At 63.1% G+C, this 57,671-nt stretch carries 43 protein-coding genes and 2 pseudogenes (2 of these 45 running past the window's edge); 13 read left to right on the forward strand and 32 right to left on the reverse strand.

The annotated features are described in order from the left end of the window. On the reverse strand, nt 1-94 hold the 5' end (the start) of the coding sequence (arnC, locus tag L1O02_RS15580; RefSeq protein ID WP_060839306.1) for an undecaprenyl-phosphate 4-deoxy-4-formamido-L-arabinose transferase. 926 nt of this gene lie to the left of the window's left edge; only the first 94 of its 1,020 coding nucleotides appear in the window; it begins with the start codon at nt 92-94; its stop codon lies off the left edge, out of view. A 5-nt stretch (nt 95-99) separates the two neighbouring features. Next, nucleotides 100-1,239 (reverse strand): UDP-4-amino-4-deoxy-L-arabinose aminotransferase, encoded by a 1,140-nt coding sequence (gene arnB / locus L1O02_RS15585; protein ID WP_129406128.1) that lies wholly within the window; start codon nt 1,237-1,239, stop codon nt 100-102. Nucleotides 1,240-1,698: 459 nt separating this feature from the next. Here arnB and L1O02_RS15590 point away from each other — a divergent pair, with 459 nt between their 5' ends. Then, the gene (locus L1O02_RS15590; protein ID WP_060839304.1) at nt 1,699-2,625 is read left to right on the forward strand and encodes a tyrosine-type recombinase/integrase; all 927 of its coding nucleotides are present in this window, start codon (nt 1,699-1,701) and stop codon (nt 2,623-2,625) included. Nucleotides 2,626-2,636: 11 nt separating this feature from the next. Here the strand turns inward: L1O02_RS15590 and L1O02_RS15595 are convergent, their stop codons facing one another. The 3 genes from L1O02_RS15595 to L1O02_RS15605 are packed head-to-tail and all read right to left on the reverse strand — an operon-like array spanning nt 2,637 to nt 6,352. Further along, on the reverse strand, nt 2,637-3,734 hold the full coding sequence (locus L1O02_RS15595; protein ID WP_108543754.1) for an ABC transporter ATP-binding protein: 1,098 nt from the start codon (nt 3,732-3,734) through the stop codon (nt 2,637-2,639). Continuing rightward, complete coding sequence (locus L1O02_RS15600) at nt 3,731-5,323, reverse strand: iron ABC transporter permease (protein WP_231979056.1); 1,593 nt, start codon at nt 5,321-5,323, stop codon at nt 3,731-3,733. Before L1O02_RS15600 ends, L1O02_RS15595 begins: the two co-directional genes overlap by 4 nt. Nucleotides 5,324-5,338: 15 nt before the next feature. After that, a complete protein-coding gene (locus L1O02_RS15605) occupies nt 5,339-6,352 on the reverse strand; it encodes an iron ABC transporter substrate-binding protein (RefSeq protein WP_060839301.1) in 1,014 nt (337 codons plus the stop codon). A 350-nt stretch (nt 6,353-6,702) separates the two neighbouring features. Between L1O02_RS15605 and L1O02_RS15610 the strand changes: the two genes are divergently transcribed. Both L1O02_RS15610 and L1O02_RS15615 read left to right on the forward strand, forming a co-directional pair. Beyond that, on the forward strand, nt 6,703-7,158 hold the full coding sequence (locus tag L1O02_RS15610; protein WP_042941648.1) for a glucosaminidase domain-containing protein: 456 nt from the start codon (nt 6,703-6,705) through the stop codon (nt 7,156-7,158). Continuing rightward, on the forward strand, nt 7,152-7,622 hold the full coding sequence (locus tag L1O02_RS15615) for a hypothetical protein (RefSeq protein ID WP_060843594.1): 471 nt from the start codon (nt 7,152-7,154) through the stop codon (nt 7,620-7,622). The genes L1O02_RS15610 and L1O02_RS15615 overlap by 7 nt, the downstream gene beginning before the upstream one ends. A gap of 33 nt (nt 7,623-7,655) precedes the next feature. Here L1O02_RS15615 and L1O02_RS15620 read toward each other — a convergent pair whose 3' ends face one another. The 5 genes from L1O02_RS15620 to L1O02_RS15640 all read right to left on the reverse strand — a co-directional run bounded on the left by L1O02_RS15620 (nt 7,656) and on the right by L1O02_RS15640 (nt 11,557). Then, nucleotides 7,656-7,967, reverse strand: a complete 312-nt coding sequence (locus L1O02_RS15620) for a hypothetical protein (RefSeq protein ID WP_108543750.1) — start codon at nt 7,965-7,967, stop codon at nt 7,656-7,658. Then, entirely contained in the window at nt 7,964-8,674 is a 711-nt protein-coding gene (locus L1O02_RS15625; protein WP_235760210.1) for an AzlC family ABC transporter permease, read from the reverse strand. Before L1O02_RS15625 ends, L1O02_RS15620 begins: the two co-directional genes overlap by 4 nt. Before the next feature lie 143 nt (nt 8,675-8,817). Further along, on the reverse strand, nt 8,818-9,267 hold the full coding sequence (locus L1O02_RS15630; protein WP_129406211.1) for a sn-glycerol-3-phosphate transporter: 450 nt from the start codon (nt 9,265-9,267) through the stop codon (nt 8,818-8,820). A 137-nt stretch (nt 9,268-9,404) separates the two neighbouring features. After that, complete coding sequence (locus L1O02_RS15635) at nt 9,405-10,883, reverse strand: alpha/beta hydrolase (RefSeq protein WP_235760211.1); 1,479 nt, start codon at nt 10,881-10,883, stop codon at nt 9,405-9,407. After that, nucleotides 10,880-11,557 carry a hypothetical protein gene (locus tag L1O02_RS15640; RefSeq protein WP_060839295.1) on the reverse strand — a complete coding sequence of 226 codons (678 nt, stop codon included), beginning with the start codon at nt 11,555-11,557 and terminating at the stop codon, nt 10,880-10,882. Before L1O02_RS15640 ends, L1O02_RS15635 begins: the two co-directional genes overlap by 4 nt. 214 nt (nt 11,558-11,771) lie before the next feature. On the opposite strand from L1O02_RS15640, the gene L1O02_RS15645 reads away from it, so the two are divergent. The 3 genes from L1O02_RS15645 to L1O02_RS15655 all read left to right on the forward strand — a co-directional run bounded on the left by L1O02_RS15645 (nt 11,772) and on the right by L1O02_RS15655 (nt 15,268). Further along, complete coding sequence (locus tag L1O02_RS15645; protein WP_235760212.1) at nt 11,772-13,187, forward strand: MFS transporter; 1,416 nt, start codon at nt 11,772-11,774, stop codon at nt 13,185-13,187. A 36-nt stretch (nt 13,188-13,223) separates the two neighbouring features. After that, complete coding sequence (locus L1O02_RS15650; RefSeq protein ID WP_235760213.1) at nt 13,224-14,564, forward strand: DUF6687 family protein; 1,341 nt, start codon at nt 13,224-13,226, stop codon at nt 14,562-14,564. Nucleotides 14,565-14,644: 80 nt separating this feature from the next. Beyond that, entirely contained in the window at nt 14,645-15,268 is a 624-nt protein-coding gene (locus L1O02_RS15655; RefSeq protein ID WP_235760214.1) for a class I SAM-dependent methyltransferase, read from the forward strand. A gap of 40 nt (nt 15,269-15,308) precedes the next feature. Here the strand turns inward: L1O02_RS15655 and L1O02_RS15660 are convergent, their stop codons facing one another. The 4 genes from L1O02_RS15660 to L1O02_RS15675 form a co-directional block, all read right to left on the reverse strand. After that, nucleotides 15,309-15,788 carry a copper chaperone PCu(A)C gene (locus L1O02_RS15660; protein ID WP_235760215.1) on the reverse strand — a complete coding sequence of 160 codons (480 nt, stop codon included), beginning with the start codon at nt 15,786-15,788 and terminating at the stop codon, nt 15,309-15,311. Next, nucleotides 15,788-16,393: an SCO family protein gene (locus L1O02_RS15665; RefSeq protein WP_042941277.1), complete on the reverse strand. Its 606-nt coding sequence runs from the start codon at nt 16,391-16,393 to the stop codon at nt 15,788-15,790. The genes L1O02_RS15660 and L1O02_RS15665 overlap by 1 nt, the downstream gene beginning before the upstream one ends. Nucleotides 16,394-16,585: 192 nt before the next feature. Beyond that, complete coding sequence (locus tag L1O02_RS15670) at nt 16,586-17,224, reverse strand: LysE family translocator (RefSeq protein ID WP_129406117.1); 639 nt, start codon at nt 17,222-17,224, stop codon at nt 16,586-16,588. Nucleotides 17,225-17,305: 81 nt separating this feature from the next. Beyond that, nucleotides 17,306-18,115: an AraC family transcriptional regulator gene (locus tag L1O02_RS15675; protein ID WP_235760216.1), complete on the reverse strand. Its 810-nt coding sequence runs from the start codon at nt 18,113-18,115 to the stop codon at nt 17,306-17,308. 196 nt (nt 18,116-18,311) lie between these two features. On the opposite strand from L1O02_RS15675, the gene L1O02_RS15680 reads away from it, so the two are divergent. Next, the gene (locus L1O02_RS15680; RefSeq protein WP_235760217.1) at nt 18,312-19,136 is read left to right on the forward strand and encodes an enoyl-CoA hydratase-related protein; all 825 of its coding nucleotides are present in this window, start codon (nt 18,312-18,314) and stop codon (nt 19,134-19,136) included. A 20-nt stretch (nt 19,137-19,156) separates the two neighbouring features. On the opposite strand, the gene L1O02_RS15685 is transcribed toward L1O02_RS15680, so the two are convergent. The 13 genes and pseudogenes from L1O02_RS15685 to L1O02_RS15745 form a co-directional block, all read right to left on the reverse strand. After that, nucleotides 19,157-20,386, reverse strand: a complete 1,230-nt coding sequence (locus tag L1O02_RS15685; RefSeq protein WP_235760218.1) for a hypothetical protein — start codon at nt 20,384-20,386, stop codon at nt 19,157-19,159. Continuing rightward, nucleotides 20,383-21,381: a DegT/DnrJ/EryC1/StrS family aminotransferase gene (locus tag L1O02_RS15690; protein ID WP_235760219.1), complete on the reverse strand. Its 999-nt coding sequence runs from the start codon at nt 21,379-21,381 to the stop codon at nt 20,383-20,385. Before L1O02_RS15690 ends, L1O02_RS15685 begins: the two co-directional genes overlap by 4 nt. Next, nucleotides 21,372-21,881, reverse strand: a complete 510-nt coding sequence (locus L1O02_RS15695) for a hypothetical protein (RefSeq protein ID WP_060839285.1) — start codon at nt 21,879-21,881, stop codon at nt 21,372-21,374. The genes L1O02_RS15690 and L1O02_RS15695 overlap by 10 nt, the downstream gene beginning before the upstream one ends. A gap of 67 nt (nt 21,882-21,948) precedes the next feature. Further along, complete coding sequence (locus L1O02_RS15700) at nt 21,949-32,373, reverse strand: LysM peptidoglycan-binding domain-containing protein (RefSeq protein ID WP_235760220.1); 10,425 nt, start codon at nt 32,371-32,373, stop codon at nt 21,949-21,951. 15 nt (nt 32,374-32,388) lie between these two features. Next, nucleotides 32,389-33,756 (reverse strand): hypothetical protein, encoded by a 1,368-nt coding sequence (locus L1O02_RS15705; protein ID WP_235760221.1) that lies wholly within the window; start codon nt 33,754-33,756, stop codon nt 32,389-32,391. Next, nucleotides 33,753-37,310, reverse strand: a complete 3,558-nt coding sequence (locus tag L1O02_RS15710; protein ID WP_235760222.1) for a hypothetical protein — start codon at nt 37,308-37,310, stop codon at nt 33,753-33,755. The genes L1O02_RS15705 and L1O02_RS15710 overlap by 4 nt, the downstream gene beginning before the upstream one ends. Before the next feature lie 2 nt (nt 37,311-37,312). Further along, nucleotides 37,313-38,245: a hypothetical protein gene (locus L1O02_RS15715; RefSeq protein WP_235760223.1), complete on the reverse strand. Its 933-nt coding sequence runs from the start codon at nt 38,243-38,245 to the stop codon at nt 37,313-37,315. 90 nt (nt 38,246-38,335) lie between these two features. Next, nucleotides 38,336-38,671 carry a hypothetical protein gene (locus L1O02_RS15720; RefSeq protein ID WP_060839280.1) on the reverse strand — a complete coding sequence of 112 codons (336 nt, stop codon included), beginning with the start codon at nt 38,669-38,671 and terminating at the stop codon, nt 38,336-38,338. Nucleotides 38,672-39,074: 403 nt separating this feature from the next. Continuing rightward, entirely contained in the window at nt 39,075-39,800 is a 726-nt protein-coding gene (locus tag L1O02_RS15725; protein WP_108543725.1) for a hypothetical protein, read from the reverse strand. A 252-nt stretch (nt 39,801-40,052) separates the two neighbouring features. Continuing rightward, a pseudogene (locus L1O02_RS15730) lies at nt 40,053-41,202 on the reverse strand (IS3 family transposase). A 102-nt stretch (nt 41,203-41,304) separates the two neighbouring features. After that, a complete protein-coding gene (locus L1O02_RS15735; RefSeq protein ID WP_235760224.1) occupies nt 41,305-42,240 on the reverse strand; it encodes a hypothetical protein in 936 nt (311 codons plus the stop codon). Nucleotides 42,241-42,560: 320 nt separating this feature from the next. Next, nucleotides 42,561-45,056 (reverse strand): DEAD/DEAH box helicase, encoded by a 2,496-nt coding sequence (locus L1O02_RS15740; protein WP_348636702.1) that lies wholly within the window; start codon nt 45,054-45,056, stop codon nt 42,561-42,563. Between the two features lie 98 nt (nt 45,057-45,154). Continuing rightward, a pseudogene (locus L1O02_RS15745) lies at nt 45,155-45,604 on the reverse strand (IS3 family transposase); the annotation flags it as partial. A 366-nt stretch (nt 45,605-45,970) separates the two neighbouring features. Between L1O02_RS15745 and L1O02_RS15750 the strand changes: the two are divergent. Continuing rightward, nucleotides 45,971-46,939, forward strand: a complete 969-nt coding sequence (locus tag L1O02_RS15750; protein ID WP_235760225.1) for a hypothetical protein — start codon at nt 45,971-45,973, stop codon at nt 46,937-46,939. Between the two features lie 216 nt (nt 46,940-47,155). Here L1O02_RS15750 and L1O02_RS15755 read toward each other — a convergent pair whose 3' ends face one another. From L1O02_RS15755 to L1O02_RS15765, 3 genes are all read right to left on the reverse strand, one after another. Further along, nucleotides 47,156-47,668, reverse strand: coding sequence for an Imm15 family immunity protein (locus tag L1O02_RS15755; protein ID WP_235760226.1), 513 nt, complete (start codon nt 47,666-47,668; stop codon nt 47,156-47,158). Nucleotides 47,669-47,786: 118 nt separating this feature from the next. After that, a complete protein-coding gene (locus L1O02_RS15760; protein ID WP_235760227.1) occupies nt 47,787-48,932 on the reverse strand; it encodes an AAA family ATPase in 1,146 nt (381 codons plus the stop codon). 14 nt (nt 48,933-48,946) lie between these two features. After that, nucleotides 48,947-49,807, reverse strand: a complete 861-nt coding sequence (locus tag L1O02_RS15765; RefSeq protein ID WP_060839258.1) for an RNA ligase family protein — start codon at nt 49,805-49,807, stop codon at nt 48,947-48,949. A gap of 339 nt (nt 49,808-50,146) precedes the next feature. On the opposite strand from L1O02_RS15765, the gene L1O02_RS15770 reads away from it, so the two are divergent. After that, nucleotides 50,147-50,806: a hypothetical protein gene (locus L1O02_RS15770; RefSeq protein WP_235760228.1), complete on the forward strand. Its 660-nt coding sequence runs from the start codon at nt 50,147-50,149 to the stop codon at nt 50,804-50,806. A 67-nt stretch (nt 50,807-50,873) separates the two neighbouring features. On the opposite strand, the gene L1O02_RS15775 is transcribed toward L1O02_RS15770, so the two are convergent. Next, nucleotides 50,874-52,439, reverse strand: coding sequence for a carbohydrate porin (locus L1O02_RS15775; protein ID WP_060839256.1), 1,566 nt, complete (start codon nt 52,437-52,439; stop codon nt 50,874-50,876). A gap of 166 nt (nt 52,440-52,605) precedes the next feature. Here L1O02_RS15775 and L1O02_RS15780 point away from each other — a divergent pair, with 166 nt between their 5' ends. From L1O02_RS15780 to ugpC, 4 genes are read left to right on the forward strand one after another with little or no spacing between them, the layout of a single operon-like run. Then, the gene (locus tag L1O02_RS15780) at nt 52,606-53,880 is read left to right on the forward strand and encodes an ABC transporter substrate-binding protein (protein ID WP_235760229.1); all 1,275 of its coding nucleotides are present in this window, start codon (nt 52,606-52,608) and stop codon (nt 53,878-53,880) included. A gap of 21 nt (nt 53,881-53,901) precedes the next feature. After that, on the forward strand, nt 53,902-54,864 hold the full coding sequence (locus L1O02_RS15785; protein ID WP_129406095.1) for a sugar ABC transporter permease: 963 nt from the start codon (nt 53,902-53,904) through the stop codon (nt 54,862-54,864). Further along, nucleotides 54,861-55,703 carry a carbohydrate ABC transporter permease gene (locus L1O02_RS15790; RefSeq protein ID WP_060839253.1) on the forward strand — a complete coding sequence of 281 codons (843 nt, stop codon included), beginning with the start codon at nt 54,861-54,863 and terminating at the stop codon, nt 55,701-55,703. Before L1O02_RS15785 ends, L1O02_RS15790 begins: the two co-directional genes overlap by 4 nt. A 27-nt stretch (nt 55,704-55,730) precedes the next feature. Then, a complete protein-coding gene (ugpC, locus tag L1O02_RS15795) occupies nt 55,731-56,876 on the forward strand; it encodes a sn-glycerol-3-phosphate ABC transporter ATP-binding protein UgpC (protein ID WP_129406094.1) in 1,146 nt (381 codons plus the stop codon). A gap of 210 nt (nt 56,877-57,086) precedes the next feature. Here the strand turns inward: ugpC and L1O02_RS15800 are convergent, their stop codons facing one another. Continuing rightward, nucleotides 57,087-57,671 carry the 3' end of a sensor domain-containing diguanylate cyclase gene (locus tag L1O02_RS15800; protein ID WP_235758233.1) on the reverse strand. Its footprint extends 948 nt past the window's final position, so 585 of the gene's 1,533 nt are visible here — the last part of the coding sequence; its start codon lies beyond the right edge, outside the window; its stop codon occupies nt 57,087-57,089.

Consider the following 57,671-nt stretch of genomic DNA (forward strand, 5'->3'; position numbering starts at 1 on the left):
CCGCTTCGGTGCGGCGCAGCAGCTCGGGCAGGCTCTGTTCTTCGTTGTAGACCGGAATCACGATCGACACGAACTGGATTGGGTAAGGTTTCAAAGGCTTCAGTCCAGGAGGTTTTCAATGGCACCGGCAACCCGTTCGACATCGTCGAGGGTCATGTCCGGAAACAGTGGAATCGAGCATAGCCGCGCCGAATTCCATTCGGTATGGGGCAGGTGCACTTCAGGGAAGCGCTGTCGGTAATAGGTATGCAGGTGCGTCGCGATGAAATGGATGCCGGTGCCGATGTTCTGCTCCTGCAGGCCCTTCATGAAGGCGTCGCGGTCCAGGCCGCAGCGCTCGGCGTCGATGCGCAGGATGAACAGGTGCCAGGCATGCTGTTGCGGGTACTGGGGCAGGTGCAGAGGTTGCACCGGCAGGCCTGCGAGGCGCTCCAGGTAAGCCTTGGCCAGCACTTCGCGCTTGGCGTTGATCTCGTCCAGGCGCTGCAGCTGCACCAGGGCAATGGCGGCGTTCATGTCCGCCAGGTTGTACTTGAAGCCGGGCTCGATCACCTGGGCCTGGGGCTTGCGCCCGTGGGTCAGGCGGTCGTAGGCGTCCACCCCCAGGCCGTGGAACTTGAGCATGCGCACCCGGTTGGCCAGGGCTTCGTCATCGCTGACGAACATCGCGCCCTCGGCGCAGGTCATGTTCTTGATCGCGTGGAAGGAGAAGATCGCCGTGCCCCGGGCGCCGATGGCGCGTCCGCGGTAGGTGGTGCCGGCGGCGTGGGCGGCGTCTTCGATCACCGGGATGCCGTGCCTGTCCGCCAGGGCATACAGCGGATCCAGGTCGAAGGCGGCGCCGGCGTAATGCACCGGAATGATCGCCTTGGTCCGTGGGGTGATGGCCGCTTCGATGCGGGCCGCGTCGCTCATCAGGGTGTCGGGATCGACATCGACGAACACCGGGGTCGCCCCCAGCAGGCAGATCATGTTCGCGGTGGAAACCCAGGTCTGGGACGGGGTGATCACCTCGTCGCCAGGACCGATGCCCAAGGCCAGCAGGGTGATGTGCATGGCGCCGGTGGCCGAGGACAGGGCCACGGCATGTCGGGCGCCGACGCGTTCGGCGAACTGTTGTTCCAGTTCCTGGTTTTTCGGGCCGGTGGTGATCCAGCCGGAGCGCAGAACCTGCTCCACTGCAGCTATCTCTTCGTCGCCAATACTCGGACGCGAGAAGGGAAGGAAAGCCTGGTTCATGGTTACCTCGGGTTTAGCTGATGCCGGAAATACGGGGTCTTGCGAGTGAACGGACGGTTCATGGAAAGCGGGGAGGTCATGCAGTCATTGAGGCACATCCAGTCATTGAGCCAGCGGGGCATTCCATGCAGCACATGAGTAAAGACTATGTTTGTGAAAAGTAAATGTGGATCAAGGTGTTATCTTTGCAACCTGAGAAAAAGCTGCACTCGGAGGGCGAGCCGTCGGGGGCTGAGATTAAGCGGAAAAATGTGAAACGAATATGAAAAATAAGGTAAAAGTCCGTTTTTCTGCGAGCCAGACAGCCAGCGTTCAGTTTGTGTGCAAGGGCGGCAATCAACTGAGTGCGGGCCATTGTTTTAGCCGGTTTTCGGCGGCTGTTGAAGAGGGTAACCGCAGACTTTTTTCTCTTGGTTCAGGGTGCTACCCGGTGCAACCCGCTCCCTGGGGACGACCCTGATGTCGTCCGTACCTGGTGCTTGCAGCGCCAACCCCCTCAGCCTGTACCTGACCCGCCTGGCCCCCTCCAGCCAGGCCACCCTGCGCTACGTGCTGCAGGACGCCGCCGACCGCCTGGGCTATGAAGACCTCAACCTGGAGGACATCCCCTGGCACCAGCTGCAGCCCGAGCAGGTCACGGCCCTGGTGGCGACCTTGCGCCGCGACGGTTACGCCCCCAGCACGTCCTCGCTCTACGTCAACGCCCTGCGCGGGGTGTTGAACGAAGCCTGGCGCGCCAGCCTGATCAGCCACGACCACCTGCTCAAGATGCGCTCGGTGAAGGCCATGGGCGGCACGCGCCTGTCCCGGGGGCGCAACCTCAGGCGCGGGCTGATCCAGGAGCTGATGGCCGTCTGTGCCGCCGACCCGCGCCCCCAGGGCGTGCGCGACGCGGCGATCATCGCCGTGCTCTACGGCTCGGGCATGCGCAAGTCGGAGTCGGTGAACCTGGATCTGGCCCAGGTCGACTTCGCCCAGCGCAGCCTGCAGGTGCTGGCCAAGGGCAACAAGCAACTGATCAAGTACGCGCCGACCTGGGCCTTCGACAAGCTCCAGGCCTGGTTGGACCTGCGTCGCGCAGACTTGCCGGCGGGCCTTGAGGACGACGGCTTTCTATTCAACCGGATCCGCCGCGGCGGTCATATCACCCGCGAGCGCATCACCAAGCACGCCATCTACTACATCGCCCGGCAGCGCGGCGCCCAGGTCGGCGTGCAGATCATGCCCCACGATTTCCGCCGCTCATTCATCACCCGAGTGATCGAGGAACACGACCTGTCGATTGCCCAGAAGCTGGCTCACCACACCAACATCCAGACCACCGCCAGCTACGACATGCGCGACGACAATGAGCGGCGCCGGGCCATCGATCGCTTCGACCTGTGAGCCACATCCGGTCACGGCCCCGCCGGCGCCGGCCGCCGCCCGCAGAGGTCCCGGGAGTCCAGCACGTGGGCCTGGCCCTGGGTGGTGATCCAGACCCGGCTGCCGGGGGCCGGGGCCTGTAGACCGCCAGCCGGCACCGGCAGCAGCTGCTGGCTGCCGTCGGCGGTGGTGATGGCGACGCTCAAGGTGCAGTGGTTGCCGGCAAAATCCCAGTCCCTGACCACCCCGGCGCAGCCCGGTGTCGCGCCGCTGTTCGCGCCGCCGGCGGTCCATTGCAGTTGCTCGGGGCGCAGCATGATCTGCGCCGGACCCTGGCGCGCCGGGTCGGCAATCGGCACCGGCCCCAGGTCGCAGTGGGCCAGACCCTGCTCCAGGCGGGCCGGCAGCACCACCGCGTCGCCGAGGAACAGCGCGGTCTGGGCATCCCTGGGATGCCGGTACAGCTCCAGCGGCGGCCCGCTCTGCACCAGATGCCCCTGGCGCATCACCGCCAACTGGTCGGCAAAGGACAGCGCTTCGGCCTGGTCATGGGTCACCAGGATGGTGGTGATGCCGGCATCCGCCAGCAGGCGGGCCACGGTCTTGCGCATCGAGGCCCGCAGGCCGGTGTCCAGGGCCGAGAAAGGCTCGTCCAGCAGCATCAGCCGCGGGCGCTGGGCCAGGGCGCGGGCCAGGGCGACCCGTTGCTGCTGGCCGCCGGACAGTTCATGGGGCCAGCGCATGCCCATGGCCGGATCCAGGGCCACCATGTCGAGCAATTCGTCGATGCGCGTCTGTTTGGCCGCCATCTTGCCCGGCAGGCCGAAACCGATATTGGCCGCCACGTTCAGGTGCGGGAACAAGGCGCCGTCCTGGGGCACGTAACCGATCAGGCGCTGATGGGCCGGCAGGGCGCCCTCGTCATCCACCAGGACCTGGCCATTGAGGCTGATGCGGCCGCGGTCGGGAAATTCGAAACCGGCGATCATCCGCAGCAGGGTGGTCTTGCCCGAGCCGGAAGGCCCGACAATCGCCGTGCGACTGCCGGCGGGCAGGTTCAGGCTGACGTCGTGCACCGCCGTCACAGTGCCGTAGGACTTGTGCAGTTGCTGGAGTTCAAGGCTGTTCATCGGCCCGCCGTGCGTCTGGATTGATGGTAGAGAAGGCCGGTCAACGGCAGTGAGATCAGGATCATGAGCAAGGCATAGGGCGCGGCAGCGGCGTAGTCGATTTCGCTGGTCCGGGCCCAGAACGCGCTGGCCAGGGTCCGGGTGCCATTGGGGGCCAGCAACAGGGTGGCGGTCAGCTCATTGCTGATGGCCAGAAACACCAGGGCCGCACCGGCCGCAGCCCCGGGGGCCACCAGGCGCAGGGTGACCCGCCACAGGGCCTGCAATGGCGTGCGCCCCAGGCTGCGAGCGATATGCTCCAGCTCCACCGGTGCCTGGGCGATACCGGCCCGCAAGCTGACCAGGGCCCGGGGCAGGAACATCAACCCATAGGCCAGGAGCACCGTGAGGCTGGTCTGGTAGATCGGCCGGGCGTACCTCACCGTGACGGTCACCAGGGCCAGGGCGACGACGATTCCCGGCAGCGAACTGGCGATGTAATTGGCGCTTTCCAGCAGCCGCAGCAGGCGCCCCGGCGCCCGGATCGACAACCAGGCCAGGGGGAACGCCGCACAGGTGGTGAGCAGGGCGCCGAGACTGGCCAGAGCCAGGGTCTGCCCCAGGCTGGGCAGCAGTTCCGGGACTTGCCAGGCTTCGCTGCCGCCGGCCAGCAACCAGTTGCCCAGGGTCAGCAGCGGCACGCCCAGGGCCAGTGCGCTGCTCAAGCCCACCAGCAACAGACCGGCGCAGCGGCCGAGGCCGGACAGGCTCTGCAGCGGCTGGGTACGCGGGCTGCCCGAGCCGACCCGGGCGTAGCGCGCCTGCCCCCGACAGGCGGACTCGGCACTGAGCAACACCAGGCAGCACACCACCAGGACCCCCGCCAGCATGTTCGCCGCCGGCCCGTTGTAGGTGGACTGGAACTGGTCGTAGATGGCCGTGGTGAAGGTGTCGAAGCGGATCATCGCGTACAGGCCGTACTCCGCCAGCAGGTGCAGGCCCACCAGCAGCGCGCCACCGGCGATGGCCAGGCGCAATTGCGGCAGCACCACCCGCAAGAACTGCGCCCGAGGCCTGAGCCCAAGGGATTGGGCGACGTCTTCGAGGGCCGGATCGAGGCGGCGCAGGGTGGCGGCTACCGGCAGATAGACGAAGGGGCAATAGGCGATCACCGACACCAGCACCGCCGCGGGCAACCCGTGCAAGGCCGGCAGCAGGCTGACCCAGGCGTAGCTGTGGACGAACGCCGGCACCGCCATGGGCGCCACCGCCAGCGCCGCCCAGGCCCGCCTTCCGGGCAGATCGCTGCGCTCGGTGAGCCAGGCCAGGGCCACCCCCAGCAGCACGCACAGCGGCAGGGTCAGGAGCAGCAACAGCAGGGTGTTGAACAACAGCTCCGCGACCCGGGGCCGCAGCACCAGCTCGGCGATGCCGGCCCAACCGGTCTGGATCGACACCGCGACGACGAACCCCAGGGGCACCAGGGCCAGCAACGACACCAGCAGCGCAGCCCCCAGCAGCCAGGGCGCGCTGGCGCGGTCGCGGCGACGCTGGCGCAGTCGCACCGCGGGCAGGCGGGCGGCGCCGTCGATGCCCTCGACCTGTGACAGATGGTCAGCCATGGATTACAGCAGACCGGCCTGGGTCATCAGGTCCACCGCCTTTTTGCTGTTGAGCCTGGCGGCATCCACCTGGGGCGCCTCCAGTTCGGCCAGCGGCACCAGGGCCGGGTTGGAGGCCGCGCCCTTGCCCACGGCGTACTCGTATGAGTGACCGGTCCTGAGCACCGCCTGGCCGTGTTCGCCGGTGATCCACTTGAGGAACGCCTGGGCCTGTTGCGGATGCTTGCTGCTGGCCAGCACGGCGCCGCCGGAAAGGCTGACGAAGGCCCCCGGGTCCTGATGCTTGAAGTAGTGCAGGGCGGTGTTCTTGCTGTTCTCGCCGGTCTTGGACTGGTCGACGAAGCTGTAGTAGTGATAGATCACGCCGCTGTCCACCTGACCGGCATTGACCGCCTTGAGCACCGCGCTGTTGCCGCGATAGACGCTGGCATTGGCCTTGATGCCCTTGAGCCATTCCAGGGTCGCGGCTTCGCCCTTGAGTTCCAGTACCGCGCTGACAATGGCCTGGAAGTCGGCCCCGGCAGGAGACGCGGCCCAGCGGCCTTTCCAGGCGGGCGCTGCCAGATCCAGCAGGGATTTGGGCAGGTCGCCCGGGCCTAGCTTGGCCGGGTTGTAGACGAACACCGTGGAGCGCGCCGCAATTCCCACCCAGTTGCCATGGACCGGCTGATAGGCAGCGGCCACCTGTTCCAGGGTGCCCGGGGCCACTTTGGCGAGCAGCCCGGCGTTGTCCACCAAGGCCATGGCCGGGGAGTTCTCGGTGAGGAACACATCCGCCGCCGAAGCGTTGCCTTCCTGCACCAGCTGGTTGCCCATCTCGCTGTCATCGCCGTTGCGCAGGGTGACCTTGATCCCGGTTTCCCGGGTGAAGCCTTCCACCCAGGCCTTGGTCAGCCCCTCGTGCTGGGCGTTGTAGACCAGGATGCCGTCGGCGTCGGCGGCGCGGGCCTGCCCGATGGCCAGCAAGGCGGCGCTGAGCAGGGCGGTGTTGAACAGCGAAGAGGGCGTGAGGGTCATGCTGGGGGCAGCTCCTGGGGTGTTGTTTTTGTCGGGCGTCGAACCGGGCGGTTCGAGGCGCCAGAGAAGGCATCGCGAATCGGCTGAACAATAGGAATCATTTGCATATGAAGTCGCCGGCAATGTAGAGCGGCAAATCAGAAAAAAACGTCAAATTTATGGTGAATTCCCGTGATGACGGCATTTGCCCGCGGTCCGCGGTCGGCTGCCGCCGCCCAGTGTGTGATGACGCCCACAGACCTGGACCAGGCGCTGCAAGAAGTCCCGGGCAAGTGCCCGGGATTGATTTACAATCGGCGCCGCAGCACCTGCTGGAAATGGAATTGACCGGTCAACCGAGGGAAGCAATCTTGAGCGCCAAACTGTGCAACAACATCAATGCCGTCACCTTTGTCAGTAAATACAAGGCGGCCTGCCAGCCGATCGCCGACCAACTGGACCTGCCGGTGGAAAACATCCTCGGCCTGGCGGCTCAGGAGAGCCAGTACGGGGCGGGGCGGATCGCCCGGGAACTGAACAACTACTTCTCCATGCATGCACCGGCGCCCTTGCAGATCAGCGCCGAATCGGCCCAGGGCAGCGCCAGCGTCAAGGTGGCGAAGTTCGACTCCTTCCAGAAATCCGCCCAGTCCTTCGCCTTGCGCTATGGCGCCTCGGTGCGCGGCAAGCGCGAGCCCATGGAGTTCGCCCAGGCCCTGGTGCGCAGCGGCTACAACAGTGGCGATGCGGCGACCGGCGGGCGCAATGGTTTTGCCGACTACCTGGCAAAGATCATCCTCTCGGTCAGGGGGCGTCTGGCGTGCTGAACAACGATCGCCGTTCCTGGCTGCTGGGCCTGACCCTGGCGTGCACCACCCTGGTCGCCTGCGCCGGCGGCGCCCTGTCGCCGGCTCAGGTCAAGGCCACGGGCCTGACCCGCGAACAGGCTCAGGCAGTGCTACTGGTGGCCCTCAGGCATCAGGACTATCAACTGGACAAACCCGGGGTGTTCGTCGACGGCGATCTGCAGGATGAGCACGGCCAGCCGCCCCATCCGGGGTACTTCGACTTCAGCCTCGGCTACAACGACCCCAAGGCCGGCGCCACCGAGTACTGGGGGCTGTTCTCGGTGAGCATCGCCACCGGCGATGTCTGGGAGACGAACCTGTGCAAGCGCCTGGACGGTACTGAACTGCAAACCCTGCAAGGGCAGATCATGGCCCGCACCGGCAAGTCCCTGAAGGACGAGCAAGCGCAGCGTCAGGGGCTGGGCTGCGACGAAGGGCAATAGAACGACAGCGGCCGCCCCGGGGCGCGGCATGCGCTATCCGGGCAGTTGCAGCAGGGCCGCATACACCGCGGTGCCGATGGCCGCGGTGGCGATCAGGCCCAGGCTGCCACCCAGGGCGATGACCCCGACGATCAGCAGTGAGCCGGCCGCCGCCCAAGGCTCGCGGCCGATTTCGCCGTAGGCGATGTACACCGCGAAATTGATGAAAACCGCCACGGGCAGCTCCTCTTGCAGGCAGCGTTGCAGGTCCGGTCGCAGGCGAAGGGTGACGAAGGCCGGGATGATGCGCACCAGGCAACTGGTGGCGAACAGCGCGGCAATGGTGACCCAGCTCCCATGACTCATGATCGGGCCCAGGCCAGGAGCACGCTGGTGGCCAGTACGCTGGGGATCCAGAAGTACAGAGTGCCCAGCAGGCGGATCAGCGCCAGGCTCAGGGCCACACACAGCGCCAGGTGCACCAGGATTGCCAGACGCCGCCCGGGGAGCCCCGCCAGGCGCCGGCGCAGTTGGCTCAGCGCCAGGTACATCAACACCACACTGGCGGGGTAGCCGAGATTGAGCTCGGCGCCGACCCAATGCGCGGGCAGCGCGCGCCCCAAACAGGCCCCGAGTACCCCGGACAGGACCCAGGTGAGGAAAATCGTTGCCCGGATCATCAGCACCGCGGCCGGGCTGTCTCCCGGGGTCTCGGTGGCGTAGGCCTCGTCCCCCAGCAGATGGGCCGCCGCGGCCTTGGGCAGCCACCGGCGCGGCAGCCGCGCCGACGAGGCGAAGGCCATCGGCAGGTAGCGGCTGTTGAGCGAGGCGGTCAGCAGCAACAGGGTGAAGAACCCGGCGCCGGATTGGGCCAGGGGCAGGGCGGCAAACTGGCCGCTGCCGGTGAACCCCAGCAGGCCCACCAGGGCCACCTCCAGCAACGACCAGTCGGCGCGGGCCGCCAGTACGCCAAACAGCATGCTGACCGGAACAATGGCCAGGGCCGTCGGCGCGACCCGGCGCCAGAGCTCGGGCCGGCCGGTCAATAACTCTGGCTGTGATTGCTGCTGCATGAATACCTTGCCCTCTCGGATTGACGCCACGCCGGGCGCGTCAAGGCGCCGGCCATCAGGCTTCGAGATTCTGGGCAAGGGCTGGAGGAACGTCTTGAACGATTGTGCGACTTTACCGGGCCAATCCCTGGGCCCGGCGGGTGTCAGTAGCGGTAGCCGACGTTGACCATCACCGCCGCGGCTCCCAGTATCACCAGCTCGGTGCCTACCGGGCCGTAATGCATGCCGACTGCCGGAATCAGCACCGGCGCCACGCCGAAGTGGTTCAGCGGAATCTTGTCCTTGTAGTCGCCCTTGTAGCCCTGGATCAGGCCGCCGCTGAGCTTGGCGTAGACCGGCCAGTCGGCGCTCTCCCAGGCCTTGCCGACGTAGGCGTAGTAGGAGCGCTGGGAGAAGGAGTTGCGAAAGGTGCTCAGGCCCCAGAGTTTTCCGCTGGCGTAGTTGCGCTCCAGGCCGATCAGGTCCTGATGGTTGTTGTGGTCCGGATCGTTGCTCCAGTGGTTGGTGTAGACGCTGGTCTGCAAATACCAGAAGTCCCCTTGCTGATCGGCCTGCGCGCTCTGGGCGGCGACCAGCAGCGCCGCGCCGGCCATGGCCCGACGCAGCGCAAGGGAGAGGCCGGTCGCCCGGCTTTGAAACAGTGTCTTCATTGCGATTCCCTGCCATCGCGGCAGTTGTGCCCCCTCGGAAATCAAGGGGGCAGAGGACGGTGACGCTAACACCCGCCCATTCAGGGGATCAATGACGGAACTGTTGCTTGATCTATATCCGACTCGATGCGCCGGATCAGATAGGGGTAGAACGGGTTGGACGTCAGACGCATCAGCTCGTCCATGGGCACCACCAGCACGGCGCGTTCGCCCCGGGCCGCGAGGCTGCCCAGGTGCAGGCCGAAGTCTTCGCCGGGATCGGGTTGGCTGCCGTACAGGCTGTCGCTGACGGGGAATGGCAGGGCCACGTGGGACAGGGAAAACACCCCCGCCGGGAAGGCCAGGTCCAGGGGCCGGCGCTGGCTGTCCAGGCTCAGGGCCGCGGTGCCCAGTTCTTCCAGGTGGTGCGACGGGCTCTCGGCGTTGCTCAGGATCCGCGTGCTGTAGTTGCGCGGCGGCGCCGGCAGCAGGCTGGCCAGGGAGGTGAGGCTGGACGGGTCCAGCAGGCCGTCGAAGTCGCTGGTGCGGTTCAGATCGAAGATCACCAGTTCGCTGCCGTTGGCCGGGAGCCGGCGGAACAGGCCGTTCACCACCGCCGGCGTGCTGACCGTGGCGTCGGTCAGGGACTGGAAGGCGAGGATCGGCGGCAGTTGCTGGAACCGCGGATCGCCCGCCAGGGCTTGCAGCTGGCCTTGCAGGGCGTCGGTCAGCAGCCATGACTGACGCGCGCCATTGACCGGAAACGAGTTGTACTTGAACGGGTTGTATTCCGGGCGCAGGTTCAGCCAGGCGGCCTTGCTGAAGGCTGGAAACACCGCGGGCCAGGCGGCCAGCCCGGCAAAGCGCGCCGACGACGCCACGCCGATCATCGGTGAAATCAGCACCAGGCGCTGGGCCTGTGGCAGTTGCGGATCGCCGAGGGCGTCCAGGGCGTACTTGACCGCCAGGGCGCCACCGTTGGAGTAGCCGACGATGTGCAGGGGCGCAGGTGCCGGCACTTCGGCCCGCGCCGTGCGCAGGGCCAGGCGGGTCGCCGCCAGCCAGTCCTGCCACTGCACCTCGGTCAGGCCGGCGGGCACCGTGCCGTGACCGGGCAGGCGCAGGCCGATGGCCAGGTAGCCGTGGGCAACGTAGCGCCGGGCAATGTGCCGCAGGCTGTAGGGCGAGTCGGTCAGCCCGTGCAGCAGCACCACCACGCCCCGGGGCGGACCCTGGGGGCGCAGCAGGTAGGAGCGGTTCCAGTCGGTGGCGAAGTGTGGCGGGTAGACCCGGCTGTCCTTGCGGTAACGGTTGAAGGGCGGCACCTGGGATGGATCGAGGGTGTCGCTGACCTCGCGCTCGACTTCGGCGAACACCCGCCCCTCGGCCTGCAGCCAGGTTGCCCAGTCGGCCCGATCGATCTGCTCGACGCTCAATTCGTGGGGCACCCGCAGGTGCCAGGGTTGCAGCGCCGGACCCCGCTCGCTGTCGTAGGCGCGCCAGGCCAGCAGGGTGAATGCGGCAACGCCGAAGATCAGCGCGCCACGCTTGAGCAGGTGCGACAGGGTCGGGGCGATCACGGGCGGGGACTCGGTTGGAGGGCGCTGATGCGATAAACGCAGCGTCGACCGCCAGTGATCAGGTGCTCCACGCGCTGCACCTGGCCAAGGTCGCCAATGGCGGCCTGGAACACTTGCAGTTCGGAGCGGCAGAAGCCCTGGCACTGCTGGGCCGCGACACAGATCGGACAGTGACTCTCGATCAACAGCCAGCTCTCGCCGTCGGCCTCGACACTGGCCATGTAGCCGGCGACTTCACGGATCTGCGCCAGGGCCCGGACCCGTTCTTCCAGGGTCGGTAGCGGGGCGCAGACGTCGAGGTACTGCGCGGTGTTGACCCGCTCCATATCAGTGACGATGCGTTCCACACCGTCGGCCCCATAGACCGCGCGAATCGAATCGATCAGTTGTAGGGTCAGGTGGGCATGGGTGTCGGGAAAACGGGCCTGGGCCTGCTCGGTCAACACCCATTTCTGTGACGGACGCCCGGCGCCCTGGGCCGGCATCATCTGCCCGGCGATCAGTTCAGCGTCCAGCAGCTTCTGTAGCTGCTGGCGGGTGGCTTCCAGGGACACCTTGAGCAGCGGGGCCAGGTCGGCGGTTTTCAAGGGGCCGCGGGTTTTCAGCAGAAACAGAATTCGCTCGGCGGTGGCTCCGGGGTTCTTCTTCTCGGCAGGGGAGGATATCGAGGACATGCTGGGCCATTAACCAATGCGCAAGTGGGGTATCAAGGGTGTGCAGGACGCTGCCAACCGCGCAAGCATAACAGGCTCCGGTCAAGGAGCCCGGCGATTGTCGCGCTTTGAGCGGCGGATTGGGCAAGAAAGCGAGGCAATGAAAAATTAATTATCAAAGTAAAAGCTTGTGTAATACAGTGCGACCTTATCGAACACCCTAAGGGAGCAAGGCATGGCTTCGACAAGCGGATGGTCAGCACTGTTACTGGGCAAGAACGGACTGCGCTCGGCAGCCCTGGCCGGTGGCGTGGCGCTGCATGCAATCAATGTGTACCTGGTCACCACGCTGTTGCCTTCGGTGGTCAAGGATATCGGCGGCCTGGACTACTACGCCTGGAATACCACCTTGTTCGTGGTGGCCTCGATCATAGGTTCGGTGTTGTCCACCCGGGCCCTGGGGATACTGGGGCCGAAGCTCGCCTATGCCCTGGCCGGCCTGGTGTTCATGCTCGGTTGCGGCCTGTGTGCCCTGGCCCCGGACATGGGCTGGCTGATCTTCGGCCGCAGTGTCCAGGGCCTGGGCGGAGGGCTGCTGTTCGCCTTGCCCTACGCGATGATCCGCCTGGTGTTCGACGAGCCGCTATGGCCCCGGGCGATGGCGCTGATTTCCGCCATGTGGGGCGCGGCCACCCTGATCGGACCAGCCGTGGGCGGGGTCTTCGCCGAACACGGAGCCTGGCGTGCGGCGTTCTGGGTGCTTGTGCCCTGCACCTTGCTGTTCATGCTGCTGGCGATTGTCCTGTTACCGGGTAAAAGCCGCGATACGGCGCCTCGCAGTCCCATTCCCGGCCTGCAGTTGGTGTTGCTGACCGCGGTGGTGCTGGCGATCTCCATTGGCAGCATCACACCTTCACCCGGGTACAACGCTCTGGGCCTGGGCGTCGGTCTGGGCCTGTTGCTGCTGGTGGTGGTGCTGGAGAACCGCTCCGGCAAACGTCTCTTGCCCCGCGACAGCCTGAAATCCGGCAGCCCCTTGCTGGCGCTGTACCTCTCCATGGCGCTGCTGGTGGTGGGCATGACCAGCGAGGTCTTTGTGCCACTGTTCCTGCAAGAGCTGCATCAGCAGACGCCTTTGCTGGCGGGTTACATCGCCGCGCTGATGGCGGCCGGCTGGACCCTGGGGGCGATCTTCAGCTCTGGCCTGAGCCCCCAGGGCGCGGTCCGGGCTATTGCCAGCGGACCGTTTCTGGTGGTGGCCGGCCTGCTCCTGGCCTGCCTGTTCATGCCTGCCACAGCCACGCCGTTCCTGAGCCTGGGCGCGGTGTGCCTGGCCATGTTGCTGGTGGGCACAGGGATCGGCCTGGCGTGGCCCCATCTGTTGTCCCGAGTCCTGGAAAACGCGGCCGATGACCAAAAGGAGCTGGCGGGCGCTTCGATCACCACGGTGCAACTGGTGGCCACGGCCCTGGGCGCGGCGCTGGCGGGGATGATTGTCAATCTGGCCGGACTCAGTTCCACCGCCGGTGTTGCCGGTACGGCCCAGGCCGCAGCCTGGCTGTTCGGAATCTACGCCGGGGTATCGGCCCTGTTGTTTATCTGCATGCGTCAGGTCCGGCGCCACCATACCCGGGCGCTGGCCGAGGCCTGAGGCCCGCCTGACTCGTCACACTTCAAGGACATACAGATGAACAGCCTCAATACCGCTTGCCAGGAACAGGGCTTCCTTTTCGATCCGGGAGTCGCCCCATTGTTCGCGCACCTGGACCTTCGTCTGCTGGGGGGACGCGCCATCGGCATTGCCGACAATCAGTTCACCGATCTGCTCAGCGTCCTCGGCGGCCCCGGCTGCGGGGTGTGCAATGGCAACCCCCGGGACCTGCGCCGGGAGAACCTGCGCCAGTTCAGTTATCGCCTGGACGGTTCGGGCGAACTCGGGAGCGCAACGCCGGCGCCGCTGGAACTGCCCCGGCAGTTGCATCAGCGACTGGCGCCCGGAGGCGGCGAAACGCCGCTGGAGCCTGGCTTGCAACCCTGGCGCCTGGGGCCCCACAGCCCCTATGGATTCCTGCCCCTGGGCCAGACCCACAGACGGACCAATATCTCCCTGGATTCCATCGACAATCCGGCCACCGTGCTGACCTTGTCCCATTGGCCGGCCAACAAGACCCCCAGCGCCTACAAGGCCAACCTGTCCACCACCAGCGCCCTGATCTTTCTCCAACAAGGGCTGAGGGTGGAACAGGCGCAGGTGATCACCAGCGATCATTTCGATCTTGACGGGCTGGCCTCGGTCTACGCCTTCCTGGCCCCCGAGCAGGCCCTGCGGCACCGTCAATTGCTGATTGATATCGCACGACTCGGCGACTTCACCCGGGGCACTTCGCCCCAGGCCCTGCACTGCGCCTTTACCCTGCATGCCCTGGCCGCCCGGGTGCGCAGCCACAGCCAGGGGGGCAACGACCGGCGACTCATGACGCGTTTCACCACACTGTTGCCGCAACTGGCCGATGTGCTGGATAACACCCGGCGTTACGCCGAGCTGTACGACCCGGCCATGCAGGAGCTGCAGCGCAGTACGTTGCTGGTGGAGCATGCCGCCACACGGATCGAAGAGTACCCGGACATCGATCTGGCGATCTTTCGCCTGCCTGACGGGGCATGGCAGGGCGAGGGCGAGTACTTCGGCCTGTCGCCGGTGGCGTTGCACAATCGCAGTCGCTGTGGGGTGCTGGCCATCGTCAATCAGGGGCGTATCGAAATCCGCCAGCGTTATGAAAGCTGGGTCGAGCGCAGCAGCGGCATTCCCCGGGCCCGTCGGGACCTGGCGATCTTCGCCCGGGCCTTGCAGGAAACGGAGCGCACTCCTGGGCAGTGGCACTACGATGGGGTGCAGACAATCATGCCGGGCCTGAGGTTTGTCGCCGACCGGCCCAGCAGCCATTCCAGCGACAAGCTGCTGGCCGAACTGCGTCAGTTCCTCGGCCAGGCCCCGGTGGCCTGGGATGCCAACGGCCAGGCCACATAACGCCTTACCGCCAACTTCGCTTTGCCTGGCGCCCTTGTGCTGTAATCCGCGGCCACCAAACAGCACAAGGAAGCCTGTGGATGCACGAATCCGCCCGTCACATCGTCGATCTGTACCAGCGTCATGCCCAGGCTTGGGACCGGGCGCGCCGGGCCAACACCCAGGCATTTCACAGCGAACAGGCCTGGTTCGAACGCTTTCGCCAGGTCATGGGGTCTGGCCGGCAGGTACTGGACCTGGGGTGTGGCGGTGGCGAGCCGGTGGCGCGCTATCTGGTGGAACGTGGTTACGCGGTCACGGGCGTCGACAGCAGCGCCGCCTTGCTGGATCAGTGTCGCCAGCGCTTTCCCGAGCAGCAGTGGATCAACGCCGACATGCGCGGTCTGGCCCTGGATCAGGACTTTGCCGGCATCCTGGCGTGGAACAGCCTGTTCCACCTGAGCCCGGACGATCAGCGCGCCATGTTCGCCGTATTCGAACGCCATGCGGCTCCGGGCTGCGCCCTGATGTTCACCAGCGGACCTGCAGCAGGGGAGGCCATCGGCGAGTTCGAAGGCGAGGCCCTGTACCACGCGAGCCTGGACCCGGGGGAATACTGCACCTTGCTCGATACCCATGGTTTCGAAGTGGTGCAGCACATCAGTGAAGATCCACAGTGTTGCGGCTTCACCGTGTGGCTGGCCCGGGCGCTGGATTACTCATAAAAAAACCGGCCCGCAGGGGCCGGTTTTCATGTTTGCTGTCTCAGTGCTTCATCATGCTGTGGTCCGGCGCATCCAGCGCCCGGGCTTGGGCTTGGACCTTGATCGACTCCTTCTCGCCCTTGGCGTTTTCCACGATCAGGGTCAGCGGCACGGTGTCCCCGGCCTTGATCTGACCAGTGAGCTCCATGAGCATCACGTGGTAGCCGTGGGTGTCCAGGCTGACCTTCTTCCCGGCCGGCAGGGCGATGGCGTCCACTGGCTGCATGCTCATCACGTCGTTGTGCATGCTCGACTGATGGATCTGCACGTTCTTGGCCACAGGTGACTGCACTTCGACCAGCTTGCTGTCGCTGCTGGCGGTGAGGTCCATGAAGGCGCCGCTGGCGTGCTGGCCAGGGACGGTGGCGCGGACCCAGGCGTTGTCCACTTGGGTCGCGGCGCCGGCGGTGCCGGCCAGGCCCAGCAGAGAGATCAGCAGCAGGGCGGATTTAAGGCGCGACGGGCGCTGGTGGGCATTCATTAACAAACCTCCATGACGGTGAGCAGGTCTTCCGCGCACTCTTGGGCGTTGAGAGACTGGGACAGCCCCAGGCGCAAGGTGCCCCGGGAGTCGTAGACAAAGCTGGTGGCGGTATGGGACAGGGTGTAGGTCGAGCCGCTGGGGATCTTTTCGTAGAACACGCCAAATTCCTTGGCGGTGGCCGCGGTTTCTTCCAGGCTGCCGTACAGCGCTTCGAAGCTCGGATCGAAGGCCTTGACGTAGGCGTCCAGCACCTCGGGCGTGTCGCGCTCCGGGTCCAGGGTGATGAACACCACTTTCAGGCGCTCGCCATCGCGGCCCATCAGCTTCTTGGCCTGGGCGGCGCGGGCCAGGGTGGTGGGGCAGACGGCCGGGCACTGGGTGAAGCCGAAGAAGATCATCGGCATCAGGCCGCGGTAGCTGGACAGCGACTTGGTTTCGCCCTGGGAATCGGTGAGTTTGAAGGTGCGGCCGAGAATCTGATTGCTCAGGTCCTTGCCGTACTTGAAGGACAGTCGGGGACTGTTGTCGCAACCGGCAAGCAGGCCCAGGCCGAGCACCCCGGCGCTGGTGAGCAGGGTGCGGCGAGTCAGCAAAACACTCATGAAATAACGCCCTTTGAACAGCCAGACAGGCAAAAACCCGCGCATGGTAGCAAACAGACGAAAGCAGCGGCGGGCTAATTAGACCAATGCCTGCGGCCATCGGTCGCAGGTTCGGGGCGGGTCTGGGGCTTGAGCTTTTCGGCGTGGCCATCAGCGGCGCGGCAGGCCTGTGGCGGGACGCGGCCCAGAGCTTCAGTGCCGCCACAGCGTGGCGCCGATCACCAGCAACGCCAGGAGGATCAGCACCACCCCGGTGCCTCGTTCCAGCCAGGGCAGGGCCCGGGCAAAGCGCTCGCGCACCCGGCGATTGCCGATCGCCAGGGCCACCAGCACGTCCCACAGCAGCACCGCGCTGAACATCCACAGGCCGTAGACCAGTTTCCAGCCGGCGCTGGTCTGCGCGCCTACCAGGGAAGCCAGGCTGACATAGAACAGCGCGTTCTTCGGATTGAGGATGCCGGAGGCAAAGCCCATGCCCAGGCCGCGCCACCAGGTGGCACGGCCCAGCGTGCGGGTCTGGCCATTGCTGTCCACCGCGGCCAGGGAGCTGGCCCCGGCGTGGCGCAGAAACAGCCAGCCCATGTACAGCAGGTAGCCGCACCCGGCCAGCTGGATCGTCAGGAACAGCGGGCTGTCGGCCCGAAACACCGAAACCCCGGCGAAAGCCAGAACGATGAATACGCCGTTGGCCAGGGCGATGCCCAGGCAGGCGCCAGTGGCCGCGCGCCAGCCGGCGGCCATGGACATGCGCGCCACCAGGAAGAAATCCGGGCCGGGAGAGAGCAGGGCAAGAAAGTGTGCGGCGGCGACCAGCAGGAACTGTTGCAGCATCGGTAAAGACTTCCAGTGACGTGATAGCCCGGAAGTCTGCGGCGCCCCAGGGGCTGCGGTATTGAAGAAAATTGCGCGGCCTCAGGCCTTGTACAGCCCCGGGGTCACGCCGACATGGGCCTTGAACACCCGCTGGAAGTGCGCCTGATCGGCGAAACCCAGGCGCTGTGCCAGGTCGGCCGAGGGTTCCCCGGCCTGCAGCGAGGTCCGGGCCTGGATGATCCGCTGGTTCAGCTGATAGGCGTGGGGCGTCATTCCGGTGGCGCTGCGAAAGGCGCGGATCAGTTGGTAGCGACTGAGGCCGGCCAGTGCTGCCAGGCGTTCCAGGGGCTGGGCCTGTTGCGCATCGTCCCGCAGGAACTGCATGACCCGACGCACCCCGGCACCGGCCCTTGCCGGGTCGGCGGCCAGGGCAATCACCGGCTGGTCGTGGAGCGGGAAGTCGCCGATGAACTCGATCAGTGCGGCTTCCTTGTCCTGCCAGTTGGCGGCGGAAAACAGCAGGTCGTTGAGCCGGCAAACCCGCTGATACAGGTGCGGATCCTGGCTCAACAGCACCTGGCACAGCGCCGTCGGCCCGTCGTGCTGCGCTTCCTGGCGCACCGCTCCGACCCAGCGCGGGTCCAGGTGCAGCATCTGGTAGCTCCAGGCGGTATCGGGCCGTGGATTGCAGGCATGGGCGCAATGGGCCGGGACCCACACCACGCTGCCGGCCTGGATCAGGGTCGGGCCCTGGGCACCGCCGCTGAACAGGCTGACGCCACGGTCCACCACGCCGATGGACAGCGTCGGATGGCTGTGGGCCTTGTAGTTGGCGCGGCTGTCACAGGCCCGGCGGCTTTCGACGTAAGGCAGGTTTGCATCGCGCCAGAATTGCGCTGTAGAGGTCATGGCGGTTTCGCAGTGCAGGCAAAGCGGGCGGCTAGGCTAACAGGCCGGCCGGTGCGCCGGCCAGCGCCCCAGCCGCTGCTGGCTGTCCAGGCAGCGCCCAGGCATGTGTGCCACGCCACACCGGCCCGGGGCCGTGCCTGCCTATACTGCTGTTCGGGTTCGCTCAAGCGGGCCACGACCTGCAACAGGAGTTGCCATGAACTTCAAGGAAATCGCCTACGAGCAACAGGGCCCCATCGTGGTCATCCGCTTCAACCGTCCCGAGCAGCGCAACTGCATCGGCCCCGTGACCCACCGCGAACTGATCGAAGCCTGGAGCCGCTTTCGCGACGATGAAAGCGCCCTGGTCGCGATCATCACCGGCACCGGCGACCGGGCCTTTTGTGCCGGCGGCGACCTCAAGGCCGCCGCACAACTGGTGCCGTCGGACCCCGAGGAAATGGCCGCCCATGAGCGTGGCGAGCGCCCCGGCATCATTGGCCCCAGCCGCTGGGTCGATGTCTACAAGCCGGTGATCGCCGCGGTCAATGGCGTGGCCTATGCCGGGGGCCTGGAGTGGGCCTGTTTTGCCGACATGCGCATCGCCGAGGAACACGCATCCTTTGGCGTCACCTGCCGCCGCTGGAACATCGGCCTGGCGGACGGCGGCACCCAGCGCCTGCCGCGGATCATCGGCATGGGCCGGGCCATGGAGCTGATCCTCACCGGCAAGGTGATCGATGCCCAGGATGCCTATCGCATTGGCCTGGTCAACGAAATAGTGCCCAGCGGGCGCTCCCTCAAACGGGCCCTGGAGCTGGCCCGGATGCTCGCCGGGCTGCCGCAGCCGGCGATGCGCTCGGACAAGGAAGCCGCCATCCGCGGTTACGGACTGCCCCTGGCCGAAGGCCTGAAGATCGAGGCCCAGTGCTTCAACCGTTCGATCCACGCCCCTGAAACCCGGGAAGGACTGCGCCAGTTCATCGAGCGTGATCACCCCGATCGCCGGGTTCGCCCGGCGCCGGGCCTGCTCGGCGACTGAGCCCCGCCCGGACCCGGGCTTCAGGCCTGGCCGCGCAATGGCCGGCAGGCTTCTGCCAGGGTGGCGCGCAACGCCTGGCACAGGCGCTGGGGATCGCCGCCCTGGCGAAACCCCGCGACCTGGTGTTGCAGCTCGGCGAAACACCGACCCTCGGCACTGCGGGCCAGGCTCAGGCGCGGATCGGGCTGCACGTAGCGCGGATCGTCCGGCGCCAGGTACAGGCCGTTGAGGTTCTGGTAGTCGGCGTCGATCCAGGCGTACAGGTGATGGTCGAAGCGCTCGGCAAACCGATAGCGGCCAAAGTCCATCACCTGCAGTTGCAATGGCGCCACGCCGGGCACCCCCGCCAGTTGCACGTTGACCCCGTCGATCAGCAAGGGCGCACCCCGGTTGGCGCTCAGCAGGCGTTGCAGCGTCCCGGCCACCTGAGCACTGACCGCCAGCCTTTGCTCATCGCGCGTGACTTGCAGTTCGCCGTTCTCCCGGCACAGGTGAAAGCGCACCGCGCCGCAGCTGCTGGCGGTCAAGCCATAACGCCGCAGCAGAAGCTCGGCCTGCATCAGGGCCCCGGCCAGTTCGGGGCCCTGCCAGTAGCGCTGCCACTGGCAGCGCGGGCGGGTGCAGGCCCGGCGCAACAGCAGCACCGCCGGTTCCGCCGCACGCCCGTCATGCCACAAGGCATCGAAGCCCAGGTCGATCAGGGCATAGGCCGGCAATGGCGTGATCGCGGCGCCGGCGTGGTTCATGGCGGCGAACACCAGGTGCTCCATCAGCACTTCGTGCACCGCCTCGGCCAGGGTCAGCAGACCGTTGGAATGGGGCAACTGCGGGGCTTCGTCCGGCGGCACGCCAATGCCCTTGATGTCGAACAGCACCTGTTCGCTGGCCGGCGTGCACAGCACCGCGGCGCGCCCATAACGTGGCGGACGCCAGGCCGTTACCCGCCGGTCGTCCAGGGTAATCGGGGTGTTGATGCCCTGGGCCGCTGCCTGGCTGGTGGATATAAAAGCCGCGTGGTCCAGCAGCCAGCGATCGATGGCCGCCTCCGTGGCTCCCTCCCAGGGCGCGTCGAAGTCGGCGCGCAGCGCCGGGTAGTTGGCGAACAGCACTCGCGCACCGGCCACCCCGAGCAGTTGTTCCGTGCTCAGTGTCTGGCCGCTCTCGGCGTAGTCGGCCAGTCGTTGCACCCGTGGGCCTGGGGCGAAAGGCAGGTTCAGATCGTGCTGGGGTTGCCAGGCGGGACTGTTCATCGAGTGTCTCCGGCCCAGGCATCCAGGCGCCCGGGGTGGTCGAGGGCGGCGATCGGGTCCAGCAGGACCCAGTTGCGGCGCAGTTCCAGGCTGGCTTGCGGCCCCTGGGCCACCTCGCCACGGCCGCGCAGCATGGGCAGCTCCCGCAGCGCGCCGGCCGCCGGGGCGCAGACCCCCAGTGCCTCGGCATGGGGGCTGTGGCGCAGGCGTTCGAACAACTGCGGTTCGCGGGTGCGGATCGCCAGGTATTGACCGCTGGGCAGCGCCGATCCGGCCGCGGTCCAGGGTTCCAGGCCGGCATCGCGCAAGCGCGCCAGCAGCCCGGGCATCTGCTCCCGCAGCCGTCGGCTACGGGCCTGGGCCCGGGCGACTGCGGGCATCAGCGCCGGCAGGGCATGAATCGACAGGGCCGGGCTCAAGGCCGGGCAGGCGCGGGAACGCTGGCCCGGCGACCAGACGTCGATGTCGCCATCCACCGGCAGATCGCCGAATAGCGCGCCACCGCCGCCGATGTCCAGGGCCTTGCCGTGGCCCAGGGAGGTGACCACCAGCGATGCGCCGGGACAGCACAGGTCCCAGGCACCGGCGCTGTCCTCGATGATCGGCAGGCGCGGGCCCAGCAACTGGCGCAAGGCCGGGATGTCACAGGGCAAGCCGTATTGATGGACCGCGATCACCGCGTCCAGGCCATGGATATGGGGCGCCAGCGCCTCGCTGCTGAGCAGCAGGTCGGCGGCGTTTTCGATAATCACCGGTATCGCGCCGGCATTGAGGACGGCGGCCACCACTTGATGGCAGGTGGCGGCGGGAACCGCGACCCGCCAGGTGCCGCTGGCCCCCAGTTGGCGCAGCGCCAGTTCCAGCGCCGCGCTGCCGGAACCGACCAGGGCGCCGTGGCGCCGCTGATAAAACTGCGCAAGCCAGGACGAGCACGGCAGCCGATCGGCCTCCCGTGCCCGCCACTGGCCATCGGCAGGACCTGGAACTACTTGCACTTGTCCATGGCGCAAGCGGTGAGGGCTTCGACCTTGCATTTATCCATGGCACAGGCGGTGAGGGCTTCGACCTTGCACTTGTCCATGGCGCAGGCGGTGAGGGCTTCAACCTTGCACTTGTCCATGGCGCAGGCGGTCAAGGCCTCGACCTTACACTTGTCCATGGCGCAGGCAGTCAAGGCCTCGACCTTGCATTTATCCATGGCGCAAGCAGTCAGGGCCTCGGCCCGAGGGCCGCCGATGCGCCAACTGGTGAATTTGCTCTCCGGCAGCGCGCCGCGCTTGACCACATCCAGGTGCAGGGTGCGGGCTTCATGGTCGTTGCATTCGAGCAGGATCTCGTCCTCGGCGACCGCGAAGTGATCGTGCAGCAGGCAGAGTCCGAAGCGATCCAGGTTGCCGTGGCGCTCCAGTAGCTCATGCAGGTCATTGATGAATTGCGCATCAGACGCCCCCAGTGGCATGGCTTCGTCAAAGGAGGGATTGGTGTGTCCGTTCATGTGGTGTACTCCAATAGGTTTGATTTACAGCGGTCATCTTCATCAACAGTGCGCGGCAGTGGCGGTCTCATGCACCTCCTTGTTCCGGTGGAACCTTGTTGGCGGATACCCATAGAGTCTCGATGCTCAGCAGCGGTGGCTGGTTGTCCGCGGCCACCGCGCCCCGCGCCAGTTGCGCCGGATCGTCGGCGCTGAAGGCCCGCAGAGTCAGGTCGACCCGGGCGTTGCCCTGCACCGTGACCTGTTCGGCCAGGCGCCAGCGATCGATGGCCTGGCTGAAGGCGCTGGTGAAGGGCGGCGGACTGTTCAGCGAAGTCGCCACCGGCAACAGCAGCGCCGCCGGTAGCACGGTGCGCGCGACCACGCCGGGCGAGGCGACCTCGTAGCTGTAGCGGCCCTCCATGCCGACCTGCACCGTGGTGCCGTTACTGCCGGCGCCCAGGGCGGCGAAAAACACCTCCAGGTAGTCGTCCAGGCTGGCGTTCGGCACCTTCAGGTTGTCCAGGGAGAAGCTGCCTTGGCTGATGTGCGGGCTGATGCTTTCGACAAAGCGCACCACCGGCGTTGAGAAGCGGAACAGCGGGTTGGTCTGCAGGGTGCCGATGTCCGCGGCGGGGAACAGGATGCGGTTGCGTTCCACCGACAGCGAGGCCCAGGCGTTCTGGTGGTCGAACAGGTTGAGGGCCGGCAGGCTGGTGCGGCGCTCGTCGATCAGCAGTGCATCCGCGTAGGCGAGCCACACGGCTGGCTGGCTGCCCTTGAGTCGGTAGCGGTAGGCGATCAGCCCCGGGTTGCTCGGATCGACCACGCTCACCGCGTCGTACTGTTGCGGGGCGATCTGCACCAGCGGCAAGGGCAGGCTGACCTTGCCGAGCTGGGGCAGGGTGGCGCTGATCTGCCCGCTGGCCGCATCGTAGCTGGCCGCCACCTGATTGATGCTGACATCCAGCAGCAGGGTTTCGGCCCGCTCCTGGCCATCCACCGTCACCGGTGCCAGTACCTGGCTGAAGCTGCAGGTCAGGGCCTGGGGCGCGACAAACGCCGCCGCGCTGCGCAGCAGCGGCCGGGCCCAGGCATCGTAGGCCTCGGTGACCTCCTGGACGATGTAGACGAAGGCCTCCACCGCCTGTTGCGCCGCGGCAATCTGCACCGCGGTGGGCTCGCCGAAGTTGATCGCGCTGAGGTTGTCCTGCATCGCCACTTCAATGCTCGGGTACACGCTGACGAATTGCGCCAGGGCGGTGACCAGGCTCTTGTTGGCACTGCGCAGCGCGCCATCGACGGTTGGCGTGTTGAGGGCGATGGCCACGTTCAGGCTGTCCTGGGCCGTGCCGCGCACCAGCGAGTCGAAGGCGTAGGTCCATTTGCTCAGGTCCGAGACCTGCTGCGGCACCGGGGCCCAGGCCGTCGCGGTCTGCCCCTGAATGGTCGGCGGCTCGGGCAGGGCCCGCAGCAGCACCGGCAGGTTCAGGGTCTGGCCGTCGGCCAGGGGCACCCGCAAGGGGCCGGAGATCAGCGAGATCCAGTTCGACTGGGTGTAGCCGCTGATGCCCGGCACATTGCGCACGTCATGCTCCAGGTGGCTGATCTGCAGCTCCAGGTCCAGCGGCACGTAGCTTCTTGCCGCCTCGTTGCGCGAGTTGAAGACAAACGCCAGGGCGCTTTCCCCAGGGGTGTCGGGCAGGGCGATGCGCCCGCTGCCAAAGGCGTAGTTGTCGTTGCCGGCCACCGCTGGGTCGCTGGTGCGCGCCGCAGGTGCGGCGCTCGCCACCGTCGGCTGGCCGTACAGCGACAGGGGCTCGCCGGTGGCGCTGCCTTGCACCGAGAAGCCGACGATGGCGGTGGTGCTGTAGGCCGAATACAGCTGGTTGAGCAGGGTCTGGCGCAGCTTCTCGCCCGCGGCGGCCCGCGCCGGGCCATCCTGCGGGCCTGCCGAGAGCACCGGCTTGATGGTCGATGCAATGGCGTCGGCCAGGGTCTGCTTGGCGCTGAGGATTTTCCCCAGGTTGCCGTCCTTGAGCGGGTCCTTGCTGCCCAGCAGGGTGTCGAGCAGAAACACCGAGGGCGCGTAGGTCGGCGCGAGGAAGCCGTCGATGGCCTTGAGGGCGGTTTCGAACCACAGGTTCTGATCGACCCCGGTGAGGGTCAGGGTCACGGGATCGCCGCTCGGGAATGGCTGGTCCGGCTGGTAGTTGGGGTAGATCTGCACGCTGTCGGAGGTCAGGCTGCGGGCGATCGGCTGGGCGGCGAAGTAGCCCGGGGCCGGATCGATGCGGTAACGGATGCCGTCGGCGCCGTCGCTCAGGGCAAAACGCGCGGCCCATAGGGTCTGGCTGCGGCCGTCCGGGGTGCTGCCCGGGTCCGCGGTGCCGCTGCCGACCCGGGTCATCCAGGCCCCGGCCCGCTGGAACAGCGCCTCGAAGGTCCGGGCGAACTGGCTGTAGCCGCTGGTGCGGGCGCTCAGTGCATCGGGGACCGGCAGCAGGGTGCTGGTCACCGCCACACCACCTTCCAGGCCGGCGACATCCGGCTCCACCAGCGCCGCGACCCGGCGCAGGCTGAGGGTCAGGCTCAGGGGCAGGATCGAGCCCGGGGCCAGGGCGTCGATGTCCACCGCCAGCGTCAGTTGCACCGTGGCCGGCGCGGCAGGGCGGGTGCCCTGGACCACTTGGGCGAGGTACAGGATCACCCCGTTGACATAGTCCAGCAGTGGCTGCGCCTGGTTGTCATCAAGTCGGCTCAGGGGCTGGGCGAACAGGCTGTTGACCAGCTCCACGCTGACTGCGCGGCCCTGGCACCAGGGCAACTGCAGATCCTTGTAGGACTGGTTCAGCTGGTAGTAGATCAGGTTGAACATCGCCAGGTCCTTCTTGGCCTGCTCCTTGACCTTGTCACCGCCGGCCGGGTCATAGCTGGAAGTGTCGAGGCTCAGGCTGATCACCAGTTGCGCGCCGCCGGCAACGGCTTCGTAGGTATAGAAACTGCGGGTGTTGGGCCAGGCCGACAGGGCGATCAGCCGGTCGCAGTAACGCAGCGGCAGCGGCGGGTGATTGAGGCTGCCGGGATACCCGGGCGCGGGGGCCTGGAAGGGGGTGACGGTGATGTTGCCGAAGATGTCCAGCCAGGTCAGGTTGACCTGGGCGAAGCTGCCCACGCCACGGTAGGGGTTGTCCTCCGCGCTCGGCAGCCCGGGCCGGGCCGGCGTCGGTGCGGCATTGCTGGTGGCGCGCCGGGCCAGGCCAAGGGTCTGCTGGTAGCTGTACTGGCTGTCCTCGGCCAGGTCGTTGAGGGCCCGGGCGCGGCTTTGCGGATCGCGCATGGCCCGCCGGCGGGCCTGAGCCTCGGGCGAGTCGACGCCACTGTCCGGCCGCTGCGGGCCGAAGGGCAGGGCCAGCTCGCTGGCGCTGAACCAGGGCGAACCGTCGAGCCCGGCGGACAGCACCGAGTACAGGTTGTACAGGTAGGCGCTGGCGTAGCCGTCCGGGTCCTGGCTTGGCGAATCCACCGGCGGTGGGTTGTTGCGCAGCACACTGAAAGCTGCGTTGCCCTGTTTGAACACCGCCTGCAGATCGAAGGTCTGGGTGTCGATGCTCAGGCTGCTGCCGACACTGAACAGCCCGGTGACCTGCGCGGCGCCCACCGCCAGGGCATCCAGGTCAAGGCCGTAGTAGCTGGCCAGGGATTGCAGGCTGTTGCCCGGCGCCAGGCTGGCGTCGACGACATAGGTCAGGGCCGGGATGAACAGGGCCACGCCGCCGGCGGCGCTGACCCCGGGGTTGAGGTTGGCGATCTGCGTGGCGCTGATCGGTTGCAGCGCGCCCACCGAGTAGTAGCGCGCCAGGTTATCGAGAATGCTCGCGCTCTGGCCGTTGCCGGCGCTGGCCTCGGCCGGGGTCACCAGGTGGATGATGCCGTCCACCGGCACCTGCACTGCCTTGCTCAGCGTGACGCCGGCATTGAGCTCGGCGATGTGTCCAGTGCCGATGCCGTAGAAGGCCGCGAGGTTGTCCAGGCTGTCGCCGGCACCGGTGGGTTGGCTGTGGTCGGCGGTGGCGGCCGAGCGCAGGGTCATGTGGCTGCCTTGCTGGATCACCGTGTCGGTGCTGACGAAGGCGTTGACGAAGTTGCCCAGGCGGCCGTCGAGGGCGGCGCGGGGGTAGGTCACCACCAGGGTCAGGGTGGCGGTGCCGCTGTCGTCGAAGATGCTGTCGGGCAGGCCGGCGGCGGCGATTGCATCGTAGTAGCTCAGGTAGTAGCCGCCGGAGCGCACGGTGGACAGCTCCCAGAGCAGCTTGACCACTTCCTCGGGCGGATTGAGGATGCCCCGCGGTCCGGCTTCTTCGGCCAGGCGCGCGGCCATCAGGGCCGGCGGCGGGTTGGTTTCGGTGGACAGGTTGGTCTGGGTCAGGAAGGCCAGGAAGTCGCTGGCGGCCTGGCTCAGCAGGTTGCTGGCCTTGGCGTTGCCCTGGGGCATCAGCAGGAACTGACCGCTGATGATCGCGCTGCCCAGCTCGCTGACCGCGATCAGCAGGCGTTCCAGCAACTGCGCGTCGGTGGCCGACGGACCGAGCAGTTCATAGGTGTAGGACAAGTTGCTGCCGCTGCCGGCGATGGCCCCGGGTTCGGCCTGGGGCAGGCGCTTGATGGTGAAATCGACCCGGGTCGCGTAGCTGTAGGCCGGGATCTCGCGGCTGGTGGTTTCCAGGGTCGCCGGGTCGGTGGATACCTCGCACGGGGTGAACGCCGGCAGGTAGGGTATTTGCTGCGCCAGCTGCGGCAACTGCCGGGTGAGGGTGCCGACTCGCTGGTTGATCAGCTGGATCAGGCCGTCGGGCAGGGACCAGAGCATGGGCTGCACGCTGGCGCCGCCCTCGGCGCTGGCCCGCAACCCCGGCTGGCAGAGGTCACGCAACTGCTGCAGGTCGGCGGTCGACCACAGGGACACGCTTTTTACCGCGTAGTCTTTCGGGCTGCGGGCCACGGTGGGCAGCAGGTCGATGCGCGGCGCCGGCTGGAACTTGCCTTGCCGGGCGTAGGCCAGCACCCCGCAGAGGTTGCTGTAGGCCTGGTTCAGGTTCATCGAGCCGCTGCTGGCTCCGGCGATCTGCACGAACGACAGGTCGACCCCGTGGCTGGTGGCGGCCCGGCTCAGGCTGATGGGAAAATCGCTGCCGGACAATTGGCCGGCCGGGGTCGGGAACTGCTGCCCGGTCAGCTGGTACAGGCCATAGGCGTTCTGCTGGGCGGGGTAGAGAAACTCCGGACTCAGGCTCAGGCCGCCCATGCCCGCCGGGTTCGCCGGCAGGCGCAGGCCGTAGGCCAGAAAGCGCGAGAGCATGCCCGCCAGTTGCGACAGCTGGTCGGTGGCCACCAGCAGATTCCACAGGTCCTCGGTGTACAGGCTGTTGAGCGAGGTGAGGGTGATCTGCGGCGTGGCGAACAGGGGCGCCACCCCGAAGTTGGCTGATGCCGGGTTGCTGAACAGGGTCATGGCACTGACGCCGAAGCGCGCGCCGGCGCTGTTGAGGCTGTCGCCGGCGGTGCGGTACGCCAGGTTCGGCAGCAGCAGCGGCTGGCCGGCAAGCAACAGCCCGGGCATGGCGTACAGCGCACTGTCCTGGGCCAGTTGCGCCAGCGTCACGCCCAGGGCCCGGGCCAGGCTGTTGAAGGTTTCCCCGGGGCCGGTGGTGTACTGATGGATGTCGTTGCCCACCGGCAGGCTGATCACCTGATTGGCGGCGATCACCAACGAATTGCCGTTGGCCAGGATCAGCCCCGAGGCGCTGGTGCTCCAGCGCGCCGGTACGCTGCTGTCGGACCAGGCCGCGGCGACCTTGGCCAGGGTGTCGCTGCTCTGCAGGGTGTAGGCCGGCAGCGGGATATCCAGGGTCAGGCCGTCGCTCAGGGCAACTTCGGCGTTGGGCCGGACGATATCGTCCAGGGTCAGGTAGTTGCCGCGCAGGTCGTTGGTCCAGCTCAGGATGGTGCTGATGGAGTTGCCGTTGGCCGTGGCATAGGCGTAGTCGTCAAAGGCATTCAACGCGACCTGCAACAGTTGCCGGCCGATGACCATGAAGGCGTCGGTGAAGATCACCGCGGCCATGGATTCGCTGTCGTCCGCCGTGGCCCGCAGTGTCGGTGTCGGGGTTTCCTCGTCGGTCACCAGCGCGGCCAGCTCCTTGAACATCTGCGCGACATTGCTGCGGTAGGTGCTGTTGGTGCCCACGTAGCGGGCGAAATCCACGGTCGCGCTGCCGGCATTGGCCAGGGGCACGCTCAGCGACAGACCGTCGAATACCGGGAACAGCACCGAACCGGCTTGCAGCACCTGCTGGATCTGCGCCTGGTTGGTGGCGTCGGGCAGGGTGATGCTGACCTCGAAGGACGACAGGAAGGTCAGCAGCTCGCTGATGCCGAACGGCGGGTTGGCCAGGTCGGCCAGGCGTCTGATGTCCTCCACAAGCATGGCCTTGTCCACCAGGGTGCCGAGGATGTCGGCCAGGGTGTCCTGGTCGCTGCTGGCCGAGCCCAGGCTGCCCACCAGCCAAGGCAGGTAGTCGGCGCACAGGCGTTCGAAGCTGCTGTTGCCGGCGCTGTCGGCCGAAGCCCGGGTCGGCGAGGGCGCGTCCATGGTCAGCAGGAACACGAAGGCTCCTTGCTGGTCGGCGTAGTCGCTGGCGCCCTCGTTGCACAGCACGGTGAATTGCGGCGTGGCGTAGAGGTTGAGCAGCGGTTTGCCGGCGGCGCGCAGCAGCGTCATCGGTTGCGGCGTGGTGGCCCGCCGCGCACTGGTCAGCTGGACATGGCGGGCCTGGCGCGCCAGCAGCAGGCCGGGTTCGGCCCAGGGCGCCGGGCCGCTCTCGATGGCGTTGATCTCGAAGCGCGCCGAGACGTCGGCATGGAAGGAAAAACTGATGCTGAAGCTGAACAGGCCGAGGTCGATCTTGACCTTGACGCTGACCTCCACCGTGGCCCGGGCGGCAATCGGAATCGGCTTGTAGCTCTCGTAGGTCAGGGACAGCGACAGGGTGATGCGCACGTTGACTGCGGCCGAGATGATGGCGAAGTCGATGCTGCCGTAGAGCAGGCCGATGACCCCGACCGTGCCCTGGATCTTGAAGTAGTAGTCGTCCTGCACGCTCTTGCCGGCCGGCACCAGGGCGGTGGACGGACGATAGGCGTGGAAGGCGGCGATGGTGCCTTCCAGGATGCCGAACACGGTCAGGGCGAAACCGGCCTTGAGCGGCCCCTTGACGAAGTTGTAGCCCAGGCCCAACTGCAGGCCCAGGCCGAAGACGATCACCGGGTCGAAGGTGCCCTGGGTGGTCTTCGGCACCTGGGTGGCGGTCACCGACGACAGCTTGCCCAGGTAGAAACCGCCGGCGCCGAGCACCGGCACGCCGTAGACGATCGCGGAAATCGAGAATGAGCGGGTGAAGTCCAGGTTGTAGGGAAAACCGATGTCGATGAGAAAGTCGCCGTTGGTGTAGATCTTCACCCCGATCTCCGGCAGCACCACGGACACCGCGCCGAAGTTGAGGTTGCGGATGCTGTCGGGGAAGGTCCATTCGATCTGGTACACGCCGACATCGTCGGTGATCTTTTTGTACAGGATGTCCAGCACCAGGTTGCCCAGGGCCTTGGCCTTCTCCCCGGCCAGGGCCAGGCGCAGGCCATAGAGGTTGGGGTCGTTGAACACCAGCATCAGGTCGACGGTCCAGTCCTTGCCGGTCTTGAGCAGCAACAGTTGCCCGGCGATCAGCCAGTCGCTGTTGCGGTTGTAGTAGGGCACGCCCTTGCTGCCGCTGTCGCTGGGGTTCAGGGTGTTGCTGGAACCGGTGGTCGACGGCACGCCCTTCAGGGCGTCGATCACCGCCTTGGTGTTGGCGAAGCTGTCGTAGCCGCTGATGGCCACCCGCTGGCCGAGCACCAGCAGCGGCAGGCTGAAGTAGTCCGTGCCCTGGCCCGGCACCGTAGGCAGCTTGTCCACCGGCTGGCCTTTGCTCGGGTCCAGCAGGTTGCTCCAGTCCTGCTGCTCCTGGGGGTTGTTGCCCTTGAACACCGAAGAGCCGTCGATGCCCAGGGTGATCTTGTCCACGCCATTGACCTTTTTGCGCTCGAACACCAGGCCGTCGATGCTCATGAAGCCCAGGTCGATCTTGCTCGCCAGGGTGTACTTGGCGCTGATGCTCGGCACGCTACTGCCGCTGCTGTTTTCCAGGTTGATGATCAGCGACAGGCCGTCGAGGGAAATCTGGTTGAGCACGTCCCAGGGCGAGCTCAGGGTGAAGTACGGGTCGTTCAGTGATTGCATGAGTTTCTGGATCAGCCGGCCCAGGCTCCAGTTCTTCAGGGTGAAAGTCAGGGTCTTCTTGTCGACCTGATAGATCGCCGTCAGGCCTTCCCAGGACAGGGTCAGCTGGGCGTTGCTGCCCTGATTGTCGGGGGCGAAGCTGTAGCCCAGCAGCACGCTGTCGTTGAGAAAGCTGAAATCCCACAGGGTGGTGGCGCTGCCGCTGTATTGCTGGTTCGCCGGCTTGCTGGCGTCGTAGCTCAGGCTCAGGGTGGCCAGGGTGTCGACGCTGAAGGCCTGGCCCAGGTTGAAGGTCCAGCGCAGGCTGCCGGCCACCGTGTAGCTGTCGAGCGGGGTGTTGCCGGTGCTCAGGCTGGCGTCCACCTGCAGGGTGTTGACCAGCAATTGGCCGGGCAGGAAATCCGGAAAGGCAAAGGCCCCACCGAAGCTGAGGAACTGGCTGACCAGCTGTTGCACGTCCACCGGCTGCGCCAGTTGCGCGGCGACTTGCCAGGTGGCCGGGGTCTTGCTGCCGTCGTAGTCGAGGCTGGCATTGGCGAAATACGGACCGATGCCCACCAGCCCACCAATCCCCGCCTGGTAGGTGGTTACCGCCGGGGCGTTGGTGCCGCTGGCGGCGGTGGGGGTGGTGGCCTTGATGTACAGCTGGCCGTCGGTGACCGAGAGAATCGGCTTGCCGGCCAAGGTGAACAGGTTCAGGTCGAGCTCGAAACCGGCGTTGAAGGCGTAGCTCTTGGCGCTGACGTCCAGGCTCAGGCCGACGTCGGACAGCGAGGCATCGACGAAACTCTTGGGGATGCGGATCAACTGAGCGGTCAGTGTGGCGATCAGGTCGTTGAGGTTGGCGGTGCCGTCGAAGCGTGCCAGCAGTTGCAGGTCGGAATTGAACTGGACGAAGAACAGGCCGTTTTCGCCCGCGGTCTTGCCCTTGAACACCTCGGGCAACAGCAGGAAGTGGGTCTGGAACAGAAAGCTCTGGGCGTTGCCCTCGGGCAGGAAGTTGATCCCCCACACCAGTTCGAAATCGGTGACGCCGAACACCAGCTGGTTGGTCGGGTCCTGCAGGGGCACCCAGGGATGCTCGACATTGATCACCGTGGGGTCGGCGCCCAGGGTCACGCTGGCGGTGCTCAGGGCCAGTTTCGGGCGGGTGACGCCACTCAGGGCGAGGCTGCGCAGGCCGATTCCGGAGAGGAACTGTTGCAGCACCGGCGGCGTGCCGCTGAAGAAGCTGCCGTTGTTGTCCAGCAGGCCGATGATGGTTGCCGGGGTCAGCAGGGCGCTGCCGTCATCGCTGTGGCCGAGGTAGAAATTGAAGGCGCTGCCGTTGTTGATCTGGGCCAGGGCGCGCATCTGGTAGTCGACGGACTGGCCGTTCTGGTCGGTGAGGCTCAGGTTGAGGCCGAAATACAGGCTGACCTGCTGGTCGTAGAAGGCTTCGGCCGGGTCTTCGCCGTCCTGCAGTTCCGGCGGGCCGATGATCAGGCCGAACACCGGGGTGTCGACATTCAGGTACAGCAGCTTCAGGCCGCCGCTGACGTTGAGGAATGGCGCCTGCAAGGTGGTGGTGGGCATGAACACCTCGACCCCGTCGACCTTGGCGAAGTCCATGCTGCCGGTGAAGGGCAGGGCCAGGGTCGGGAACCCCAGGTTCTGCACCACCGCGACCGCGGTGCTGAGCTGGGCCGGCGGCGTCAGCTGGGCGGCAAAGCCCTGGCGCGGGCCCTGGCTGGCCTTGAAGGTGAAGACCGCGTTGCTGATTGCGGTCCACTTGAAGGGCATGCCGGTGGCGAAGCTCGACAGGTCGGCCCAGGTCCAGCTGGCCGGGGTGGTGACGATTTCCAGGGTCAGGCTCTGGGCCCCGGCAGCGCCCGTGAGGCCGAAGGTCAGGACCAGCCCCTGCTGGATGTCCTGTTGCAGGAAGCGCGCGCTGACCCCGGTGACCTTGAAGCTCTGGGTGGCGGGGTTCAGCGGCTGCACGCTCTGCGCGGTGAGGTTGATCGTGAGCCCGGCGACCGGCGATTGGAAGGCCGCCTTGAGGTCGTTGTCCAGGGTGGCGGACACGCTGACCGTGGCGTCCGCCAGGCCGGCGATCAGGTAGTCGCGGGTGAGGACGATCGGCGCGCCGGCATCGCCGGTCAGGGCCGCGGCGAGGTTGCTCAGGGGACTGTTGGCCATCTGTCTTCTCCTTGTTCAGACCGTCACAAACAGGGCCAGGTGATCACTGGTGGAGCGGATGTGCCCCAGGTTGCGCCAGCCGCGGTAGCGTTGCCGGTCGCCTGCGGCGAATGCCGGGGCGGGGGCAGGGGGCGCGGGGATCCAGGCGGGCGGCGGTGCCTGAAAATCGCTGGCCATGGCCACCAGGCCCATGGGCGCGCCGCCGGGCGCGGGGTTGACCACGTTCAGCGGCACCCCGACCACGCTGTTGGCGATGGTGAAATTGCCCGCCGCGCCGCCGCGCACCAGGATGTTGTCGATGGAATACAGGCTGCTGCTGTTGGACGAGCCGATATAGCGGTACCCCGGATAGGGCACGGCCCCGGCGTTGGTCGACCAGAAGATGCTCGCGTTGCGACTGCGCAGGTGGGTGGCGAAGTAGCCGGTGTAGGCCTCCAGGGCCGGCGGCGGAGCCAGGGCCGGCGCTTGCAGTTGCAGGCCGTAGCCCAGGGCGGTGAGGGCGCCATAGCGCCCCGGATCGTTGCCGTTCTGGCTCAGCAGGTTGACGTTGAAATCGCCGGTGATGATCCGGGTTTCCAGCGCCCCCAGGGCGGCGCTGATGTCGCGCACATTGGCCAGGGCGTTGAGGTAGGCATTGGCCGCGACGTATTGCGGCGGCGAGTGGATGGCAAACAGCGTGAGGTTGCGCTGCACCACCACCGGCGGGCCGTCGACGGTTTCACAGAAGGTCACCATGTAGGGTTCGCGCAAGCCGCCGTAGTTGATCGCCGCGCCTAAATTGTCGACGAACGCGACCCGCGCCGCGCAGCGGCTTTCGTTGAGGTTGCCCGGGTTCAGCGCCGTGGCCGGAATGGCCCGGTTGGGCACGCTGAAGCAGGTTTGGGTCTGCAGCAGCGGGTAGTTGCCGGCAGCCGGCGGGGCCGCCGCGTGGGGGTTGAAGCTGATGCCATTGCCCGCCGGCGACCAGGCGTTGGGGCCGGTGAACAGGCGCTTGCCCGCCGCCACGCCGCCGCCCGCCGGGATCACCGGTTTGTAGAACACCGCCACCCCCTCGGCGCGCCCGGCCTGGCCGACCACCAGTGGCGGCACCAGGTTCCAGGGCACCCCCGTGAGGTTGCGGATGCGCAGCAGCAGTTCGGCGCAGCCCTGCCAGCCGCCGGTGGGGGAGATCAGCGATCCGGGGCCGTGGCTCGGACCGCTGGCCGTCTCCACCACGACGAAGATGTCCGGATTGAACGCGGTGATATGGGCCAGGATCAGGGCCAGGCGGTCGGCGGCGTCGAGGTCGGGAATGAAGGCGCCGTTGCGATCGCGCTTGGTGCTCAGCGGGCGGATCTTGTTGTAGCCGAAGCTCTCGATGTTCCAGTACAGGACCCGAGTCATGGCGTCACCTCCGATGGCCCGGTCAATGCCGGGGGTGTGGACCTGTCGGGTTCCAGGGCCAGGAGGCTGGCGGCCTGGCTCTGCGGGTCTTTGACGTAGGCGGCGTACCAGCCCAGGCTGCCGGAGGACTGCGGGTCGCCGAACAGGAAGAACTGCAGGGTGGCGCCGGGCGGCAACTTGGCGATGCCGAGGATCTTGATGCCGATGTCGGTCAGTTGCAGGTTGAAGAACCTGGCCTGGGTGTCGGGCTGATCGGGGATGGTCTGGTACAGCAGTTTGATCGGCCCGGTGGAGACCTTGATGATGCCCTGCAGGGAAAACACGCTGGCCGACGGCGCGGCGCCGGGCAGGCTGAGGCCGACAAACAGCATCGGGCTTGCGTCGCCGCTCTTGCTGCCGGGCGACCAGGCGATCAGCAGGTCGGACTCGAAACCGGTGCCCGACACCAGGGCCCCGGGGGAGCCCATGGTGACCTTGTAGACGATGCCCGACCAGGCACCCGACAGCGCCTTGAGCGCCAGGTTCTCCGGCAGCACCGGGAGAAAGCCGTAGTCCGCGGGCTTCTTCTGCGCCGGTGCCTGGATGAACTGCTTGAGCTGCAGGGTCAGGCCCTTGTACAGACTCTGTCCACGCACCTGGCTGGTGGCCGGGTCGAACCCGAGGTTGTCGGGGTTGAAGGCAAAGCCCACGGCATTGGGCGTGGCGCTGGGAAAGGCCATGGCAATTTCCAGGTTGGTGTAGGCCAGGCCCTGGTTGCTCGGGCTGCCGTCGACGCTGCCGAAGGACAGCAGATCGAATGGCCCGTCCGCGGTCTTGAGCAGGGTGAAATCCAGCTTGCCCCACAGCAGGAAGCGGCTGGCGGTGGTGACACCGCCAGCCGGGCTGCCCAGGGTGTTGAACTGAATGCGGTTGACCGAGGCGGCCGGCAGCACGTTGCTGTCGAGGTTGAACAGGTAGCTCTGGCTCTGCTCGAACACGTAGGTGGTGGTGTCGTTCTGTTGCAGGGCGCTGCCGTCCAGGACCATGGCGTTCACCGCGCTGGGCTGGCCGGCGCGCAGGGTGGCGCGGATCGGCGAGCCGAACAGCAGGTCCAGGCTCAGCTGGATGCGACTGTTGAAGGTCACCAGCCGGGATTGGCGGAACAGCGCCTGCAGTTGCAGGACACTGAAGGCATAACCGTTGCTGGTGCTCAGGGCCACCGGCATGTCCGGGGCCGCGCCGTTGGCCTGGGCCTGTTCGTAGGAGGGGTTCTGGTAGTCGATCAGGCCGAACAGGGTGGAGATGCCCTGGATATCCAGGGTGTCGCCCTGTTGGCTGATGCGGCTGACACTGGCGCCAAAGTGGTGGGCCAGGAAGCGGCTGTAGTCGATGCCGGCGGCGATGCCCGCCAGTTGCTCGGGCAGGCTGTCCAGGGGCAGGTCGGCGTTGAGCACCATGAAGCCGTTCCAGGCCGGGTCGCTGACCTGGGCCACGAAGTCGGCGTAGAGGCTGTCGGGGCTGGCCGCGGCCTTGGCCTCGGCGACAGCGATGAAGTCCTGCAGCCACTGGGACAGACCGGTGTAGGCCAGGGTTTCCAGGCCCGGCGCCAGGTCCGCGGTCTTGGAGAACGTCTCGGGCATGGTCCAGCGATTGGGGTTGTCGATGCGCTCCTTCAGGCTGCCGGCGCAGTACTTCAGGATCAGCACATTGCGGTAGCTGGTGGTTTGCACGCCGACGCCGATGTTGGCGATGAAGCGCCAGTCGGCGATGTCCATGCGGTTGCTGAAGCTGGCGCCCTGGGTGCAGAACGGCTGCGGATTGACCCCCACCAGAAACAGCTGGTTGGTCTGCAAGGCCTCGTGCAGGGCGTCGCTGGGCTGTACGAAGGCAAAGTCCAGCGGCCCCTGGGTGGATGGCGAGCGGGCCAGCAGCACCTTGGCGTAGCCGATGCCGTCGGCGTCCAGGTCCACCAGCAGGCCTTGCGGGGTGGTCGCCCGATTGGGTGGTGCCGCGTCGGCGGTGAGCAGCCGTTGCAGGCGCCGGGCCCGCGCGGCTTGTTTGCCCGGCAGGGTCGCGGCGCTGATCAGGCTCTTGCGCGAGGCGGCGAGGATCTCGCTTTCGAACTGGGTCAGGTTGAGGCTGGCATTGCTGCTCACACCCGCATAGGGCACCAGCGGGAAGGCAAACCCGGCGTCCTGGGGCAGCGGGGTGCTCGGCGCGGCCGGGGCCAGCAGCGCTGTGGCGCCGTTGCCGCGGCCCTGGCCATAGAGCGGGCTGCCGTCGGGCTGGGCGCTGTAGGCCGGGGTGGAGGCGCCGGCCACCAGGCTGCACCAGGAGGTACGGTGCTCACCGTTGAGCAGGGCGCTGACCGCGCCACTGGTGGGCGTGACCAGGCTGCTGGCCTGGAACGGAAACACCGGGGCATAGGCCGGTTGCGCGGCGAGCAGGCGCAAGCGGTCGTTGTCCTGCGGGCCCAAGGAGCTGTTGTAGGGGCTGAAGCTCAGCCATTCGGTGCCAAAGATCCCGCACAGCAGGGTCTGCCCGGCACTGGCGGCCGGCAGGCTCAAGCCAAAGTCGCCGGCCAGGGTCAGGCTGTAACTGCCGCCTTGGGCACAGAACACCAGGCTGGCGGCGTAGGGCCGGGGCCAACCGTTGGCGTCCAGGCCATTGAGCGGGATCAGGCTGATCGGGTTGCCGGCGGTGCTGCGCCACTGGCTGGGCAACGCCGTGGTGCCGGGGTTGGCGAAGCTGATGGCGGTGCGGATCAGCCCGGCGGCCAGTTGCGCCGCGGCGATGTTCTGATTGAGCGGGTCCAGCGGGTCGAGCACGCCGCCCATGGTCAGTCTGGCGGGCATGCCGTTGGGGTTGAACACCGGGTAATTGAGCACGCTCTTGCCGCCTGCGGTGTTGGCCACATAGGTAAAGCCGGTCGGGAAATACTTGAGGGCGGGCTGGCTGCTGTAAGTCAAGGCGTAGGTCAGGCTGCCGGCCTGATTGCCGTCCAGGGGCACGTAGGCCAGGGGCTGTTGCGGCGGTGTCAGCTGCAGGCCGCTGTCGGCCGCCAGCTTGTCGATCAAGCCTATGGTGATGCCGGCATTGGATTTCAGGCGCAGGGCGTTGAAGTCCGGGTCGTATTTGACGTAGGTGCCAAAGCTGATGAAGAACGTCAGGCGATCGCCAAGCTGCAGGTTGAGGTTGTTTTGCACCTGGCTGGGGGCCGCCACGCTGATGCGCAGGCCGTAGCTGTTGAAGGCCTGGGGCGCCGGCAGGCTGGACCCGGGCAGCCACAGCAGCGCGCGGCCGACGAAGTTGCGCTGGTCGACGGCGAACAGAAAGTCGTACAGGGCGTTGACGAAGGCCGTGGGGTCGCTGCGCAGGGCGGCCGGTTCACTGGGGGCGAACAGGTAATGGCCGGCATATTTGTCGAAGGCGTCAGCCGGGCTCAGGCTGGCCGGCAGGCTCCCGGGCGCGGTGCCTTTGGGCATGACATAACCGCGCCAGCCATAGCCGCTGGCATCCGGCAGGGCGTAGGCGGCGCTGTGGGCGATCTGCTGGTAGTCGGACGTGCTGGTCATGTCTATCCCCTGCAATTGTCGGCGCGGCCACGGATCCACGACCAGTCGGCGACGCTGCCGACGTAGTGGTTCGGTGGGTTGTGACCGGACTGGAAAGTGCCATCCAGGCTGAGCTGCCCTTGCTGCTCCTGGGTGGCGGGACGAAAGTCCAGGAGTCCGCCCTCGATGCGCACCGGTCCGACGCTGGACTGACGCAGGCTCACCGGGGTGGCGGTGGCCATGAGGGTGTAGCGGTCGATCAGATCGCTGGCGTAATAGAAGCTCACCTGGGCGGTCAGCGCGTTGCTGCTGTCGGCCTTGTAGGGATCCAGCAGTTCCACGGTCACCTGCAGGTCCGGCAGCAAGGGCTGGCGGTAGCGGGCCAGGACACTGGTGGTCGGGCTCTGCCAGCGGATCAGGTCGCCACGATAGGCCCGGGTCACGGGCTTGCTGCTGTCGCGCTGATTTTCAATGGTGAAGTCGGCCAGCAGGTGCGATGTGTTGGGCGGGGCGCAGAAAAAGGCGCCGAGGCTGCCCCAGACCCGCTGGCCATCCGCGTTGGCCAGATCGAAGTCGGCAGTGGGCGCGGCGGCGGTCATGTTCAAGCCGGTCATGCCAGCGTTGCCCAGGGAAACCTGGGCATTGACCCGGGCTTCATGGCTGTCCACCACCAGCACGAACATCACCGGACCGACCTGGCGATTGACCTGCATTCCGGGCAGCAGCACCGGTCCCGGTACGCAAGGTTCGCCGGGGGCGGCAGAGGAGGAGGGCGAGAGGTCGACGCAATCTGCGGCGGGCGAGCTGGCATCGGTGCTGGAAAGGACTTGCTCGTGGCCGCTGCTGGACACCACTGGCGCACGGCTGCCGGTGGTCATCAGCCACGCTGCAGTCGCCAGGATCGCGCCGAGGGTTGCCCAGAGAACCCGGGTGTAGAGCATCCGTTGCCTGGTCACGCGAGGGTACCGTCCATGTCCCGTATTGCATGAAGCGAAGCCGGCGCTGCCGGCCTCGCAAATGGGCTCCGTTCAGGGAGCCCGAGTCGATCACGACAGGGTGAAGGTCCCGATGTTGGTGTTGTTGAACGGTGTTTGCGAGCCGCTGTCGACGATCTCCCCGGTGAACAGGATGCTGAACGCCGAGCCCACGTTCTGCAGCTTGACCTGGGCACCCTTGCGCAGGATGACCGGACCGGCGGAGGAGTCGGCGCTGAGCGTCTGGACAGTTGCGGTGTTGTTGACCTGGGTGGCCCACAGCAGGTTGTTCTGATAGCTGAAGGTCACTTTGGTGGTCTGGTTGGGGTCGCCGTTGTAGGTCGCGGTGGACTGGCTGTTGATGGTCAGGGGGGTGGTGACGGTGTTTACCGAGGTGAAGGCGGTCATGTTGAATATCCTTTTCGTGTGTTGGGCATGATTCAGCGGGCTGAACCGGGTGAGAGTCTAGGTGTGCTTCCTAGTCTGTCGAGGTCGCTGACCCAGCGCTCGAAAGGCGTTTTTGACCCTCGTGGGATGCTCCAGACACACCTCGTTTAACGCTGCAGGCCGCGTAACTTAAAGGCTCTTGGACTGGGCAGGAGTTCGAGGCATGAGGCCTCTAATAGCGTTTTGTTATCACTGTTAAGACAAAATAGTTGGATACTCCGGGGTTCTGCGTTGGCGTCCCGGGCAGGGTAAAACCTCAACTAAGCAGAGCGTTGCGGGATGAGGGGGCGGGTGGAGAGAGGCGATATGATTAACTCAACTAAATGGTTGTTTAGTTGAGTTAATCCGTTTACAAACCTTCAACTTAGCAGGACAGGGCTCTTGCCCGTTTTAATAAAGCCATTTGCATCAGCATATAGGGGAGTCTTTCATGGTTGCAAACGCAGGCCTTTCCCTCACTGACACTGGTTGTTAGCTGAGCCAGGCTGATCTCGGATTTCAGGTCCAGATGGGCTTGTTCAACGATATAGAAGCTCCAATTGTCGAGTTCCAGTACCGAGCGAACAATTTCGTCCTGGCATTGCTTGAATATCTGTTTGTTCTTCTCAGTTTGCGTGACAAGGCTTTTGTTCCATTCAAAATGAAAACCCTTTACCAAGTCACACAACACCTCATCCAGTTGCAGATAAGCGAAGACATAGAAGTCTGACCAATGGGATGGCGTCTTGATTGGCGTATTGGTCGCATAGTTGAAGCCCTGAACCAGGGACGTCTTGAAAAATTGGTCTTGGCTATAGGAATCCTTGGATTTGACCTGGATGGTGTATTTCACATCGTCGAGGAAAAACACGAGATCGTGGACATCAGATTCGATTCGCGTAGCGAAATGCGAAATTGGCACCTGGAAGCGCTGACCATCCATTTTCAGTAGAGATCGATAAATCAGGAATTCAGCAAAGTACCCCCTGACCATAGGATTGTGCAGCGCCGAATTGTTCCATCCCCAGAAACTCCTGACGAAGTTCTCTTCCTTGATGGTGCCTCCAGAGGTCAGGGGTTCATCACCGCACAACGGATCGAGTTGGAACATTTGCAGTAGGTCCTTGGAAAGCGATAGGCATCGGCGAATAGCCCAGCCATACGGGCAACGCAAAATAGGGTAAGCAGATGCAGGTGTCCAATCCTTGAAATGTCCGGGGCTAGGCTCAAAGTGACGATCATATAATTACGCATAATGTATATTATGTTAAACCAGGTGCTATGTCAGATATGTTCATAAGCCACGTAAGTCACTGATTCGACCAATTCGTATTTGACGTCTACTTGAATCGCCCCGGATTCTCTAGACACCTTGCAAGCTCATTGCGTGACGCTTTTCAAACTCTACCGGTGACAGCTGATTGTTGAAACCATGTCGACGTTTTGAGTTGTAGAACATTTCGATGTAATCGAACACATCGCTACGAGCATCTTCCCGTCTGGTGTAAATTTTCCGCTTGATCCGTTCTCGTTTCAGAAGCTGGAAAAAGCTCTCGGCCACGGCGTTGTCATGACAGTTGCCTCGACGACTCATGCTGGCAACCAAATTGTTTGCCTTCAAAAAGCTGCGCCAATCGGAGCTGCTGTACGGCTGGTCTGGTCGGAATGAACCATCACCTCTTGCTTCGGTTTACGCCTCCAAACCGCCATCAACAACGCATCAATAGCCAAATCACTGGTCATCTGCGCCTTCATTGACCAGCCAACGACCTGACGAGAAAACAGATCCAGCACCACTGCCAAATACAGCCAGCCTTCATAGGTACGAATGTAGGTGATGTCGGTGACCCAAACCTTATTGGATTCTACGACATCGAACTGGCGCTTCAGCAAATTGGGTGAGGCGACCGCTGGCTTACCGCCGTACTTTCCAGGGCGGCGTCGATAACCTGTCTGAGAGCGCAGCCCTTCAAGACGCATCAGCCTTGCCACACGATGGCGCCCGCAAACTTCACCGACCTCGCGCAGATCGTCATGGATTTTGCGATAGCCATAAACGCCGCCGCTCTCCAGCCAGGAATGCTTGATCAAACCCAGCAGTCGCTGGTCGTCTTTAGCGCGTGCAGATTGCGGCTCAGACAACCAGGCGTAATAGCCGCTGGGATGGACTTTCAGCGTCAGGCAAAGCCGTCGAATGGAATAGTCGCCGGCTCGCTGCTTGATAAAGGCGTACTTCAACCGCACTCCTTGGCAAAGTACGCGGCGGCCTTTTTTAAGATGTCTCGCTCTTCAGTAACACGCTTTAGTTCGGCTCGCAGACGACGCAATTCAACGTGCTGATCATCGTCTTGCTGCCGTTCTTCTTGAGGTTTGCTGTAACGCTTTATCCAGGCATAGAGGCTGTGCGTCGACACGCCGAGACGGGCCGCCACATCAGCGACAGGCAGCTTCTTTTCGGTCACTTGATTGACCGCTTGTATTTTGAATTCTTCGGGGTAACGCGGGTTGCTCATGGCACCTCCTAATTGGCCTCAGTTTAAGGCAAAGAGGTGTCTAGGAAACCCGGGGCGATTCACTATAAGTAAAGCGGTCATGGCCACGAAGTTTTCATATAGCTACGGAGCAAGCTCTTGATTTACAGCGTCTATCTCTTTTAGCAGACCTTCCTTTCTGATAGTCTTCAAAATTAATTTATTTGTCCAGCCTGAGGTTGCAATCGTACAGCTTCCACCTATAGTTCCCGTGTCATTATTTATTATTCTCAGAACTTCTGATTTTATAGTTTTTTCCCGCTTGAGCCTTACAGAGTTTCTGTTTTTAGACGCAAGACATTCAGAGTCCCAGCCTGAACTTTCAACATGACAGTCAGGCTTTTCATATTCTTCACTTGATTCGATTAATGATAGGGCGCTTGGCGTGACGCTAGAATCACCCAGTAGTGTTAGAGCCCATGGTAACACTGAGTATCTTGCTATGACAGACTGCTGCTCTTTATATTCTTTGCATAGTAATACTTGGGCCCTATTGGGGTTTTTATGGGTTGGATTGTCGCATCCAAAAATCAACAATTCAATGTCGGGCGGACTCATTGAGTTAATTGCGAAATCGTTACATGCAGACATACATATCTCCTGAAGTATATTTGCGAGAAAATTTACAGTTACATCAATTATCTCTGAGTCTGAGAAATTATACTCATCAGTGTAACGCCCCTCCCTCATTCCTCTCCCTTCGTCGTCTCTCCAGTAAATGGCTGGGGAGCCATTATTACTCCTATTAAGTACAAGCTTTCTAGTTACACGCTCGATAAAATTTTTAATTATGGTTGAAATTAATGTGTAGTTTCCCGCATAGGCCAATCCAAACTCTCCGGCATTGTATAAACTAAAGTAGTTGAAACGTCCCATGGAGACTTTTGGAATCTTGTAGACAGGATTAAACAGCACTATCTTTTTGTCTTGCTCTATAACTCTATTTTCGCCTCTGCTAATTAGTCCGTCTGCGATGCATAGCAAGTCATCTTCTGTATGGTGAAAAGCAATAATAGTCATATAATTAACTCTTCTGATGGCATTGATGTATAGATGATTAGTTCAGATCTTTGAATAAAAAATTAATCTGGGCATGGCATAAAGCTACAACAAGCATACATTTTGCTAGTTTCACAGCCACCATCAGAATGATGGCTTGCAGCGAGGAAAATGAACTGCCCTTGATCCGCTAGCCACATCAAACTGCCTGCTTTTGGCCAACTCCGGCCTGTCGTGATCGACAAAAGTCGACCCTAAGCGGATCCTATGGTCACTCGTAATGAAGATTCGGCCTCATCGAAATGCATAGATCAGACCGAATCTTGTGGACATAGGCGCTACTATTTCGAACCTTGGGCGACAGTGCAAAGCTCCACGATCGCTGTAACAGAGAGTTTGTGGTGCAAGAGCTGCTTTTCCACTACCCTCGTATCGTTAAAGCCTCCGGTAGTGGCTAGCGACACCGAGTACGCACGAACTGCATCTCTAAGTCTCTTCAAACCTGCTCCATTCACGATCCGAATGTCCGCGTGAGGTGAGGCGGCATGTTCAAAGATAGTCTTCGGGTGAACCATGATAGGTGTCATAGCGCACGTCCGATCGTATTTCTCAGTGAACCAAACGATCGACCCATTTAGCTGATTCGTATCGCTTTTCGAGATTTTTGGTGCAGATACTGCCCCGCTCTTACATTCGATCACAAAGTATTTGAGTCCTCCAAGCGCCCAAAGATTGTCTGGACCGCGGCCGATCTGATCTTCAGGCCGCTGCGAGCCGAATCCCAAGAAACTACCTAAGTCAGCCATCGCGGCTTCAAACCGCTTAGAACCTTCCTCGCCCCACTCTAGATCGTCCAGCAAGCCGTTCACCCAGATTACTAGGTCGTTACCCTCTAGGAATTTGCCCATGAAATGCACCGCTGCGGCAGCTTGGCCGGCGACCGGCGCGCTGAGTTTTGTATACGTAGCGCCGGCAATGGGCTTTAAGAGGCGTGAGTTTTGGCTCAAGGCCGCCAATTGAATTTCCTGCGCCCCAGCGGGGTTAGTGAAGTTGGTGTACTCCGCAAGTTGCTGCTTCAGGTATCCCTTGAACTTGGACTCAGTAGTGCCGTTTACCGCTTTCTGTGTCTTGGCTGTGGCAACATCATGCCTGTCGATGCGTACAGCGTCGAATGCCTCCCGGAGCATTACTTGGTTCTCGTCGAGATGCCCCCCAATGGTTGGAGGTGCATTCACGACAGCGTTCCGACCGGCCTGTACCCATTCGTCATCTTGCTTTAGGCATAAATTCAAAATTGGTTTCAGTTCTTCGATTGGCTTCCCACGGATCTGTGCAGCGACCTCCTTGCCTAGGGCAATTTGAGCACGGGTCGCAGACGAAAACATTTCCTCCGCATCAGGTTGATGCAATCGTTGGGTTAACCTTCCGCCAAGCAGCAGCACAACGCAGTGGTCGTCGCTTGATCGCACACCGCGCCCCATACCTTGCTCGATTCGTTGAACTTGGCGAACCAGTTGCCTCTTAGTTCCATCAAGAAGCAGCATCTCAAGTCGCTCGCCCAAGCCGTACACCTCCGGTAGGCCATCTATGACAAGCAGCTCACATGCCGTTCCTGGTAGATCGATGCCGTCGTATTTATTTATCAACACCGTCAGACCGACGTGCCCACCCTTGAGACGCTCCACGCCATCCCGGATGCTGTCTTTGTCCAGGACTTGATCAGCGACATCTTCCCAGAAGTCGACTCGCTGCTTTGATGGCACAATGACGACCACATTCAATTCTTCCGCGATTTCCGATACCAGCGTCTTGATCTGTTCGACGGAATAGTCAGGATTGATCTCTTGCGGTGCAAGGATCATTCGATCTCCTATGTCTCCGCCTCCTTTTGGTCTGATCGGCTTAGCGACCTCGGACGCTTCGGCCTTGAAATGATTGACCAAAATGGTGTCGTCGGCGAGGGTCGCCGTCATGTAGATGCGTCTTTTCGCAGAATCGAAAGCGGGGATTCGGTCAATAGGAACAAAGCGGGGAGCGATTTCAAGCCGACCGCCCCCAAAAACACAAGTGCATAACGGGATGGAGTCGTTCAGCAACGGCCAGTTCCACTCAAGCTCTTTGCTATTCCGATGGGTGTGTAGGAGACCTAAAACTTCATCCTGATGAGCCTGCCAAGCCCAGTACGGTACGGTCATCACGACAGAGAAATCTTCAGCCTTGATGTCGAGCAGACCTGAAGGCGATTGCGTCTTCAAGTCTTCCTCAAAGAGCTCCAGTAGACCATCGTATACTGGGCTTCCAGCTTTTGACTTTATACAGAACTGGTCGTGTACAACGCCCAAGCAAGCATGAGCATCGTCGATCACGATGCACCCTATCGGGATCTTTTTTTCGCCAACCCCAAACACCGAACGGCCATTAAACAGCTTGTGGACGTTAGCCACCAAAATGGCGCGCCCGGCGATGAAGTCTGGATCTTTTTCGTCATCAGTAGCGGCGATTCCCAGTGCATCGGCTTCTGCTAGAACTTGCGCTACGAGGAAGCTATCGGGAGTTATGTAAACAGCGGGTTTAACGTTTTCGTTGAGTGAGCTCTGAAGACAGAGCAGTCCTACTACAGTCTTTCCGCCACCGGTATTCATTTTCAACGTCAGGTCCCGTGCGGACCTACGGGCATACCATGCGTCTAGAACGTCCGATTGTTCATCGAGCGGGCGCCTGAAGCGCCCGTCTCGTTTCAGAGTAGTGAAGATCTTTCGCGGATCCGTCTGCTTTGAAGCTGTCCCAGCGTTCAGCTTCCCGAAATCTAAAGCCATTTCCCCCTCCCTAGCGCTCATGGATCGAATCCGATCCACATTATTCGATGGATCTGATATTCGATAGTACGTATTGAAGCAATATGAATCGCCCCGGATTCTCTAGACACCTTACAAACTCATTGCGTAACGCTTTCAAACTCCCCCAGCGACAGATGATCGTTGAAGCCATACCGACGTTTTACGTTGTAGAACATCTCGATGTAGTTGCCTCGGCGACTCTTGCTGGCAATCAAATTTTCGCCAATCGGAGCTGCTGTACTGGCTGCCTTAGTCGGAATAAATCATCACCTCTTGCTTAGGTTTACGCCTCCAAACCGCCATCGCCACACGATGATGACCACAATCCTCACCGACCTCGCGCAGATCGTCATGGATTTTGCGATAGCCATAAACGCCGCCGCTCTCCAGCCAGGAATGCTTGATCAAACCCAGTAATCGCTGATCGTCTTTAGCGCGTGCAGATTGCGGATCAGACAACCAAGTACGCGGCGGCCTTCAGTGACTCGCTGGAGTTCTGCTCGCAGACGACGCAGTTCAGCGTGTTGATCATCGTCTTGCTGTCGTTCTTCTAGAGGAAGGCAAAGAGGTGTCTAGAGAATCCGGGGCGATTCAGTCTACCTCCCCTGCCAGGCCGCTCACTGGGAGAGATTCCACCTCAAACCAAACTGATGCGAGTGCACGATCTGCCCAACAGCTTCGGACTCTATGGTGGGGGATGCTGATCTCAAATCCGGCAATCCCTGTGTCGGCTTTCGAAATAACAGGCGAAGCCCGCCAGTCCGGCGCGAATTAGAGCGCGCCGAGGTTGTTACGGGGGATATCTGAAATGCGGATAACGCTGCCTTGAGTGGTGGCTTTTTACCTTCTACTCTCACCTCGCAGGGTTTCGCCGTTCCCTGAAACAGTCAAAACTATCTAAAGGAATAGCCAGCATGAGCATACCTGCGCGTATTTCCCTCGCTGTTTTACTTGCTGTAACAGCTGCTGGATGTACACCCTATAAAAACACAAGGGTTCTAGAGGCAGAAGAAAGACTTTTGGTTTACACCGAAAAAACAACGGAATTTAGTAACCACAAAGTTACAACCGGCGTGATGTGCCCAGAGCCAAGTCCTGACGCACTGAAAACATTGGCTGCATCCATGAATATTGAGAAGCAAGATGTTGCTGCAATGGCTGCTGCTTATTCTGAAGGCGGGGCAAATATTGGTTTGCGTACACATTCAATTCAACTGTTACGCGACCAATTATTTTCGATATGCCAGGGGTACGCAAATGGCGCGATCACCGCGCCAGCGTATCAGATGCTGCTGACGAGAAATCAGCGGAACACGGTGGCCCTAATGGCCGTGGAACAGCTGACCGGCGTGCTGCGTACACCGAATGTGACTCTCTCGGGAGCCTCCTCAGTTGGCACGAATAAAGAACTTATAGACTCGTTGGAAAAGAACAAAGAACAAGCTGTGAAAGCGTATGACACGCTTCCAGCTGACGAGAAAAAGAAGAAAGAAGAGGCGCACAAGGCAGAGCTGGCCGAGTACGACAAAAAAATCAAGGCTGCTAAAGAAAAAAATGTTGCCGCTGCGGTGGCTTCGTCCTCCACGCCAGGCTCAAGTGCTGGTTTAGATCCGGACTCTGTAGGTGAGATTGCCGATGCGGTTATTCGTATCACTGATCAAGTTAATGATGTGAATGATCTCTTTTATATTTGTCTGGATGTTATGCAAACCATTCCTGCCAACGGCCAAACTGTGCCGTCTGAGCTCGCTGCTACATGTAATATAGTGTTTAAGGATGCGGGTGCTGTCGTACAAAAAAATAGAGAAGCTGCTGATAGGGATAGTAGCGGCAGTCGTGATAGTAGCGGCAGTCGCTATGTGGTGCGCAAGTATCGGCGGTAAAAAGAGGAAGGTCCCGCTATGCGGGGCCTCGACTCTTAATGTGATGTCCGGCTCGATGATGGTCATGTCAGATGTCGCATCACTGCCATCTGCAAGACACTTAAAACCTCTACCATCAACTGCTGACTTGAGTAGCGCCTACAGTGCCACGGACTGAACGTTAACTTGGCGCCAAAGAAATTTCTCATCTTCATCGAACAGACGAGTTCTTTGCACTCAACAAGTCCTGGGAACAGCAAAGACCCTTACAATTTCCTCAGCGCAAACGGCGTCATGAAATCTACTTTCATAAAAATCAAAAGCAGTTTTTACCCCGCAGTTGGAAAAATACCTTTTTACTTCCTGCAACTCCCATGACTCAAGACCTCCATCATTTTCTCGTATTTTTTCCAAAAATCCGACTGAGGCCGGCTTTGGATAAATAAATACATTAGGTATGAGAATGCCTTGCTCCTCCAATCCCGCAAAGTCTGTAAAGGTCACGGCAAAAAACACACTTTCACTTCTAGATACTTCTAACAATCTTAAAGTATTCAAAAGAAATACAGCGAGCCCTGTCAGAAAGTTAGAAGCGCCGCTACCGCCCAGCTCATCCTTCAAGAGCTTTAAGCGACTGTATCTTGACACAAGTGGAATTTCTTCAAAGCTTTCATAGCTCTCGAAGAATACATCCATGTCGTTGTACGGTTCTTCGCTGATTATTTTACTGTAGATATCTGTAAGCTTCATTTTTAGGAGGGGCTCCATCCGTACTTGTTAAGTCATTAACTTATTTTCTTTTGCCCTGCTATAGAACTTTGAAAGCTTTTAATGAAGAACGGACTTATATTGGGAGCGTAAGTGCCACTCACCCCTCCACCGCCTGATAAACCACCCGATGCGCCTCGGTCGGCAGCGGTACTTCCCACTTGAACAACATGCGGCGGATATCTTCGTTGCGCAGTGAGGTGTCGCGCTTCTGGTTGCGCCGCATGATCTCGTCCTCGGGCCGCTCCAGGTAAAGAATTTCCACCTCGGCGCCGTAGCCGTAGAGCAAGTCCAGGGTCCGGTTGCGCATCTGCGCCGACAGGTGCGTGGAGTTCCACACAAAGGGTTTGTGCTCGCGCAACAAGGCCTTTGCCCGGTCGATGGCGTAATGCGCAGCGGCGCCTTCGTTCTGTCCGTGGCGCAGGCCCAGGGCCTGGCGCGCGTCGTCGAACGACACCACCGGTAGCTCCGGGTAATGGTGCGCGGTCCAGGTGTCCTTGCCGCTGGCCGGCAGGCCCGAGAGCATCACCACCGACGAGCCCTGCGGCGGGTGCAGCGGGTAGTCGGGATGTACCCGGGCGCCACGCAGGTACTGAATGCGTGTGTAGTCGTCGACAAAGGCCCGCGGCCCGTGCAGGCAGCCCTCCTCCCGCGCCAGTTCGCGCCACAGTTCGATGGCGTCCAGTACATCGGCCTTGCCGGCGTAGTCGCGACCCTGCATATCGGCCTCGGCCACGGCACAGAGCATCCACAGCGGCAGTTCCCAGGACAGTTTGTGCAACAGGAACTCAGCGCTGCGGCCGCTGCGATCACCCTGCAGGGCGAAGAACGGCACCTGGTGCACGGCGATGATGCGGCAGATCTGCTCGCGCAACTCGAACGGCACACCGGCGCGCCACAACAGCAGCCGCGCATCCACCGCGCCCCGGCGTGAATGACCGGGCTGACCGATACGCCCGGTATCCGGGTCGATCACCGTGGTGTCGGGCTTGGCGATATCGTGCAACAGGGCAGCGAAGAACAGCACAAAGCGCTGCTCGGCGCTGGCCTGCTGGTAGGCGGATTGCGCCAGCAAGGCTTCGACCACCAGACGGGTATGAATCCACACATCGCCCTCGGCGTGGTAGGTCGGGTCTTGCGGTGTATCGGCCAGGCGCGCCAGGGCGGGGATGGCCGCCAGGCAGGCGGCGGCGTCCATATCGCGCCCCGGCTCGGGGACCAGTTGTTGCAGTTGTCGAATATCCATATCGGGATGCTCCTTCAATAGCCGTGGCGTGGGCCCTGCCAGTCCATGGACAGGCGCGGGGCATAGAGGTCGACGCCGTCGGCCAGTTGATTGGGGATGAAGGGTTGGTTGGCATGGTGCTGGTCGGCATCGATGATGGCCTGGACGAAGTCCTGGCGTACCCACTTGAGTCGGCCGAGGGTCTGCTGCTCGTCCTCGAGCTTCAGATAAAGGCCTTCCATGCGGCTGGATCGGTCGCACTGGCGCCAGGCACGGGCCAGGTCGAGGCCTTCGCGGCGCACCACCTGCTCGAACACCTCGCGCCAGCGCTCGGTCTTGGCCAGCGAATCGCCCACCAGCGCCATCAGCTCGGCATGTCGGCGCGGCGCCGGGCCTTCGTACAGCACCGGCACCGACAGCACCGGCCCTCCCTCGAGCAGGCACCGGCGCGCCGCGGTGGAGAGGAACAGCCCTGTGGCGCGGTCCCACACATCGAACTCGCAGAAATAATGTGGCAAGCGGTCGTAGAACACCGAGTGCTTCTTGTGCAGCCATTCGCCATACAGCACGAAGCGATCTTCCAGGCGCTCCAGCAACCAGTGTTCGTGAGCCACGGCCCACTGCTTGAACAGATTGAACTGGCGCTCGCGCCCACCGCCGGTGAGGTAGTGACCGCGAGATTGCAGGCGCAACTCGCCGCTTGCGCTAAAGCTGATGCCGGCGTTGGCGCCATCGAGTTTTTCTTCCACCACCAGCCACTGCCCGGCTAGAGCGGCATAGCGCACCTGGCCAGTGTCAGTGTCGCCATCTTGCAGGCGCGAGCCTTGCAGATGGGGCGTGCGGGGGTATTTGAGCAGTTCCAGGTTGTGCGCGGTGGCACGAATATCCATGTGCATGGGTTTGTCCTCGAAAACAGAGAAAAACCAACGACAGGATCAGGCAGGCATGGCAATGAAGCGCCGCCGCGCATAGGCACGGGCAGCCATCAGGCAGGATGGACCGTCGTCGGTATCAGGCGTGTTGGCTGGCGTAGGGCACTGGCTTCACCACTTGGAGAAAAGGTTGCAGAGGCTTTAGGGCGCGCATTCAACAGCAGATAGCGGCATCAGGTCAAGTCCCGTAAGGACAAAACTCCCGCGGCCCTGTTTGCGCGCAACACCCGAGCTTTTGTCATGAAAAAAACCGCCTGGTGCTCATAGGGTGCAGCCAGTCATAACCTCGATAAGGAATCGATCATGAAACTTTCAAGCGTGCTGATGGCTGGAATCATTGGCCTGGCCCTTGCACCTTTGGCCCAGGCCTCGTCCACATCGGACAGCGAAGAAAAAGCCCAGTTACGCAAACTCTTCTGCGAGTCGAAGGGCGGCGCCGATATCACGGCGCTGGGTGAGTTGAACAAGTCCGACGACGTCGGCGCCGTGGTGGTGTGCAAGCTCCCGCCGTCGCCCACCACCGTGGTGGAAAACCAGGCGGCATCGAGCCTTGCCGCCCTGCCATTGACGCCCGTCACGGCAACGCTTGCGCCACCGTCCGGGGTCTACAAGCTCGCCCCGGGCGCCAGCAGCGTCAACACGTCCTGCTCGGCCAACCTGGCCATCGCCAAATGGGCGGGCTTTCCCAGTACCAGCAACGGCAACGCCACCTTGAACTGTCGCGGATACAACGCCGGCGCAGCAGGCGGCACGCTGGGGTGCAAGATCGAATGGACCGGGCCGACCCAGGTCGCCATCGGGGTCACCCCTTACGGCGGCCAGGTGGCGGTGAACTTCAATTGCCAGGCCCTGTACTTCGGCTCCGTCGGCACGGTGATGGATTTCAGCTACGCCGATCCGACTTATCCGCGCATCCGCTACGGCTCGGTCCAGGCCACCAGCAGCATGACCATCACCCAGTAAGGCCGTGCCGGCTCGGCTGAACTCCGATCCAGCGCCGGCAAGGCATGTTTGCCGGCGCGTTCAACTATCAAAACCAGGTTTCCATCTGTATGCCGTACTGCCATACACCTCCGGCGTTGAAGTCCGACTTGCCGAAGGCGTCCGAGGAGCTGTATCTGTCCAGATCGGACGACCAACTCATGTAGCTTGCGAACACTCGCAATTCGGGACGTGTGAGTAGGTCTCCAACGTCGAGTTTGAAGGTCGGGGCGACCGTGAATTTCCAGAAATTGCCGTCAACCGCATTACGTTGGAGATAGCCCTTGGGGTCGAGGCTCATGGTTTGCCAGCTCATTTCGTAGGCCATCTCGAAGTTGCTGTTGATTGTGTTGGCCAAGCGCACGTTCAGGGTCAGCCAGCGGTAGTCGTCTCCCTTGACGTATCTGTCGGTGCTCTGTTCGGCCAGCACGCTGGGCCCGATGCGCCAGTCGGGTGCTATGGGGGTCTCGCCGTAAAGGGCAAGACGCAGCGCCCGGGCCTCGTCGATCAGTTCGCCATCCGAGCCGACGTTCTTGACCTCCGCGCCCAGGCCTTGCCCATAGAGCAGCGCCGTTTTGAGGAAGCCTTCTCTGCCGAAGAAGTTCTTCTGGTGATTGGCCAGCATGCTGTGCAGGCCGGAATCCGCGGGGGTCAAACCGGCTTTATTGGTGCGGGTAGCGAAATCGTTTTTCTTCGCGCCGATGCCATTGAACATCCACTGCCACTGGCCATCCTCGAAGAACTGGTTGGACGTCAGGATGTAGCTCGCCACATCGGCGTTAAGGCCTGCTTGGCTGAAGTCCCCATAGCTACGCCCAATCAAGGAGTAATTCGAGCGCCAGTTCTTGTTCATCTGCACATCGTAGATTCCACCGCCGGTACCGGCCAGGTAGATGACGTCCGAGTCCAGCCAGTGAATATCGAAGTTGTCCCGATCAAATCGCTTGCCTGCCCATAGGGTGGCGTTCTCGAACACGGAATTGCCCTTGAACGCAGCGATATGGTCGAGCGCGGTGAATACCTGGCGCACGTTGAGTTTGCTTTCGTCGGCGGTCCAGTCATTGGAGCTTTCCACACCGTCGGCGATGGAAACGGTGAATTTGGAACGGGTGCCATTCTGCGCATAGATTTCTTTCGACAGGTCTATCCGCATGTAGGTGTCGTCCTCGTTACCGAGTCGCCCCACTGCCCCACCCACCGAGCCGGCCGGCGTCGTATAGGGTCCGCCACGGCCACCGCCCAGCCCCTCGTCGATCAGCAATCCGGAACGGGCATAGCCGTTGAAGCTGAAGCCATTGCTGAGGTTCGAAGTGCTGGCCTGTTTTTCCATGCTTTCCTGGCGGGCTTCGAGTTTGGCCAGTCGGGTGTCCACCACGGGATTGCTTGCCTGGGATGCGGTGGACGCAGCGGGCTGCGAGGCGGAGGTGGCGAGTTTGATCTGCTGCAACTCCCTGGCGAGTGCCTGGGTTTGCTGTTCGGCTGCCGCCGCGCGTTTTTCCGCGGCGCTGGCACGGGCCTCGAACGCGGCCATGCGCTCTTCCAGAGTCGCGGCCTGAGAGGCCGCCGCCGAGGTGCTGAGCACGCCTGCCAGTAGCCATCTTGATGCTTTCTGCATGTGGATTTCCCTGTTTTATTTTTATTGTCGTGTTCCTGGGACAGGCCGCTTTTTTCGCGAGTGGTGAACTGTCCAAACCCACAAAAAAGATGCCTTATCGAAAATACGCTGTTACATTTGCCGTGTTAACGTTAACTTCTCTAAAAACAAAAATAAAGAGGCCTATATGAAACAGCTGAAATCCCTCCTTCCAGCAGCGTTACTCACCCTCTGTGCCGGCCTTCCATCCGTCTCCAGCGCAGCCGATCTGACGATCTCCTGCGGCGCGGTGGGGGCCGAGTTGCAACTTTGCAAAGAGGCCGTCGAGGCGTGGTCGAAACAGACCGGCAACCACGTCGAGGTGGTTTCCACGCCCAACTCGGCGACCGAGCGGTTGTCGTTCTACCAACAGATCCTCAGTGCACAGTCCACCGACATCGACATCATCCAAATCGACATGGTGTGGCCGGGGATGCTGGCCAAACACCTGCTGGATCTGCGCGAGGTGCTTCCTGCCAACGCGACCCAGGGCTACTTCCAGGCACAGGTCGATAACGCCATGGTCAACGGACGGCTGGTGACGATGCCGTGGTTCACCGACTCGGGGCTGCTGTATTACCGCAAGGACTTGCTCGAGAAGTACAACAAGCCGGTGCCCCAGACGTGGGAGGAAATGACCGCGACCGCCAGGGATGTTCAACAGGCCGAACGCAGCGCCGGTCATCCCAATCTGTGGGGTTACATATTTCAGGGCCGTGCCTACGAGGGGCTGACCTGCAATGCGCTGGAGTGGATCAGCAGCCAAGCGCAAGGCGGCCTGGTCAATCCACAAGGCGACATCGTCGTTAACAGTCCAGCCTCAAGAGCGGCCCTGAACCTGGCAAAAAGCTGGGTCGGAGACATCTCCCCGCGTGGCGTGCTCAATTACACCGAGGAAGAAGGGCGTGGCGTATTCCAGTCGGGAAATGCGCTGTTCATGCGCAACTGGCCTTACGTCTGGGCCCTCGTGCAGAGCCAGGACAGTGCGGTGAAAGACCAGGTTGGCGTCGCTGCCCTGCCCCGCGGCGGCGAGACCGGCAACCATGCATCCACCCTCGGCGGGTGGGGCCTGGCGGTATCGCGTTACAGCGCCCATCCGCAACTGGCCGCGGAGCTGGTGAGCTACCTGACCAGCGCCCAGCAACAAAAGCACCGTGCCCTGATCGGCGCCTACAACCCGGTTATCGAGTCCCTGTATCAGGACCCCGAGCTGCTCGCGGCCATGCCTTACTACGCCCAGCTGCACAGCATTCTCAACGATGGGGTCATGCGCCCCGCCGCAATAACCGCCGATCGCTATCCACGGGTCTCCAATGCGTTCTTCGACCGAGTGCATGGCGTGCTGGCGGGCGAGTTGCCTGTCGATCAGGCACTGGCCGAACTGGAAAGCGAACTCACGCGCATCAAACGCCGGAACTGGTAAGCCCCAAGGAAGGAAATCACCATGTCTGTCTCTACTGCCCATGCCTCCTGTGACGAGCGCCTGCTCACCCGGGAAACACCCATGCAGCGTCGCCGAGTACGCGCCGCATGGCTGTTTCTGACGCCCATGCTGCTGTGCCTGGCCCTGGTGGCCGCCTGGCCGCTACTGCGCACATTCTGGTTCAGCCTGACCGACGCCAGCCTCGCGGACACCCGTGGCGGCGCCTTTGTCGGCTTGAGCAATTATCTGTTCCATGACGGTTCCCACTGGTCGGGGATCCTGGTCGATCCACAATGGTGGAACGCCGTGCACAACACGCTGTATTTCACCCTGGTCTCGGTGGGCCTGGAAGTCGTCCTGGGGCTGTTGCTGGCGTTGCTGCTGAACATCCAGTTCACCGGTCGCTCCCTGGTGCGTGCGCTGATTCTGATTCCGTGGGCGATTCCCACCATTGTCTCGGCGAAGATCTGGTCGTGGATGCTCAATGACCAGTTCGGCATCATCAACCACATGATGCTGAGCGTCGGCCTGATTGACGCGCCTCTGGCCTGGACGGCAGACGCGGATCTGTCGATGTGGGCGGTGATCATCGTCGACGTCTGGAAGACCTTGCCCTTTGTCACGCTGCTGATGCTGGCTGCCTTGCAGATGTTGCCGAGCGATTGCTACGAAGCCGCCAGGGTCGATGGCATTCATCCGCTGAAAGTGTTCTGGCGCGTCACGTTGCCGCTGTTGATGCCGGCATTGCTGGTGGCCACGATCTTCCGCCTCCTCGACTCCCTGCGGGTCTTCGACGTCATCTATGTGCTGACCTCGAATTCGTCCAGCACCATGAGCATGTCGGTCTATGCCCGCCAACACCTGGTGGAGTTCCAGGATGTCGGCTATGGCAGCGCAGCCTCGACCCTGCTGTTCCTGGTCGTTGCGCTGATCGCCATGCTTTACCTCTACCTCGGACGCCGTCAAATGGAGGTTCGAGCATGAGCCCGCGCCTCCTCAAGAAAGCCCTGTGGCGCTGTGGATTCTGGTGCCTGATCGGGATTGTGTTGCTGTATGCGGTCTTCCCTTTCTATTACGCCATCGTGACGTCGCTCAAGCCGTCCAGCGCCCTGTTCGACGTCAGCTACTGGATCGGCACTGCCGACTTCTCCAATTACGCGACGGTACTCCACCAAGCCTCATTCCTGCGGGCGATCGGCAACTCGCTGCTGGTCGCACTGTGCGTGGTGACGCTGGCGCTGTTCCTCAGTGTGACGGCCGCCTATGCCTTGGGAAGGGTGAAGTTCCGGGGGCGCGGCACGGTCTTGATGATGGTGCTCGGCGTGTCGATGTTTCCCCAGGTCGCGGTGCTGTCGGGGCTGTTCGAAGTGATCCGCGCTCTGGGCCTGTACAACACCTCTTGGGCGCTGATCCTGAGCTACAGCATTTTCACCCTGCCCTTCACGGTCTGGGTGCTGACCACCTTCATGGGGCAACTGCCTCATGAACTGGAAGAAGCGGCAATCATGGATGGCGCTTCACCCTGGGTCACGCTGACCCGCGTGCTGTTGCCGCTGCTCTGGCCTGCCCTGGTCACCACTGGCTTGTTGGCCTTCATCGCCGCGTGGAACGAGTTCCTGTTTGCCCTGACCTTCACCCTCACCGACACGCAACGCACGGTGCCGGTCGCCATCGCCCTGATTTCCGGCGGGAGTCCCCATGAGCTGCCTTGGGGGCTGTTGATGGCGGCATCGGTGCTGGTCACCGTGCCCCTGGTGATCCTGGTGCTGATCTTCCAGCGCCGAATCGTTTCCGGTCTCACCGCCGGCGCCTTAAAGGGTTGATGCCCAACAACTACAAGGAACAGCATCGTGATCAAACTGAAGCTAGATAAGCTGAACAAACAATTGGGCGGCGCGCGGATTCTTCGCGACGTCAGCCTGGAGATCGCTGCGGGTGAGTTCGTGGTGTTCGTTGGCCCTTCGGGCTGCGGAAAGTCGACCCTGCTGCGACTGATCGCAGGACTGGATTCGATCTGCGCCGGCGACCTGTTGATTGATGGACGACGGGTCAATGACCTGGAGCCGCGCGAGCGCGGCGTCGGCATGGTGTTTCAGTCCTATGCGCTGTACCCACACATGAGCGTCTACGACAACATCGGTTTCGGTCTCAAGCTGGCCAAGACGGATAAAAGCAGCCTGCGCGAGCGGGTGCTGAAAACGGCGCAAATCCTGCAATTGGACAAACTGCTGCAACGCAAGCCAAAGGAACTCTCCGGAGGGCAGCGTCAGCGTGTGGCCATGGGCAGGGCCATGGCGCGGGAGCCGGACATCTTGTTGTTCGATGAGCCGCTGTCCAACCTGGACGCGTCCTTGCGGGTGCAGATGCGCAACGAAATCGCCCGGCTGCACGCTCGACTCAGCTCGACCATCATCTACGTCACCCACGATCAGGTGGAGGCCATGACCCTGGCCGACAAGATTGTCGTGCTCAATGGCGGTCACGTGGAGCAGGTCGGTTCGCCTCGCGAACTCTACGAACGCCCGGCCAGCCGCTTCGTCGGCGGTTTTCTCGGCTCGCCCAGAATGAACTTTCTGGCGGCGCGCCTGCACGCCCCCGGCGAAACCAGCCGGGTGGAGACCTCGGTGCTGGGCATGACCGCCCTGCCCTTCGACAGCTCGAACCTGACGGCCGGCACGCCCCTGAGCTTGGGGGTTCGCCCGGAGCACATGTCGCTCAAGGCCGCGCAAGGAACCGGCGGCCTTGTCGTGGCCGGGGTCGAGTACCTGGGGAGCGAAACCTACGTGCACCTCGAAGCCGATCAGGACGAGCCGCTGGTCTGTCGCTGCGAGGTCAACGCCGGATGGCAGGCAGGTGATCGAGTCGAGCTGCAGCTGGAAATCGACAACCTGCATCTGTTCGATGCCGACGGCACGGCCTTGAAGCGGCACCCGCAGGCCATTGAGAACCTGCCGAATGACCGCTCTCGACGCTCTGCCCAAGCACGCGCCCTATGACCTGGCGACCCGATGCCTGTTACTCCGGAGCTTGCGCGGCGCACTGAGTGACGGCCTCATCCAGGCTCATCCACCCGGCGATCATATTGCTCCACCGGCAGGCTGATCGCCTTGCGCTGCAGCGACCCCGGTCGTCAAGCCACCCTGCTTAGGTTGCCGGGGCGCTGCGGCCTCTGGTGCCTGATCCTGGTCGCCCGGGCTGCCGAGCGTCTAGCGGTCGGCCGCCTGGACTTGGTCCCGGCCCATTGCTTTTGCACGGTACATCGCGGTATCGGCACGCCGAATGAGGGCGTCGAACGACTCTGATGCAATCCATGTGGCAACGCCGAAGCTGCAAGTCACCCGGCCACTATCCTCAAAGGGCTGGGTGTTTATCAGCGCCCGAAGCTTTTCTGCCAGCAACCTTGTATGGTCCAGCTCGCTATCCGGGCAGATCAACGCAAACTCCTCTCCGCCTGTTCTGCACAGCAGATCGGTTTGCCGTGTTGCCGAACCTATTCGGGCGCACAAGGCCTGCAGAACCTTATCGCCACATTGATGGCCCCAGCGGTCGTTGATGTGCTTGAAGTGATCAACGTCAAACATGATCAGCGACAGCGGGCGGTGTTGCACGTTCGCCTCGACGAGCAGGCGCGCCATCAACTCTTCGAAGTATCGGCGGTTATAGACGCCGGTCAGGTGATCGGTGATGTTCAGCACGCGCAGGTCTTGCGTGCGTTCATCCACCAGCGACAGGGCGCGGGCGCGCTGGGTAATCAGCAAGTACACCATCAAGGTCAACAGCAGCGACAACCC

The sequence above is a fragment of the Pseudomonas sp. BC42 genome, from assembly GCF_021560055.1.
In the GTDB taxonomy this organism is placed as follows: Bacteria; Pseudomonadota; Gammaproteobacteria; order Pseudomonadales; family Pseudomonadaceae; genus Aquipseudomonas.

Coding starts and splice junctions, on each gene's coding strand:
- arnB (WP_129406128.1), bottom strand. CDS start 1,239: ATGAACCAGGCTTTCCTTCCCTTCTCGCGTCCGAGTATTGGCGACGAA.
- L1O02_RS15590 (WP_060839304.1), top strand. CDS start 1,699: ATGTCGTCCGTACCTGGTGCTTGCAGCGCCAACCCCCTCAGCCTGTAC.
- L1O02_RS15595 (WP_108543754.1), bottom strand. CDS start 3,734: ATGAACAGCCTTGAACTCCAGCAACTGCACAAGTCCTACGGCACTGTG.
- L1O02_RS15605 (WP_060839301.1), bottom strand. CDS start 6,352: ATGACCCTCACGCCCTCTTCGCTGTTCAACACCGCCCTGCTCAGCGCC.
- L1O02_RS15620 (WP_108543750.1), bottom strand. CDS start 7,967: ATGAGTCATGGGAGCTGGGTCACCATTGCCGCGCTGTTCGCCACCAGT.
- L1O02_RS15625 (WP_235760210.1), bottom strand. CDS start 8,674: ATGCAGCAGCAATCACAGCCAGAGTTATTGACCGGCCGGCCCGAGCTC.
- L1O02_RS15630 (WP_129406211.1), bottom strand. CDS start 9,267: ATGGCCGGCGCGGCGCTGCTGGTCGCCGCCCAGAGCGCGCAGGCCGAT.
- L1O02_RS15640 (WP_060839295.1), bottom strand. CDS start 11,557: ATGTCCTCGATATCCTCCCCTGCCGAGAAGAAGAACCCCGGAGCCACC.
- L1O02_RS15645 (WP_235760212.1), top strand. CDS start 11,772: ATGGCTTCGACAAGCGGATGGTCAGCACTGTTACTGGGCAAGAACGGA.
- L1O02_RS15650 (WP_235760213.1), top strand. CDS start 13,224: ATGAACAGCCTCAATACCGCTTGCCAGGAACAGGGCTTCCTTTTCGAT.
- L1O02_RS15655 (WP_235760214.1), top strand. CDS start 14,645: ATGCACGAATCCGCCCGTCACATCGTCGATCTGTACCAGCGTCATGCC.
- L1O02_RS15660 (WP_235760215.1), bottom strand. CDS start 15,788: ATGAATGCCCACCAGCGCCCGTCGCGCCTTAAATCCGCCCTGCTGCTG.
- L1O02_RS15665 (WP_042941277.1), bottom strand. CDS start 16,393: ATGAGTGTTTTGCTGACTCGCCGCACCCTGCTCACCAGCGCCGGGGTG.
- L1O02_RS15670 (WP_129406117.1), bottom strand. CDS start 17,224: ATGCTGCAACAGTTCCTGCTGGTCGCCGCCGCACACTTTCTTGCCCTG.
- L1O02_RS15675 (WP_235760216.1), bottom strand. CDS start 18,115: ATGACCTCTACAGCGCAATTCTGGCGCGATGCAAACCTGCCTTACGTC.
- L1O02_RS15680 (WP_235760217.1), top strand. CDS start 18,312: ATGAACTTCAAGGAAATCGCCTACGAGCAACAGGGCCCCATCGTGGTC.
- L1O02_RS15685 (WP_235760218.1), bottom strand. CDS start 20,386: ATGAACAGTCCCGCCTGGCAACCCCAGCACGATCTGAACCTGCCTTTC.
- L1O02_RS15695 (WP_060839285.1), bottom strand. CDS start 21,881: ATGAACGGACACACCAATCCCTCCTTTGACGAAGCCATGCCACTGGGG.
- L1O02_RS15700 (WP_235760220.1), bottom strand. CDS start 32,373: ATGGCCAACAGTCCCCTGAGCAACCTCGCCGCGGCCCTGACCGGCGAT.
- L1O02_RS15705 (WP_235760221.1), bottom strand. CDS start 33,756: ATGACTCGGGTCCTGTACTGGAACATCGAGAGCTTCGGCTACAACAAG.
- L1O02_RS15710 (WP_235760222.1), bottom strand. CDS start 37,310: ATGACCAGCACGTCCGACTACCAGCAGATCGCCCACAGCGCCGCCTAC.
- L1O02_RS15720 (WP_060839280.1), bottom strand. CDS start 38,671: ATGACCGCCTTCACCTCGGTAAACACCGTCACCACCCCCCTGACCATC.
- L1O02_RS15725 (WP_108543725.1), bottom strand. CDS start 39,800: ATGTTCCAACTCGATCCGTTGTGCGGTGATGAACCCCTGACCTCTGGA.
- L1O02_RS15735 (WP_235760224.1), bottom strand. CDS start 42,240: ATGACTATTATTGCTTTTCACCATACAGAAGATGACTTGCTATGCATC.
- L1O02_RS15740 (WP_348636702.1), bottom strand. CDS start 45,056: ATGAGCGCTAGGGAGGGGGAAATGGCTTTAGATTTCGGGAAGCTGAAC.
- L1O02_RS15750 (WP_235760225.1), top strand. CDS start 45,971: ATGAGCATACCTGCGCGTATTTCCCTCGCTGTTTTACTTGCTGTAACA.
- L1O02_RS15755 (WP_235760226.1), bottom strand. CDS start 47,668: ATGAAGCTTACAGATATCTACAGTAAAATAATCAGCGAAGAACCGTAC.
- L1O02_RS15760 (WP_235760227.1), bottom strand. CDS start 48,932: ATGGATATTCGACAACTGCAACAACTGGTCCCCGAGCCGGGGCGCGAT.
- L1O02_RS15765 (WP_060839258.1), bottom strand. CDS start 49,807: ATGCACATGGATATTCGTGCCACCGCGCACAACCTGGAACTGCTCAAA.
- L1O02_RS15770 (WP_235760228.1), top strand. CDS start 50,147: ATGAAACTTTCAAGCGTGCTGATGGCTGGAATCATTGGCCTGGCCCTT.
- L1O02_RS15775 (WP_060839256.1), bottom strand. CDS start 52,439: ATGCAGAAAGCATCAAGATGGCTACTGGCAGGCGTGCTCAGCACCTCG.
- L1O02_RS15780 (WP_235760229.1), top strand. CDS start 52,606: ATGAAACAGCTGAAATCCCTCCTTCCAGCAGCGTTACTCACCCTCTGT.
- L1O02_RS15785 (WP_129406095.1), top strand. CDS start 53,902: ATGTCTGTCTCTACTGCCCATGCCTCCTGTGACGAGCGCCTGCTCACC.
- L1O02_RS15790 (WP_060839253.1), top strand. CDS start 54,861: ATGAGCCCGCGCCTCCTCAAGAAAGCCCTGTGGCGCTGTGGATTCTGG.